The sequence below is a fragment of the Bradyrhizobium sp. 18BD genome, from assembly GCF_054185225.1.
Genome location: NZ_JAVAYL010000002.1, coordinates 165403 through 223073, shown reverse-complemented (window position 1 = coordinate 223073; position 57671 = coordinate 165403). Strand labels below are relative to the sequence as shown.

Genomic DNA, 57671 nt, shown 5'->3' with positions numbered 1-57671 from the left:
TTCTTCTCGAACAGCACACTGCCACTGGAGGCCTCGATCAGGATCGCGGTGGGCGCGTCGCCGTCGAAGCCGGACTCTTCGGTTTTCTTGGCGCCCTGGACGCTCTGGTTGGCGGCATAGAGCGCGCCGCCCCAGCCGATGCCCGCTACCACAGCTGTCGCGATCAGCGCGCGCGCCAGTGCTCCGGCGGAGAACCGGGTGAGACGGAGCGGAAAAAGACGAATTGCCATGGCCAAGCCCTGAGAGCGGCGTTCTAACAGCAGGAACCGGCGCGAACAACACGAGGCGGGCCACCGGAACCCGAGATTGCACGATTCTCGCCACGCCCCTATCGTGGCACCTCACATATTTCGACCAAACCCCTGAAACAAGGCGGAAAAGCGATGTCGTCCACCCGCGTGATCAAGGCCAACGGGATCGATTTGTTCATCCGCGAAGCCGGCCAAGGTCCGCTGGTCGTGCTGTGCCACGGCTGGCCGGAACTGTCCTATTCCTGGCGCCACCAGATCCTTGTTCTCGCCGATGCCGGATTCCATGTCGTCGCCCCCGACATGCGCGGCTATGGCCAGAGCGCGGCGCCGTCCGAAGTGAGCGCCTATTCGATCTTCGACACGGTCGGCGACATCGTCGGCCTCGTACAGGCGCTCGGCGAAACCAAGGCCATGGTGATCGGACACGACTGGGGCGCGCCGGTCGCCTGGCACGCGGCGCTGTTCCGCCCCGACATCTTCACCGCGGTGGCGGGGTTGAGCGTGCCGCCACCCTTCCGCGGCCGCGGTAAACCGCTCGACCTGCTCCGCCAGGGCGGCGTGACCAATTTCTACTGGCAGTATTTCCAGACCCCCGGCGTTGCGGAAGCCGAGCTCGAGCACGACGTCGCGCGCACCATGCGCATCGTGCTTGGCGGCCGTGGCCTTGCCGATCCGAGCGCCGCCATGTTCGTGCAGGACGGCAAGGGTTTTCTCGGACACGCGACCACCGAGGAGCCGCTGCCCGCCTGGCTCAGCGAGGCCGACCTTGCCTATTTCACCGAGAGCTTCCGCAAGTCCGGCTTCCGCGGCGGGCTGAACTGGTACCGCAACCTCGACCGCAATTGGGAGCTGACGGCGCCCTGGCAGGATGCGCAGATCCACCAGCCCTCACTGTTCATCGCCGGCTCGAAAGACGCCGTCATCACCGGCCTGATCGGCGCCAAGCGCGTCAACGAGCTGGAGCGCGTGCTGCCCAATCTCAAGCGCAAGCTGATCATCGACGGCGCCGGCCATTGGGTGCAGCAGGAGCGGCCCGACGAGGTCAACGCAGCGCTGGTGAGCTTCCTGCGCGAGGTGGCGGCGCGCTAAAGCGCGATGAAGTCAAGATGAATCGTCATCGCGCTTTAGGTGGTTGTTTGAGCATGATCTTTCGGAAAGCCGCTGCGCACTTTTCCGGATCATGCTTTAGGCGAGATCTTTTCTCATCGCGATGTGGGCAGCGCCCGCCTGCCCGCTCTCGTTAAATCCTTGCCGCAGGTAAAACCTGCGCGCGGCCAGATTGTCGGCGAGCACCGAGAGCGTCAGCGTTTCGACGCAGCGCTCCCGTGCGCTGGTTTCGAGTGCATCGAGGATTTTCGTCCCGATACCGCAACCGGATTCGGCCGGCAGCAGCGCGATGTCGACGATGTGCCAGCGCTCGCGCGTGCAATGAAGCAGCAGCCGGCCGATTGCGGTCCCGTCCCGTGTAACGACCAGCGAGATCGCGTCGGGAAATTGCGCGGCATAAGCGGCCGCCTGGCTGCGGTACTGTTGCGCGATGACCTGACTGAGAATCGGCCCGGACAGGCCGGTGGCAACAAACTGCCCTGTCCGCACCTGCTCGAAAAGATGCCGGATGAACGGCTCGTCGATCGGGCCTGCGAGCCGAAGCCGCAGGGCCGGATCATCGGGGATGATGTCCAACGACACGCGATCAATCATGCCGTCGCGTCGCGCCAGAACTCAGGACGTGCCGAAGGACGGAAAGATTCCCGCATAGGCGATGCACCAGACGATCGCCAGGGTGGGCTGCGTGTTGTCGTGCGGCTGGTTCTGTCCGGTCATGGTGATGGCATTGGTCACCAAGGTCAGGTTGCCGGGCGGTGCGACGAAGCCGTTGAAGTTCGGATCAATCGCCACTGTGGTCCCGGCCGCTCCGGGACCCGCGGCGGCGCCTTGCGCGCTCTTGTTGCCGAGTTGCAGGGCATGCGTATGCCGGGCCATGTTGTCGCCGATCAAGGTCACCGTCGAGCTGCCGACGGTCTCGCCGACGATATAATTTTGCAACCCCGGACCTTGCCCCTGGCTGATCGCGATCGAGCCGTTCAGGTTCGGCAGGCCGAAATTGGTCGTGCCATTGCCGCCGTAAGAGGTGCCGATGAGCGCATATAGCGGAGTGTATTGCTGAATCGGCAGCAGCTGGCCGCCGCAGGGCAGCCAGGCGTTGTTGAAGCCGGTGACAGCAAAGGGAAACGTAAAGGCCTGGATCTCTCCGACAAACGGATCTGACATGATGTCTTTCCTCGATAATACGGGTGCACACGCAGCCTAGCCGGGCGAAGGGAAGATGCCGTCGTTGCAGATGCAGTAATTGGCAACGACGGTCGGCATCATGTTGTCGTGCCCGAGGCTGTTGCCCGCCGTGGTGACGCAGGCGGCCATCGTGGAGTAGGTCCCGGCGTTCGCAACAGCCGCATAGAGCTCACCTGCCGACGCCGTGGCGAGATGAAGGGTCTGCGCGGGCGTCGACGTCGTACCCGTTACGGTGGAAGACATCAGCGCGTGACTGTGGGCCGGCATTTCGGCTTCGGTCAGCGTGTGCGCCTCCTCGCCTCCGAGCTGGCCCAGCATATAGTTCGGCATACCTGTCCCCTGTCCCTGTCCGATCGGAACACGGCCGCGTAGATCGGGAAGGTTGAACGTGGTGACGCCGTCGCCGCCGTAGGTGGTACCAATCACAGTGTAAAGCGCCTGATATTGAGCAATCGAGATCGCCTGTCCATTGCAAGCGAACCAGCCATTCGGCACCCGCGGAAAGCCGAACAACCTGATCTCGCCGATAAACGGATCTGACATCGCGTATGATCCTTTGCCTATGCGCCCCGTTCCGATCCGGTCGGTGAATGCGCAAGTCCTCAGAATTGGTGTGAACGGATTTCGTTCGCGACAAAGCCTTCGACCGATCAGTTTCGCGACGGATAAATCCCCTGCAGCGCGATCAGATAGCTGATGGTGAGATAGGGCTGCATGTTGTTGTGCGCTTGCCCCCGACCCTCGTTCACCAGATTGGTGCCGGACGCCAATGGGATCTCGCCGTTCCCGGTTGCCGCAAAAATCCTGGTCGGATTGGCCGCAGGCAGGGCGTTTGTCGCAAAGACGTTGCCGGTCGGAGGCACGGCCCCGCGTCCGCCGCCAACCGTCGCGGACACTTGAATGAGATGATTGTGAGCTGGCAGCTGAGGCACCATCAGCATGACCGTCGGCGTGCCGCTGATCGTGCCCACGGGATACTGGCCGGCGTTACCAGTCGAGCCAAGGATCGCACGGCCGCGCAGATCCGGGAGTACAAACGTCGTCACGCCGTTGCCGCCATAATAGGTGCCGAGCAACGAGAACAGCGCCTGATTTTGCTGGATCGACATCACCTGGCCCATGCAAGGCGCCCAGTTTTTCGGAATGACCGTGCCCGCAAAAGGCATGATCTGGCCAAGTACTGGCTGGTACGGCATGATCCCTCCCCCCTGAAAACCACATGACCTATCGTGTGATGCGAACCACGACAGCGGCGCTTAAATTAAAGAATGAATTGTATACGGCCCACTCGCTGAGAGTGTTCAACAGCCAGCGTTGACAGTCAAGCGCATGCGCAACCTTAAATTGGCGCGCGCCAAGCGGCCCTGTCGACCATTACCAAAGCACGCTTTTGTTGCCGCCATGCAACGGTTCGCTGAAAAGTAGAGCCGCAGAACTTGGTTTCAGCAGTTTGGTTAGCTCACACGCTTGCGTTGTGCACCGCGCCCCGGGCAAATGCACGCAAGAATATACGTGAATATTTACACAATCAGGGATTTCAGGGCGATCGCTCTTCCAAGAGCTGCCGCCAAGGGGGGCCGGTGAGTCACGCAATTGCGGTGGCCGTGCCAGAAAAAGTCGGGGAATTGGCGGTTCAGGCGCGCGATTGCGGAGCTATGCCCCGGAGGATTTTGCACGCGCTGTGGTCCGCGACTCAATACATCTGCATCGCAGCCCTCTTGATGCTCGGTGCGATGACCGCGGCGAACGCGGCTTGCGATCAAACGACGAATTCGACATCGGGCGTGACCGTCAACTTCACCTCGGTCGGTCAGGTCTACCGCCTGTGTTTCACCGTCGGCACCGCCTCGGCCCCCGCCGATGATTCCGTGGTGTGGGGGCTTTATTCGGTCGCGGGCACGGATTCATTTTACAACGCGCCGATCTCGAACTCGAGCGGCACCAATTCGAGCAACCAGCAACTCACGGCTGCCGACTACAATCCGACGACGTCGAAGGCAACCTATACGTTTCATCCGACCAATCCGAATCAGAACGGTCAGAGCGCGAACGCCGGCCAGGCGGAGATCGATATTACCCTCAACGCCAGGACAGGTGGCGGAGCGGACTCGGTCACGCTCTATTACGCGCCGGGCTGTAGTGATTTTAACAGCGGTTGCTCCGGCAGTTCGATCGCGAATACCCCCTTTGTGTTCACCATCAATCTGCCCAGTCCCACGGTGACGTCGATTTCACCGACCTCCGGGCCCACGGCCGGCGGAACATCGGTGACTATCACAGGCACCAACTTCACCGGGACGACGGGCGCCGGCGGCGTCAAGTTCGGCGCCACGAACGCGACGAGCTATACCGTCAATTCCAATACGCAGATCACGGCGACCGCGCCCGCGGGAGCCGCCGGCACCGTCGATGTCACCGTCACCAACGGCTCGACATCGCCGACATCGGCGGCAGATCAGTTCACCTATGTCGCGGCGCCGACCGTAACCTCCATCTCGCCGACCGCCGGCTCGACCGGCGGTGGCACGACCGTGATCATCACCGGCACGAACTTCAGCGCGACCACCGGCGCTGCCGGCGTGAAGTTCGGCGCGACGAATGCCACGGGCTACACGGTCAATTCCAATACCCAGATCACGGCAACTGCGCCGGCCGGCGCCGCCGGGACTGTCGACGTCACGGTCACAACCCCTGGCGGGACGTCGGCGACATCGGCATCGGATCAATTCACCTACACGGCCGCACCGGCCGTCACCTCGATCTCGCCCACCTCGGGTCCGGCCGCAGGCGGCACGGTCGTAACAATTACCGGCACCAATTTCTCCGGCGCGTCTGCGGTGACTTTCGGTGGGACGGCTGCAACCGGATACACGGTCGTTTCGCCAACCACGATCACGGCGACTTCGCCTGCCGGCGCCGCAACGGTCGACGTCAGGGTGACAACAGCCGGTGGCACGTCGGCGACATCGGCGGCGGACCAGTTCACCTATATCGCCGCCCCAACCGTCACCTCGATCTCGCCAACGGGCGGCCCCACGGCCGGCGGCACGTCGATCACGATCACGGGTACCAATTTCACCGGCGTCACGGCCGTGTCGTTCGGCGGGACGGCTGCGGCCGGATTCACGTTCAATTCGGCGACATCGATCACCGCGACCGCGCCCGGCGGCACAGGCACCGTGGACGTCAGGGTGACCACCCCTGGCGGCACGTCTGCAACTTCGGCGGCTGACCAGTTCACCTATCTCGCAGTGCCTACGGTCACGTCGATCTCGCCCACAGCGGGCCCGGTGGGCGGTGGCACCTCGGTGACGGTCACTGGCACGGGCTTCGTCATTGGCGCGACGACGGTGAGTTTCGGCGGTACCGCCGGCACCTCTGTCAGCGTCAGTTCCGCGACGTCCCTGACTGTGACCTCGCCCGCGCATGCCGCCGGCACCATCGACATCACCGTGACGACCGCGGGCGGCACCTCGACAACCTCCGCTGCCGACCAATTCACCTACGTCGCTGCACCGACTGTCACCTCGATCTCGCCGACCTCGGGGCCGGGCGCAGGCGGCACCGTGGTGACGATCACCGGCACCAACTTCTCCGGTGCATCAGCGGTGACGTTCGGCGCAACGGCTGCAACTGGATACACGGTCGTTTCGCCAACCACGATCACGGCGACCTCGCCGGCGGGCACCGGCACGGTCGACGTCAGGGTGACGACGACAGGCGGGACGTCGGCAACATCGGCCGCTGACCAGTTCACCTATATCCAGGCGCCCACCGTCACCTCGATCTCACCGACTCAAGGTCCGACAGCGGGCGGCACGTCGATCACGATCACCGGTACCAATTTCACCGGAGTCACGGCGGTGACGTTCGGCGCAACGGCGGCGGCCAGCTTCACGTTCAATTCGGCGACCTCGATCACGGCGACCGCGCCCGCCGGCACAGGCACCGTGGACGTCAGGGTGACCACCCCTGGCGGGACGTCGGCGACATCTGCGGCAGACCAGTTCACCTATCTCGGACCGCCGGTCGTCACGTCGATCTCGCCGACATCGGGCCCGCTCGCCGGCGGCACGACCGTCACGATCACAGGCACGAGCTTCTCGGGCGCGACTGCCGTCGTGTTCGGTGCAACGGCAGCGACGGGCTTCACCGTCAATTCCGCGACCCAGATCACCGCGACGGCGCCCGCCGGCACCGGCACTGTCGATATCAGGGTTACCACCGGCGGCGGCACGTCGGCGACTTCAGCTGCAGATCAGTTCACCTACATCGCCGCGCCGACCGTCACCTCGATCTCGCCGACATCCGGCCCGAGCACGGGCAGCACCACGGTCACGATCACGGGCACCGGCTTCACCAGCACGACAGCCGTGACCTTTGGCGCAACCGCGGCCTCGGGCTTTACGGTCAATTCGGCAACGTCGATCACCGCGACATCGCCAGCCGGAGCCGCCGGCGCGATCGACATTCGGGTGACCAACCCGGGGGGCACGTCGGCGACGTCGGCGGCCGATCAATTCACCTATGTCGCCCCGCCAACAGTGACCGCGATCTCACCGACGCAAGGACCAGCCGCCGGCGGCACGGTCGTGACGATCACAGGCACCAATCTCACGGGTGCGACGGCGGTGACCTTCGGCGCAACGGCCGCAGCCGGCTTCACGGTCAACTCCGCGACCCAGATCACCGCGACGGCGCCCGCCGGGGCCGGCGTCGTGGACGTCAGGGTGACGACCACGGGCGGCACGTCGGCGACCTCGGCGGCGGACCAGTTCACCTATTTCGGCGCACCGACCGTGACGTCGATCTCGCCGAACGGCGGGCCGCTCGCCGGCGGAACATCGGTGACGGTCACCGGCACCAATTTCACCGGGGCAACGGCGGTGAAGTTCGGCGTGACCAATGCGACCAGCTTCACGGTCAATTCAGCGACCTCGATCACAGCGACCTCGCCGGCCGGCGCAGGCACGGTTGACATAAAGGTCACGACACCGGGCGGAACGACGGTGACCTCGGGCGCGGACCAGTTCACCTACGCCGCCACGCCGACAGTGACCTCGGTCGCACCGAATGCCGGCCCCGCGACCGGCGGCACGTCGGTCACAATTACCGGCACGGGGTTGACGGGCGCGACCGTGGTGAAATTCGGCGCAACCAATGCAGCGAGCTTCACGGTCAATTCGGCAACTTCGATCACGGCGATCTCGCCGGCCGGCGCCGGCACGGTCGATGTAACCGTGACCACACCCGGCGGGACGTCAGCCACATCAGCGTCGGATCAGTTCAGCTTCTCGGCTGCTCCTTCCGTCACCTCGATCGCGCCGACCTCCGGGCCTGCGCTCGGCGGCACGTCGGTGACGGTCACCGGCACCAATTTCACCGGTGCGACGGCGGTGAAGTTCGGCGCCAACAATGCGACCAGCTTCACGGTGAACTCGGCAACGTCAATCACTGCGACTTCGCCGGCCGGTGCCGGCACGGTCGATGTGACCGTGACGACGGTGGGCGGGACGTCGCTCACCTCAGCAGCAGACCGGTTCAACTATCTATCCGCCACGACGGCGACCACGCTCACCTCGTCGCAGAATCCGAGCAGCTATGGCCAGTCCGTCACCTTCACGGCGAAAGTGACCAGCACGGGCGGCACGCCGACGGGAACTGTAACCTTCCTCGACGGAGGCACGGCGATCGGCACGTCCACGCTGGCGGCCGGCGTCGCCACCTTCGCGACGACCACCCTCGCCGTCGGCAATCACACCATCACCGCGACCTACGGCGGCAGCCCAGCCTTCAACGCTTCGACCTCGCCGGCCCTGAACCAGTCGGTCAACATCCCCGCCGACAGCGCCAAGCTGCGCGCCCTCCAGCTCAACGTCACCAAGATGGTGGCGCAAAACTCAGGACAGGCGATCTCCGGTGCGATCGACACCGCGATCTCCGAAGGCTTTAGCGAGGGCGGCCAATACATCATGCCGGGCGCCGGCGGTGTGCGCATCAACTTCGCGGCGACGCCCGAAGATGATGACGACAGGCCGCAATCCGGCCATCAATCCGATCGTCCAGGCGGGAACGCCTATGCCGGTGACGGGACCTCCGGCCGGACCGGCCGCGGTGCTGGGCGCGGCGCCTCACGGATCGACGATGCCTTCGCCGCGATCGATCGGGCGGCGCCAACCAAGGCTCCGGCGCTCGCGCGCTTCAAGGAGCAGAAGGACTGGCTGTTCTGGATGGACGTGCGCGGCGCCGGCGTCGACCGCTGGGGCTCGTCCAGCAATGTCGGTCAGGGCGCAACCCAGGCCCCGCTCTACGGCCAGCAAATCAATCTACTCTCGGGCCTGACCTACCGCGCCCGGCCGAACCTCTTGGTCGGCGTCGTCGGCGGCTACGAGAATTTCAGCTACACCCAGACCGACATCACCGGAAAGCTGAAGGGCGATGGCTGGACCGTCGGCGCCTATCTCGGCTGGAAGATCATCCCGACGCTGCGTTACGACGCGACGGTGGCCTATTCCGGCATCGGCTATGACGGCACTGCCGGCACGGCCCAGGGCAATTTCAACGGCAATCGCTGGCTGTTCGCGACCGGCTTCACCGGCAGCTACACCTGGGCCAATTTCAACTTCGAGCCGTCGGCCAAGGTGTACGCGCTGTGGGAGCGGGAGAACGCCTATGTCGATTCGCTCGGCACCCCGCAAGCCGCCCGAACCTTCGCCAGCGGCCGCGCCTCCGCCGGCAACCGAGTCTCCTATCCGGTACCGTGGCTCGATAGCGTGCTGCTGGTACCCTACGCCGGCGTCTATGCCGACTACTACTTCACTCAGGACGACGCGGCCGCGATCATTGCCGCGGGCGGCATCCCGCTCGCTTCGACGCCCCTACTCCAGGGCTGGTCGGCGCGTGTCACGGGCGGCATCGGGGCAAGGCTGGCGGGAGGCGCGACGGTCGGCTTCGGCGCCGAGCTCGGCGGCATGGGTAGTAACACGCAGATCTGGACGTTCACGGGACGCGCGCGCATCCCGTTCTGATCCTCAAAGAGGCGACAGAACAGCGGCGCCGCGGCGCCAGCCGGATTTGCCTGATTAGTAGAGGCCGCGACCACTCAGGATGCTGCGGGCCTCGGCGGCACCGTCCGAGCCATAGGCGGCGGTGGGAGCGCTCTCGGTCGCGTAGCGGCCGTCCTCGTCATAGGACACCGCACGCGCATTCTGCAGCGCCCGGCCCCGGCTGCGGCTCGAGGCCGACATTTCCGAGGTCGCATTGAGGGAGGCCATATCGGCCGAGGTGTTGCCGAGATTGTAGGGCCGCCCCTCCGGCATCGGAACCTCGCCGCGAATGGCGCCGCGGGTCGATGACGGCATCTCCGGTACGAACGGCCTCGCCGAAGCGACCCGGACCATCGAGGGCGACGGCGCCGGGATTCCGGTGCGCAAGGTGGCGATCAGCTGGCGGTCGTCGGAGCCTTCCAGCGGCGCCCGGCCGACATATTCGACCCGGACCTTGGCGACGCCATTTCCTTTGAATTCAAGGAGTTCGGCGGCCTTGTTCGAGACATCGATGAGCCGGTTGCCGTGATAGGGCCCGCGGTCATTGACACGGACGATCAGGGACTTGCCGTTCGAGATGTTGGTGACCCGCGCATAGGACGGCATCGGCAGGGTCGGATGCGCCGCCGTCAGCGAGCCCATGTCGAACACCTCGCCATTGGCGGTCAGGCGGCCGTGGAAGTCGTCGCCATACCAGGACGCCATGCCTTCGGCGCGGTAGTTGACGTCTTCTTCCGGCACGTAGGTCTTGCCGGCCACCACATAGGGCTTGCCGACGCGGTAGGTGCCGCCGCCCTTCGGAACCGGCTCCCCAAAGGCGACAACCCGGGGGCTCGAGGACACCCCGTATTTCGGATCGACCCGGCTGGCGAACTTGTTGGAGGATGCGCAATTGGCGAGCGCGAGGCAGGTCGCGGCTGCCGCAACACCACGCGCGGCCCGCAAAACCGAATCTGACCGTCGGATCCCCATTCGCCCCAAATACCATTTCGCCGGAGGCGTACCCAACCCGCTTAGGCTACGGGGAAGCGCTGTCCGGTCATCCAATCCGAGACGGCCCACCACCGCGTCGGACATAGTAAGGATAACGCAACCCGAACACGGCGGAAATGGGGAGCCCACAGCGAACACGGCGGGATGGTAAACGGCGCGTTCGCTTCGCCCCGTTGATCTACGGAACGCAGAGCCCTGCTCTGTGCCACTCCTGGACATTCTGTTGCGCCAAATCCTCACTCCACCCCCATTGTCGCGACAATCACTGGAATTCTTTTGACTGTGCAAGGCCGCACGCGTTCTCTCGCATGCAAGGGCGGGATTTGGAATTTAACGATGATCGAGACGGTTTCGGCACTGATGGGTCTGGTGAGCGCGGGGATCTTCCTGGCCCATGCGTTTGAAGGTTACCGTACGAGGGCCTGAGGCACTCGGGCGGACGGCAAGCATCACCTCTTTCAAGACGGCACGTTCGGACAATTTTAAACAATCCGACCGAGCATCCAAGGCGAGAGTGGCAGGTGTCCCATGCGCAACCATGACCTCGTATCCGATGGCTTCCTGGCATTGACCGCCGGTGGCTTGGTCCTTCTCTGCTCCAGCCTCGTGGCACTGGCCTTCGGCTGAGCACGACCTCCGCTTTCCCATTTTCTAACTACAACTACACCGCGATGCAGTATGCGATCCGTTTTGGATTGCCCTGCTCCCATTTAGTTGATTGAATTTCCGCATTCATTGCCTCGACTCATTTCAAGAGGCCATCACCAACGAGGGTGACGCAAATGCTTGCAGAGAAATTTTTTCTCGTTCTGGAATCGCTGATCCGCGGCGACCGCACCTATTCCGACGGAAGCCCCCGGATCATCAGCACCTCCCCGCACGTGCCGGTGAAGCTGCCAAGCCAGAAGTAACCCGCGCCTTCCGAACGCGGTCGAGTTCAGCGCAGTCCGAGCAGTGAGCGGCGATAAAGGCCGTCGCGAGCCTCGCTGAGGCAGACGTAGCTGCCGTCGAAACCCTGGCGATATCGCCTCTGGCCACGCGTGTAGTAGACGCCCTTCTTGAAATCGAGCCAGACCACCTGGTCGTGCGGGCAATGACGCTGCGCCTGCGCCTCGTAGCGAAACGGCGTCAGCGGGGTCGCCGACACCTCGGCGCCGCCGGCGCCAAGCATCATCGCCGCGGCGAGAGCAATCCTTCCGAACCCATTGCCAAAGCCGCTCCCCATATTCGGTCTCCCGGTCCAGGCCATCCGCGCGACGGCCACCCGCGACGCTAGCACGAAACGGCGTGGCGACTGGAAGCCACAAATGCACCTCGCGTCTTCCGCCGGCCATCTTGTCGGGCTACATCAAAGCGAGACCATCTCCTTGCGAGGATGCTGCCTGAATGTCGGTTGAGCCTGAAGCCAGCACCGGCCCCCGCCCGCCCGCGCCGCGCCTGGGGCTGCTGCCGATGATCATCTTCGGCTCACGCTGGCTGCAACTGCCGCTCTATCTCGGGCTGATCGTGGCGCAGTGCGTCTACATCGCGCTGTTCCTGAAGGAGCTCTGGCATCTGTCCTGGCACGCGCTGGACCTCACCGAACAGGAGATCATGATGAGCGTGTTGGCGCTGATCGACGTCGTGATGATCTCCAACCTGCTCGTGATGGTCATCGTCGGCGGCTACGAGACCTTCGTCTCGCGGCTCGACCTGCAGGGCCATCCCGACGAGCCGGAATGGCTCGGCCACGTCAATGCGAGCGTCCTGAAGATCAAGCTCGCCATGGCCATCATCGGCATTTCCTCGATCGCACTGCTGCGCACGTTCATCGAGGCCGGCAATCTCGGCTCGAACCGCGCCGGATTCACCGAGACCGGCGTGATGTGGCAGGTGCTGATCCACATCACTTTCATCCTCTCGGCGATCGGCATTGCCTATGTCGACAGGCTGAGCGATTCCGGCATGCGCAGGCACGCAGAGTGAGCCGCGGTGGCCCACCTCACTGTTTGCTTGCTTCGAGCTGCGCGAGCGCCTGGTGCAGGCATTCCTGAAACTTCTGCGCAACCTGCTCGCGCGACACGCCCCTGGCGGCGAGGTCGCCCGCGACCCTCCCCACGACATCGTCGATCGTCCGTTGCTCCAGATTGTCCGTCACCAGTCCCGTCGCGTAGCTCGCTGCGGCGTCGCCGCTAAGCCCGAGCTGATCGGCAGCCCAGAGCCCGAGCAGCTTGTTGGTCCGGGCCGTGGCCTTGAACAAGAGCTCCTCGTCGTGGGCGAATTTGGCCTCGAAGCCCTGCTCGCGCTTGTCGAACGTGGTCATGGTCAGCTCCATTGCGTTGCGCTGATGGGATGGGACTGCTGGGAGCGAACGTCTCCGTCATTCACGTCAGTTGAGGATCATTTGAATCTTCCTCCCGGAAGGCAAACGCCGTCAAGCCCGCCCGCCCGCTCGCGGCAGGCTGGCGCGCCGACTCGGCGGCGCGCGGGAGAGATTGAGAGCTGACGTGCGAACAGGGAGCCACGCGCCGCAGCGGCGCCGTACAAACGCGCCTAGCCGACCGGCACTAGGCCGGTCGGGAGATTGAATGTCGGGAGATTGAATAGCGAGGATTGGTGCGCCCGACCGGGCTCGGTCAGCCCTTTGCCGCCGCGGCTTCCCGGGCAAGGCGTTCGGCCTTCAGCCGCTCGCGGTTGGCGTGAAACGCCTTCTGCGCCTCTTCATGGTCGCGCATAGCCTTTTCGGCCTCGATCCGGCGTGCCGCATCGCGCGCCTGGCGCTGTTCGGGGGTCAGGGGTTTGCGTCGGAAGGAAAGGTCTTCATTCATGGCAAGACAACGCAGCTGCCGCCAATGGGTTCCATGATTGAAGGCAAGCGGCCCGACCAAGCCGGGTAAAACGCCGGAATATCATCCAGTTAGCGAATCACCCGCCTATCGCTTCGACCCCGGCGGATTTACCCCGATGAGCGGACATTTCGGTGCCGGCGGAATCGGGCTGCGAACGGGCGGCTCCGGATAGTATTGGGTGTTCTGCTGAACCTCGCGGGCGAGGCGAAACTAACCACAACTTTGGGATGCTGTCATCTAAACGCGCACCTTCGCGCAAGCGCGGACAGCGAATATTTTCGTCAGGTAGCGTGATCCATTTCATACAACCGGGATGGACCGAGGGACATCGGCGCTGTTCCCGCGAATTGATTCACTTTCGACATGTTTGGTCGGCCCCGATGCGCTGTCTCGAATGGAGAGACACGCTGCGCCGATGAAGACCGGTCATCCCACCGGAGGTGTGTGCCTCACTAAAATTGTCGAAAACAACCCCATGCACAGTAGCCGACGCGTTTGGAATCAACAGCTTGCGTGTCCCGCAGAGCCGATTTGACTCGTCGGGCAAAACAGGGGCATAATGCCATTATTCCGAAATCGATCAGCGCCTCGTCCCGTGCCCTCAGGGCTCGCGGATTCGACTGTGAGAGAGCGAAAGCTCTGCTTGATCAAGCGCTGCGGCAGGAGAGGAACAATGAGAGAGAATAGAAACACGATCATAGCGGTCGTGTTGTCTGCGGTGGTTCTCTTTGCCTGGCAATACTTGCTGGAGGCGCCGAAGCACCCACCCGCGGAATCCCCTCTCCAGGTTTTTGTCCGCGATCACTTCACTGCGCTTGGCTTCCAGGCGCTCTTCGCGAGCGGAGTCGCGATCGTCGATCAACGCCCCGCTATCAAGGCCTTTCGGTCCGGTTTTTACGCGCGTCCATGCGTCAAGTGGGGATGTGCAGGTAAAGATAGACCGCAACGCCTATAAGCCCGGCTATGGTCAGAGCCAGTTTAGATTCATACGACATGAGAGGCGTCTACATGCCGCACCGAGATCGAACAACCAACGCTCGGTTGATCTGAAGATCAGCGCGACTTCGGATAGTCAGAGCCCAGACCCGTATGAAGATTGCTCGTCTTGAACCTGCATTCACGGCCGGCGCTCAGTTGATGCGAGGTTGAAGCGCAATGGCGGCATCGGCTGCTTTGGTTTCCTCCCGCGCTGCGCCCCGCTGCTGAACGATGTCAGCGCCGGCAGTGTTGCGATCGCCTTTCGCGCGCAAGCGTCGCGTCCCTGAGCGAGACGTCCTTGAAAGAGCCCAGGTTGACAGTTTTCAATGGCAACTTTTTACACAGAAAGTTCTAGTTGCGCTCGCGCGTGCGCAGCATGTCGCAGAGTATTGCTGGAATTTAACTGGTCCATCCGGCCGGCAGAGGCGATGGGTGTGCGGTCACCCTTTAAATACCGGCCCCTTCAACTATGCCTGACATCGAAATTACCGACGAGTGCCGCGCCCTCATCGAGAGTTCGGTAATACCAATGCCAGAAGACGCGAGACAATTGCTGCCCAACGGAAACTGGCGGGTTCTGGTTGACACGGAAACGCTCAAGTGGCTGGAGAAGTTACGGCGCAATGGCGAAACGATCTCCGACTGTATCATCCGGATCGTCATCATCAGCCTACATAGGCGCGGCCTGCAGTAGCGCGCGACTCAGGGCCGCGCGCACAGTGAGGCGGTTCGGTTAGGTCGGGCGGGAGGTTGTGGAGTTTCGATCTTCATCGGAGCATCCGCTTTTTCTTGGCATCGGTTAGTCGCGCAAGCTATTTGACGATGTTGCCGATGCTTCTCGTTTTTCCATCCGGCCTCTTTGCCGGCGATGTGCTGCTTTGCATAGGCGGCGAAGGCGACGGTCCCTGTGGCCTCTGCCTTGGCCTTGGCCTTGGCCTTGGCGCGTTCGCCGATACGATGTTCGATGGGATCGGTATTGCTTCGCACGAGCGCACGCGCCGTGCCGGCGGCCTCGCGTGCCTCTGCCAATCCGACATCCCGGATCGGACCTATGCCCATGAACCGCTCTTTGCCTGTCACGGGCGACGCGCCCTCCTCCCGAAGCATTGTCACCGCTCACGAATTTCGCGCACTCACCAAATTGCCTAACCATCGGATTTGTATGGCTACGGAAATCGTCACGGATAGGCATCGTTACCTTGGTCGGCTTACCTCTGCGAAGCGGACACAGCGGCGCTGTAGCCCATCGTCAGCCATGGGACCCAAAGCGGTCATTCCGACAGCATGGAAAGCATGCGGTGCGATCCTTACACCCAGCGTGCCGGCGACGAGCCGCAGCTGACGCTTCGTGAAATCATAGACCAAAGCTCGGCAAGACTTGAAGTGCAGGCAAAGCACCTATCCCGCGACGAAAGACGTGAACTCAATCAGGCCAGCTGCTCGAGCAGCGCCCTGGCCTCCCTCAGGACCGGCGTGTTGAAGCCCTCGGTGAACGAGCGATACCGCAGCACGAGGAGATCGTGAGCTTCTGTGCACTTGCCTTGGTCATGCCACAGGCGAGCGAGGCTGGTCGCAGCGCGCAGCCCTAACGTCTTCGCGCTCTGGCGCTCCGCGACAGCGAGCGCTCGATGATAATTCTGCTCTGCCGCAGCTTGGTCGCCTCGCGCATTCATCATATCGCCTCGAAGTCGATGCAACTCGGCCTCACCGGACCGCTCTTGGGTCGTCTCGATGAGCTGCGCAGCCTCGACGAGGCATTTCTGGCCCTCCTGCAGATGCCCGACCTTGGCGTGAGCCTCGGCGAGATAGCAGAGTGCGCATGGCGTGTTCACAACAGCTCCGGCACCACGGAGCACCGAGAGCCCCCTCGCGAGTAACGCGATGCCGTCCTGTACCTGTCCAAGTGCCGTCAATGACCGACCATGTTGGAGAAGTCCGAGGCCCAACCAGAGCGGAAAACCCTGCTCATTCGAGAGAGCCACCAGTTCCTCCGCGTGGCGGCGCGCGTCATGCGACAAGCCGGCGGCCGCCTCCACCGCACACGCCTTGCTCAACACAAAGGCGACAGTGAACGGACTGTCGAGCGAGCGGGCTTCTGACAACGCCTCGTCCGCGCGCGAGCGGCCCTGATCGATGTGGCCCAGAAGCGCTAACGTCACCGCCAAGTGGCCTTGGCTCGCCGCGCGCGGATCGGCCACCGCTATGGCGGCGCAAATCGCGCGAGCAGCCGGATCACCCAAGCCATCACATAGCTCGAGAAGGCCGCGCGCTGTCACAAACTCTCCGCGATAGTGGCAACTGGCGCCGTGGACATAGTGACCCAGCAGTAGAGTGGCTTGATCTTTTCTTGTCTCGCCCAATTTCTCCATCTGCTCGGCAAGCGACACCGCCAGCTCGTGCTCGCCACGAACCGAATGGAAGCCCCATTGGAAGTAGAGCAGCGGAGCGAGACGATCCGGTCGATCGAACCGATCGGCGAGTGCTCGCGCCCTGACAAGGGTATCGGCCACCGCCGGCGACGATACCCTCTGGCCGCCATCAGGGCCCGCCCGAGGGCAATCTCCAGGTCGAGCTCGTGCTGCGCGGGCCGCGACTCCTCGGGCATGTTCGCCAGCAATTCGAGCCCCCTCTGCAACTGCGCCACCGCTTCCGTCATCGCCGATCGCGCGACCGCCTGCTGGCCGGCCTTGAGCCGGTAGCCCACCGCCTTGTCGTGGAAACCAGCCTCGGAACAATGGTGTGCCATGAGTTGCGGCTGAGCGGCTACGATTTCCGGGAAGTCGCTCTCTAGCGTCGTCGCGACGCGAGCATGGATTTGTTGGCGTCGACCGCGCAGCAGGGTGCTATAGGCTGCGTCCTGCACCAGCGCGTGCTTGAAGGTGTACTCCGCATCCGGCGGGGTCCCTCGCTGGAACACGAGTTCGGCGTGTACGAGCTGCGCCAGGGCCCCGTCCACCTGTTGCTGCGGCATGGCTGCGACAGCGCTGATCAGCTCATGCGAGAACGATCGCCCCAAGGCAGCTCCAATCTGCGCGAGTTCGCGCACGGGCGCCAAGCGATCGAGCCGTGCCATGAGCGAGGCGTGGAGCGAGGTAGGGATCGCAAGCCGAGGCACCGGCCCCCTCGCATCAAAGCGGTCGCCAGCGTCCGCCAGCATGCCGCTCTCGATCACCGCCTTGGTCAACTCTTCGATGAACAGCGGTACACCATCGGTCCGATCGATAATCTGTATCGCAATCTCCGGGGGCAACGCCTTTCCGCCGGTCACCCGCATCATCATCTCGGCGCGCTGTGGACGCGGCAGACGACTGAGGCCCATCAATGTCACGTGCGAGCGCCCGATCCAGGCTGGCGTAAACTCTGGCCGGAAAGTGATGATCAGCAAGACGCGGAGGGTGGCCACGCGATCGACGATGCGGTCCAACAGTTCGAGAGAGGTGGGATCGATCCAGTGCACATCCTCGAACACCATCAGCACCGGCCGGCGCGCCGCCAGTCCGTCGAGTTGGGCCAGGAGGACCCCAAGCGTCTTCTCCTTGCGCTTCTGAGGGGTGAGGTTAACCGGTGGATAGCCCTTGCCGATCGGAACGGACAGCAGGTCGGCGATCAGAGGGACGGCCTCGTTGAGGTCAGCGCTTGCCTCGGCGAGCAACGCTTCGAGCTTGTCCAATCGTTGCCGGTCCGTATCGTCCCGTCGGAATCCTGCCGCTCGCTCGAGCTGTGAGATGGTCGGGAAAAGCGCGCTGTCCTGATGGTGCGGCGAGCAGAAACGGCGCAAGCGGATATGTGGATCATCGCTCAGCTGCTCCAGCACGGTTTCGGCGAGGCGTGATTTGCCGATGCCGGGCTCACCCGATATCAGCACGACCGAGCCATCGCCGTGTTTTATCTGCTGCCACCGGCGCATCAGCAGTTCGATCTCCTCATCGCGGCCGAGTAACGGCGTTCTGGCTACGCGCAAGGCCTCGAAGCGGCTATCGACCGCGTTCGCACCGATCACACGCCAGACCGGCAACGGATCCCTGAAGCCTGTGATGGACATGCTCCCGAGAGGGAGATATTCGAAGAGCCCACCGACGAGACGGCGGGTGCTGCCGTCGATGATCACCGTATCCGGCTCGGCCAGCGCCTGCAGCCGCGAGGCCAGATTGGGAGTTTCACCGACCACCCCATGTTCCTGCGATGCGCCATCCCCGATGAGATCGCCGACGATCACCAGGCCAGTGGCAATGCCAACTCGCGCTCGCAATCTTGCCTCCGGGCCGACTTCGAGTCCTGCCACGGCCGTAACCAACGCCAGCCCGGCGCATACCGCGCGCTCGGCATCGTCTTCATCGGCCCGCGGATAGCCGAAATATGCGAGCACGCCGTCGCCCATGTATCTGGCAACGAACCCGCCGGATTTCTCGATCTGCTCAGCACAGCAGCGGTGGTACTTGCCAATGATTTCCCGCAAGTCCTCAGCGTCAAGCCTGGTTGAGAGCGCTGTCGAGCCAACGAGATCAGCGAACATGACCGTAAGTTGCCGTCTCTCGGCCGCGGTCCAAGGAGTACGCACGGGTCTCGGTCCGATTTCAGCCAACTCAGCAATCGCACGCAACATCCTCTTACGATGGCCGAGCGAGACACCGAGTTTTTCGAGGTCAGAGTCAGTCAGATCGCGCAGAACGCATGGATCAACGTCGTTCTCGGCAAAGCGCTGCGCGTATTGCCCTAGACCAAGGGTGTCGAGCCAGTCCGCAATCTGCTGCATTGGCTCCCTCGACTGTCTGATTGACGGCCAGCCGAATTTTGGACCAGGGCAAAATAACGCTATCCCGAGCCTTTCAGCATAACATGCTTTGGTTCGCGGCATTGGGCCGCGGCCGGCCTTCGATCTTGCCAAAGTGGTACAACAGTAAAGGCGCGCGCTACTAAGCCGTGCGTGGAACGATAAGAGCAACTCGATTGCCGTACGCGCCCGATCTCAGGCAGCAGAGAGCATCATGGCCCGTAGTTGAGCCTGGTTGATATGCCGGCGCCAAAAAGCTGTACGGCGCCCGCTTCTGGCCCATCCGCGACATACCTTCGGACGTCAAGAATGTCTGCTCTTCGGGGTGGACCGGAAGTAACCGACCGGCGACCCATACGACGCGATTGACCCTAAACGGAAATCGGGCGTCGCCTGATCGGATTCACAAAATCGCGCTCAATGTGGTTTGCAACAAGGTGCGTGGTTTGCTCCCTAAATCGCGCGGGCCGTTCGCCAGACGGGGTCAAGCTGAAGAACCCGGTGTCGCCTTCGAAGAATGTGCAGAGGACTCAGTCGTTCAGAGATGAGCACGCGGCAATAGCCATCCCATGATCTTCTGATACGGATCGCGACGACTGCGCACGAATGCGTTCTCGTTCTGCTGAGCGGCGGTCCTGGCGAATTCAGAAATCCCCTCCATAGACTGCCGTTTATCCTTCGGAAGCTTCGCCCATTGGCGAATGATCTTCCGGCGAGCTTCGCGTTGCTTTTCCCTTACGTCGGGCATCGGGAGCTCCCTTGAAGGGGATTATTCCGGTCGACCCAGTATTGTTTGGGCTCACTAGAAGTTCAACGACCAATCAAGAACTCTTAGCCCGCTCGTTTTCATGTAAACATTTCGGAATTGGTTGGCGTATAATGGTCATCACAGTGGTCCCGACCGGGCGGAGGCTGCTGTGCTTTCGAGCCCCCAGAGGGGGAACGAGCGATGGAGAAGCAGACAATCAGAGCGCTGCGTCACGCTCAGTTATATGGATACCTTATCAACCGAACTGGCAGGCTCTACTACCCCGGCGGCAGTCACCCTGTTTGTAGTGAGCAGACTGCGCATGAGATGGTCAGAGCTGGGTTGCTGGTCCGCCGAGGTGGCAGATACGAGATTACCCCCGTGGGACTGCAAGTCCTGGAACTGGAACCCACACGGTAGCTTGCTTGGTTGCAGCACAATTGAGCTGATGGTCGGTCTCGCTAACGAGGCATAGCGGAAATCGACAGGCCGCCGTCTATCGCAGAGGGCTACGCTCGTGCCCCTGAACCGACGTGGACTGTTGGCCGGGGGCAGATCCCTGACAAAGGAACGCTGCTGGTCTAAGCGCATTGGAGGAGCGAGGCAAATCCCTTCCGCGGGATAGCTCCACCGCCGGTTCCTTGCCCTCTTCCTCGGGCGTTTTCGAGAATGAAAACAACACTTGTCCGATGTGAGTGCGGCGCTGAATATAAGCGCATCGAGCCGACGTGCTTAATGCCGCATAGCGGCCACGTATCCTGTGAAGTCTGCGGGGCTGAATTGGAGTCTTGGGCGGAAAGCACCCACGTTGCCAGATTCGAACTGGTCAAGTGTCCAGACGGAAAGCCTGCAATGGCTAGCCACCCCAAACGCCCCCCGCGACCTCAACCAGCTCGCAAAACCAGGGAAGCGGGGTGGAAAGGCTAGGGCCGCCAATCTCTCGTCGCGAAATGACGCGCCACCAAGTGATGCGATCAACCGAGTCCGCGGGTCCGCTCGTGTAAGGCCGCGCCGGTCCATTGTCAGGGGTAGACCGGACGTGTGTCTCGTGATCCTCGACCGCCGCTCGTGGACCCATAGGCGACGGTCGCCTTTATGAGCTTGGCGGACCCGGACGAAGAAGAGGACGTTTCAAATGAAGGAGGCTGCCAATGAGGCGGCCTTACTTGTGGAACTTTGCAAGTATTTTCAGCGCCTTCTTCGAACGGCGTAGCACAACTGTGCTTTGCGCAAGTATCCTATAGCTGTGTTCAAACGTCTCAAGCAGGTAGCGGGCAGCCCGGTCCTTGGTATCGAGTTTTGCGCTCCGGTAGCGCTCGGCTAGCTCCTGGTATTTTTCGGAGTCTTCGTCAGGGGGAACGTTTAATGGTGACTCCAATTCCCGTAGCCGTTCGAGTTTCGCTCTGACACTCTCCGGTTGTTCCTGTTCAGGCTTCAGCGACGCGCGCAGCTCCTTGCCAATCACGTTAATAATTGCTCGGCTGTGTTTGTGGTCTATGTCAATGCGGTAGGGCATAGCGAAGTCTCCTTCCGCACGGAGAAACGCGCCGCTCTCCCGCAGGCTTTCCCACCTGCGTGCACGGCTCCCCATTCAATGGAACTGGAGACCGCCACTTTTGGCTATCTTGCGCGAGCGCTTGTACTTGAGAACAGCGGGTCCTGGTAGGACCTTTGGCTATCCGCGACATGCGCCGTGTAGTTGACGGCGAGCGACGGTCTGATGCATCCAAGTCGCGCCGAGGCATTTCGTTCCTGATCTCTTACCCTTACGGCGGAGATAGTTCCGGCTTGCTGCTCACCCCATTCCCGGATGTTGTTGCGCCCTAGCAGCGGCGGTGTACGGCTCGCCAAGGCTGGCGCGTGCTCTGGCGACCTAGCCTTGGCGCAGGTGTCGTGGGCTCACGCGCTCAGTTTTTACTGCGGGTCATGGACGTCGCCTTGTGGCCCGTTGGCGACCTCGCACCTGCACGAAATGTCTGCTTCGCGGCCGAGAGCGGACCACGTTATCGAAAGCGTTGGATTCGTTCGCGGCGAATTGCTAAGTGCCCTGCCCCATTTTCCGACGTAGTCCACATGAATGGGCTGACTATTTGTAGCTCGTCACCGTAGCTACGAGCGCGAACCTGATGCGGACTGTCGAAAATTGCAGACCGTTCAATGTCCTGGCTTTTCCGGTTTGGAGGAGCGGTGAACCTCCTGCCGACGTTGGGTCCGGATTCAAAACTGATGATCGGCAATCACTTCGATCCGACACGAATACTGAGGCGCTTTAACGCTTGTTGCACGACGTCCGAAGTGATCCGATCCTGCTTGGCTCGAGCCGTAAGTCGGGCCGCCTCGTTCACTACCCAGGCGGCATCGCTCATCGGGCGTCTCGATAACGACCGGCTCACCGCGGAGAGATCAAACACGTCGTGTGGACGGTCCTTCAGCATACCGCGCATTGCGAGCTCGACTTCCTCCTCGGTGGGATAGTCCACCAGCACCTGATGGTCAAACCGCCCGGTCCGCAACACGGCGGGATCGAGTGCTTCCTTCCTGTTCGTCGTCGCCAACACCAGCACGCCGTTCTTGGCTGCAGCCTCGATCATCCTGAGAATCTCGGTCAGTTCCCCGACCTTGTGGTCTTGGGACATGGGTCCTCGCGCCGAGATCATCGCGAATGGCTCTATACGCAGCGGCGTAGTTTTGATTAGGTAGAAACCTTGCACAGCGGCAATGGTGGCAGAGCTCAAATTATAAGTAGACATGCCTTAAACCTGCTTCATGGCGCTAAGCAGCACTTTTGTTTTTTTAAGGAGCTCCGCCCATTCGGGCAGCACTTCCAATGAAAAGTGGATATTCACCCTGACGTCGTTCCAAGGGAGATTGACATCGCACAGCCGTGTATCGTTGCCGCAATGAATCAGTACCGTTAGGTCGTCGACGACTGCGACGTATTCGCGAAAACCAGTTGTAAGCTGGCTGGTGAGCTCCTGAAGTCCGTAATCTGCGGACGAGAAACGAACGTCGAGTGAACGCTTCTGAAGACCGACGACATAATCATTTACCGATGTGATTGGATGCGCCGCGAGGCTTGAAAGAGAGATGTGTATTCGGCGATGGATCACATCTATGTCTCTAGTTTCCCCCGGAGGACCCAAGTTCGGCCATTTCAGCGAGAGACGAATTACCGGCTCGTGCGGGCAGGAGCCCCAGGACGGTTAGAATTGTAGATGCTCTCGATTAAGTCGCGCGGGATCTGAAAAGTCTGCAAGCAAAGCCGCTGAAGTACCGGCCCAGATCGATCTGTGGCTTGCGAAGGCATCGATGTTAACCCGGAGGACATTGCCAGAGCACACCAACTAGAAAGCAACATTCGCAGCGCGTTCTTGCGGCGGCCGCACGCCTTAGATCGTGCAAGGCGCTTCGGTGATTCGATTTGTCCGCCCCAGTTGTGAGAGGCAGCTCATGTCGCAAGGCCGACCCCGCTTAGGCATCTCATGGGTTTTGTGATGTTGTAACTTGCGCAGCTAAGGCGGTGCCGACTTTGCACTACATCCTTAGTGAATCGATTTGAAAGAACACAGCGCAGGAGCCCCGAATGCACGGTAGAGATCGAGGCAATTGGCATTCCAAATCAACCAGAAACGTTCGTTAAGATTGCGAAAACACCATGCAACAATCTTCGTGAAGGACGTGTGACGAAGCTCATCATCTCGCTTTATACGTGCGAGTGGCGCGTGATCGACGCCCTGCTGCAGAATAGCCGCGAGCGATATCTCCCATTCTGTACAAACGTAAGCGCGGAAGACGAGGGAAACGGCTTTCATCAGCGCACGTCGCTTTTCTAGCTTTTGGCCACGTTGATAGGCCGCGGTCGTCTCGCTCTTGTACTTATGAGCGAGCGCAGCCTCGCGGACTCCATCAGGATAGTCAGTGCACTCCTCGGCCCAGGTGGCAAAGGTAGACCGGAAGCCATGCACCGTAACGTGTCCGTAGCCGAGACGATCAAGTACCGCCAGCATCGCATTTTCGGAAAATGCTCCGCCATCGGGACTAACAAAAATTAGCTCACCTTGGGTGCCATTGCGCATCTCGTCGAGCACCGCGAGCGCGGGGTCCGTCAAGGGAACGTAATGGTCCTGGTCCATCTTCATCCGCTCGCCAGGGATTTTCCAAGTGGCGGCTGGACTATCGATTTCACACCAATGGCCTTCGACGGCCTCATTCGTGCGGCAAGCCGTGAAGATTAGAAAGCGCGACATGGCAGCGGCGGTTCCAGACGCGCCCGCAAGGACCTTCATGAACGCCGGCGCCTCGCTGTATGGCAAGGCTGGATGATGGCGGACCACCCGCTTCGAGCGCTTCGGCAGCTTCTCGCGCAATTGCCTCGTCAGTTCGGCCGGGTTGCGAAAGTCTGGATCGTCGATATCGACGTTCTTCGCGATGATCGTTTCGATCCGGCCGCGGACCCGGTTCGCGGTCTCGCGCTTTTCCACCGAGATCGGCTTCAGCAGATCGTGAATGTGGCTTGGCTTGATCTCAGGGATCGTCAGCTTGCCGAGGGTGGGATAGGCATAGCGCTTGAGAGAGGATGGCCACTGATTGCGATGCTTCTCGCTCCAGGTCGACCAGTTCGTTCGGATGTAGGCTTCCGCGCATTCGTCGAACGTCGACAACACCATCTTGGCCTCAACGGCTTTCGCCTCTTCGCGCCCCTTTCGCCTTTCCTGGACGATGTCCACGCCAGCGGTGCTGCGATCGCCCTTCACGCGCAACCGGGCTGCATCACGGGCGAGCCGCGCATCTTTTAGCGACACATCCTTAAAGGAGCCAAGGCCGTGCCAGCGCTCCTTGCCGTCTTTCCAATATCGGTAGGACCAGCTCTTCGATGTCGGTCCGTTGACGATCAAGTAGAGACCTTCGCCGTCGGCGTATTTGCCGGGCTCATTTTGGCGCTCCACGTCAAGTGGTTTGAGCCTTCCAACCATTGTTCCTCCGGGAAAACCGTCCTCCGAACCCACGGTCTAAAGCTACGGTCAGCGTCCCGATTAGGGAGAACACCGGCGAACTGCGAAGTACAGTCCTTCGGCGCAAGTCACTGAATTTGCTGTGGAGTTCGAATGACTGCGAACAGTGGAGAACAATATACTGGCGGAAGGGGTGGGATTCGAACCCACGGTACCCTTGCGGGCACGCCGGTTTTCAAGACCGGTGCCTTAAACCACTCGGCCACCCTTCCAAGCCCGGAATGGCTGTCGCTTAACGTAGTCGACGGCGCAACGCAACGCGAAGTTGGCACCCTGCCCTAACCCGTCACGACAGCCGATCTGTCAGCCGCCTGTCAGTCTGTTCCCTTAGCCTGCATCCTTGGCAATCCCGGACACTGGCGACATCTCCCAGGGCGTCGCCGGTTGCGAGGCCCGGTTTGGAGTCGCCTCCGTTTCCGGGCCTCGTTTGCCGCCCTCAAGAGAAAAACGGCGCCCCGTGAGGAACGCCGCTCGAAACTGCTCTTCGTTGCTGCCTTGGCTCAGTAGCCGCAGGACGCGCAGCCCATCTGCACAGGGGCGTAATAGGAATAGCCCGGCGAGACCATCTCGACGCGCTGGCGCGTGGCGTATTGCGGCGGGATGCGCTCATACTGGACGCTCGGCGGCGCGACCATCACGGTCTGCGGCACCATCACGGTGCGGTACTGCGCCGGCGCGCGGTGCGCGACGACCGCGCCCGGCGACACCATGACGGTCTCGTCGACGGTGCGGTATTGCGGCGCGACGTATTGCTGCTGATAGCAGGTCTGGCACGGCGGCGGCGTGTAGCAATTGTAGCATCCGGCGGAGGCTGCGCCCGTCATCGAAATCGCGGCGACGGCCGTGGAGAAAACAACAGCAAGAGTACGAGACATTATGCGGTGCCCCAGTTGCCCCAAATGGATTTGCGAAGGTCGCACCAGTATACGCCGCTAAATCCTGAGCTGCTGAAGTTCGTCGAGGCATCCTTAATGCGAACGGCCGGCTTTCGCCGGCCGTTCAGAACTTGTTGACCATGCACGGCTGGCGCGAACGCAGCAAGCGCGCTCAGTTCGAGCGACGCTTCACCTCGCGCACCGCACCGCGCGCAGCGCTGGTGGTGAGCGCAGCGTAAGCCTGCAGCGCGGTCGAGACGTTGCGCTTGCGGGCTGCGGGCTGCCAGGCGGCATCGCCCTTCGCCTCTTCCGCAGCGCGACGGCTGGCGAGCTCCTCATCGGAGATCTCGAGATTGATGCTGCGGTTCGGGATGTCGATCGCGATGCGGTCGCCGGTGCGCACGAGACCAATGTTGCCGCCCTCGGCCGCTTCCGGCGAAAGATGTCCGATCGACAGGCCCGAGGAGCCGCCGGAGAAGCGGCCGTCGGTGACGAGCGCGCAGGCCTTGCCGAGGCCCATCGATTTCAGATAGCTGGTCGGATACAGCATCTCCTGCATGCCGGGGCCGCCGCGCGGGCCTTCGTAGATGATGACCACGATCTCGCCGGCGACGACCTTGCCGCCGAGAATGCCGTCGACCGCGGCGTCCTGGCTTTCGAACACACGCGCCGGGCCGGAGAATTTCAGGATCGAGGCGTCAACGCCGGCGGTCTTCACAATGCAGCCGTCCTGCGCGAGGTTGCCGTAGAGCACGGCGAGGCCACCGTCCTTGCTGAAGGCGTGCTCGAGATCGCGCACGGCGCCCTTCTCGCGGTCAGCATCGAGCTCGTCGTAGCGGCGCTCCTGGCTGAAGGCGACCTGGGTCGGAATGCCGCCGGGCGACGCGCGGTAGAAGGTGCGTACCGCCTCGCTCTTCGAGCGCTTGATGTCCCAGCGCTCCAGCGCCTCGTTCATGGTCGGCGCATGCACGGTCGAGACCGAAGTGTCGATCAGGCCAGCGCGATCGAGCTCGCCCAAAATGCCCAGGATGCCGCCGGCGCGGTGCACGTCCTCGACGTGCACGTCGGCAACTGACGGCGCGACCTTGCAGAGCACGGGCACGCGGCGCGAGAGACGGTCGATGTCCTGCATGGTGAACTTGACCTCGCCCTCGTGGGCCGCAGCCAGCAGATGCAGCACGGTATTGGTCGAGCCGCCCATCGCGATGTCGAGCGTCATCGCGTTCTCGAACGCTTTGAAGTTCGCGATGTTGCGCGGCAGCACGGACGCATCGTCCTGCTCGTAATAGCGGCGGACGAGATCGACGATGGTGTGGCCGGCCTCGACGAACAGGCGCTTACGGTCGGCATGGGTCGCGACCACCGTGCCGTTGCCGGGCAACGCCAGGCCGAGCGCCTCCGTCAGGCAGTTCATGGAGTTGGCGGTGAACATACCCGAGCAGGAGCCGCAGGTCGGGCACGCCGAGCGCTCGATCACCTTGACGTCCTCGTCGCTGACCTTGGAGTCGGCCGCGGCCACCATGGCGTCGATGAGGTCGACGGCCTTGGTCTTGCCCTGCAGCTTGACCTTGCCGGCTTCCATCGGGCCGCCCGAGACGAACACGACGGGGATGTTGAGGCGCAGCGCGGCCATCAGCATGCCGGGCGTGATCTTGTCACAGTTGGAGATACAGACGAGGCCGTCGGCGCAGTGGGCGTTGGCCATGTACTCGACGCTGTCGGCGATCAGCTCGCGCGACGGCAGGCTGTAGAGCATGCCGTCATGGCCCATGGCGATGCCGTCGTCGACCGCGATGGTGTTGAATTCCTTGGCGACGCCGCCAGCCTGTTCGATCTCGCGAGCGACGAGCTGGCCGAGGTCCTTGAGGTGGACATGGCCGGGCACGAACTGGGTGAAGGAGTTGACGACCGCGATGATCGGCTTGCCGAAATCGCCGTCCTTCATACCCGTCGCGCGCCAGAGGCCGCGGGCGCCCGCCATGTTACGGCCGTGGGTGGTGGTGCGGGAGCGATAGGCTGGCATGGCGGTTTCCGTCCTCGGGTTTGACCGGCCGGGCGGGAAAATATGGAAGCCGCCTCAGGCCTTTCCGGCCGGATAGCGCACGGGCTGGGTTGGTGCAACGGGAACTTGCCCCTGATAGCTCCAGATCGGCCCAGCGCAAGCCTCCCCTGCTCCGGACGCGGGCTATTGCAAGGAGGTCGCGCCCAGCGCTGGACAGACGCGGTCGCTAGCGCTTCGGCTTGGGCAGCACAATTCTCCCTTGGGAGGCAATGCCACCCCATTTGGCGGACCAGCCGATCTCCGAACCCGAAGACGGTTCAATGCTTGACTGATTTCGGGCGCCGCCCTGCAATGCAAACAAGGCGCCCTGGGGATCGACACATCGTGCGATCCAACAGCCATCAGGCAATTCGATCGGCCCCTGGAGGATCCGGCCTCCGCCGGCAGTCACATGCTTCGTGGCCGCACCGATGTCGTCGACATTGAAGTAATGCAGCCAGCTCGGCTGCGCGACGCTCGGAAGTTTCGTGAGCATGCCGCCGACCGTCTGCCCGCCTGCCGAAAACAATTGATACCAGGCCGCTGGTTCGCTTTGAGCGTCAGCCTTCTGCCAACCGAACAGTTCTCTGTAGAAATCGAAGATCACGGTCCGGTCGGCAGCTAGTAACTCATGCCAGCCGACACGCCCCGGCTCCTCCAGCCGGCCCGGTTTCCGTCGGCCATAGGTCGGATCGTTGATCAGCCCGAACGTCGCCTCCTGCGGATCGGCAACGACGGCTATGCGGCCGATATTGGTGTCCGTCGGCGGCACGAGGATCGTGCCTCCAAGACGCCTGATCTGCGCGGCGGTCGCCTCCAGGTCGTCGACGGCGACGTATCCCATCCACCGCGGCGTCGCCCCCAATCGCCGCCCCTCTTCCGGGATATTCATAAGTCCGCCCAGCGGAGCGCCGCCGCTACGAAGCACCGTATAAGGCAGTTCCGGGGTCGATTCATCCTTCACGCCCCAGCCGACGGCCTTGCGGTAAAAAGCGCCCGCCGCCGCGACATCCGTGGTCAGGAGTTCATACCAAGCGAAACGCCCTGATCGATCTGCCACGCCGATCTCTCCGTTCGGGATTCGATGCGCTTGCGGCACTGCACCACGCTGCACGCGCACCACCAGCGTGGATCGTTGATGCGTTGTGTCAACTGGCCGTGCCGATGCCGTTCATGAAGATGAATACATCCTGAACGTGCTGCGCCGCGCTTTCCTGCGCGAAATTGTTGCTCGCGTTACGTCCTGGGCGTAGGCTTACCGCGGCTGGGATGCTTCTTGCAATGCTCGGAGGTTCGACCATGCGGCAGGCGAAGAAGACTTCTAAAGGGAAGAAGCGCGTAACCAAAGTCGCCGTGCCGGCGTTCGGAGCCGCAGGGTTGACGTTCTCGCTGGCTGGAGGCGCATCGGCGTCCGCGGTGCCGACACCCGACGCGCAACAATTGCCCCACCTTGGAGCCGGACAAGCCATCACGCTCGATGAAGAGGAAATGGCTGACGTCAGTCTGGCCACCTTCCATCTCTTCGACAAGGAAAACGCCGGTAGCCGCGTGCAGCTGGCTTGGCGCGGATGCGGCGGTTGCCGCGGCTGCGGAGGCTGTCGGGCTTGCCGTGGTTGCCGATGTGGCGTCGGTTGCCGATGTGCGGGTTGTGCCGTCGGCTGGGGCGTCGGTGTGGTGGGATGCGCCGTATCATGCGCGGGTTGCTGCGCATCGTGGGGCCGTTGCCGCTGGTGCTAGGCGCCGGCACGTTCCGAATGTCAAATTCACGGGTTGATAGGTCATTGGCCGGCCTCAAGGGGCCGGCCAATTGCTTGATGTCGCGACGACCGGCGTGACGGCAACAGGATCAGCGTGCTGACTCAATGACTGCAACTCGCAAGACCCGCACTGCGCGGCAGACCCGCAAAGACATTCTCCGACTCGCACCGAACTTCACCGCTTACGTACTGCCTCCCGATGCGGTTTGCCTCTACTCCGAGGACCGCAAGTTCTTCCTGCACGGCGAGCTCTACTGTGCCTTGGCCACCGCGATCGGAAAACATGGCAAGGCCTGGCCGGAGATCGTCAGCCAGCTTTCGAAGCAGTTTCCGGCCAACAAGATCGAGGAAGCGATCAAGCGGCTCCTCGATCGCCGATATGTCGTTGCGCGGCCTCCGAAAGCATTCGACGACGCCGTCGGCGGTTTCTGGGCGAGCCTCGGCATCCCCCTGGAGATCGCCGATCAAAATCTTCGCAATTGCCCCGTCCGGATTGAGACGATTGACGTCAAAGGCGCCAAGGAGCTGACCGCGGCGTTGAGCAAGCTCGGTGTTCAAATCGCCAAGCGAGCGCCGAAGCTCACGATCACGCTGGCGAACGACTATCTCGACCGGGGACTCGCTGACCTGAACCAGGAACGCGTTGCCGGCAAGACGCCATGGTTGCTGGTGCAGCCATCCGGCCCGTTTCCGCTGGTCGGGCCCGTGTTCAAACCGGGCGAGAGCGCCTGCTGGACCTGCCTGTTCGATCGCATGATCCGCAACCGGGAGATCAAGGGATTTCTCGACCGGGGACCGGCGCGTGCGGTTGCCATATCGCCGCTCGTCAAAGACAGCGTCGGCCAGGCTGGAATCCATTTTGCGGCCGTCGAAATCGCCAAGGCCATTGCATCGGATTTTCGCACCGATTTGTGCGATCACATCGCAAGTTTCGACCTGACCGGCGCCGCCATCGCCAAGCACTACGTGACGCGACGTCCGCAATGTCCGACCTGCGGCAGCAGGAAGCTGAACAACCCGCGCCGATCTCCCGGCCTGGTCGAAATTGCAGAGGGCAAGAAGCTCGTCATGACCAGCGGTGGATACCGCACCGTGACGTCGCGGTCGACGGTGTCGCGCTTCCGCAAGCATGTGAGCCCGCTGACCGGTGTGGTGACCAGGCTCGAACGAATCGACGTCGATCTGCCGATGAACACCAACTACTTCGCACAACATAATTTCTCCGCGCCGGCCCACAGCATCGACCAGCTCAGGTCCGGTTTGAGCGGTGGCAGCTTTGGCAAGGGCTCGACCGCCGAGCAGGGCGAAGCCAGCGCACTGATGGAATCGATCGAACGCTATTCGGGCATTTTCCAGGGCGATGAGATCAGGACGGTGCGTCGATTTGCCGATTTCGCGCCGGGCGACGCGCTTCTTCCCACCGACGTCCAGCTCTTCAGTGAAACGCAGTTCAAGAACAGGTTTCTCCAGCAACCGGACGATCCCCATCCGGTTCCCGAGCCGTTCGATCCTGCAACGAGGACCGAGTGGTCGCCCGTCTCATCGTTGCGCGACAAGCGCTTCAAATATCTGCCGACGGGCCTCCTGTACTTCTTCTATGGCGGCTTTCATACGGACTCCAACGGCTGCGCGGCCGGCAACACCCGCGACGAAGCGATTGTCCAGGGCTTCCTCGAACTGATCGAACGCGATGCCTACGCGATCTGGTGGTACAACCGGGTGCAGCGCGCCGAGGTCGACCTCGAGCAGTTCGACGATTTCTATGTCCGGGATCTCCGGTCTCAATTTGCGGAAGCCGGGCGCAAGCTGTGGGTGCTCGATGTCACCACCGACCTCGGCATTCCCTCTTACGTGGCCATCATGCACTGGATGCAGAATGGGCACGAGCATATCGAGTTCGGCTCCGGCGCGCATTTCGACCGCCGCATCGCCCTGCTGCGCTCCCTCACCGAGCTGACCCAATTCATGTCGGTCAGCATGATGGGCGGTGCGAGCGACGAGAAGCCGACCCTCGACGGTGTGACACCGCTGCGCCTGGAAGACTACCCGTTCCTGACACCGAGCGATCGCCCGATCGTCCCCCCAGCGCCGAGCCTCGAGCTTCACGACAATACGCGCGACCAGGCCCTCGCCTGCGTCGAGATCGCCGCCCGTGCGGGCTACGATTTCCTCGTCCTCGACCAGACGCGTCCCGACGTCGAGGTCCCCGTCGTCAGAGTGCTCGTTCCCGGCCTGCGTCATTTTTATCGCCGCTTCGCACCGGGCCGCCTTTACGACGTGCCGGTGAAGCTCGGATTGCTGGACCGGCCGCGACTGGAAAGCGATCTGACTCCATTCCTTCCACACACCTGAAGGCCTGCTCGTCGTGCGCGCTCCCCGGAAAAAGCCGACCAGGAAGACCGCGCCGGACATTGCCGCCCGATTGAGCCATCGCTTCTCCCTCCAGATTCAGCCGGACGGAAACATCGCCGCCTCTCTGGGCGACTATTCCGTCAACCTCGGACAATTCAGCGAGGCTGCGGTGGACCGTGCGCGACATCTGAGCACCGGTCTTCCGCTGGCTTCGTTTGCAGGCAAGAGCATCCTCGCCAGGGAAATCGACGCACTGGTGCATCGCCTGGCCCGGCAGGGGCTTCTGGAATACCGCCTCTCCTCCGCGCGTGATGAGCGAGACCTCGTGGTCATCGAGCCTCAAGTCCCCGACTACTGGCCGCGACGCGCGAAGCTGGGCAGCCGTGATACCGTCGTATTGTCGCGCTTTGCCTATCTGCGCCGGCGCGGCAATGAGATGGTGTTGGAATCACCACGCGCCGGCGCACTGTTCCGGATTGGCGATCCCGCCATCGCCGCGACCCTTGCTGCGCTGTCGCAGCCTCAGAAGATCGGCAAGCTCAAGGCGAAGGCACTCTCCCTCAACCTCCTACTGCTCGAGCTGCTGGCGGAATGCCAGATTCTACTCAAGCTCGATGCGAAGGGCGGCGACGGCTTGCGCGTGAATGAAGGTGACGGCAATCTCGTTCTCTGGGATTTCCATGATCTGGTGTTTCACACGCGGAGCACGGAGGGCCGGCAAGCCAATCCGGTCGGTGCCGCCTTCACCTACGCGAACGTCGTCCCGCCGCCGCCCGCGGTGCGTCCGCGCTGGCCCGGCAGCAAGATCGACCTGCGTAAATTCCCCTCCTCCGAGCCGAACTCTCTGCTCCCGAAGCTGTTGCGCGAACGCCATTCAACACGGGATTTCGACGACAAGCATCCGGTCACGCTCGGCGAACTCGCGCAGTTTCTCGACACCACCGCGCGCGTTGTGTCCGAATGGAAGAGCGGACCGTATTTTGAGGGCGGTCCCGAAGTCACCTACAGCACGAGGCCCTATCCGTCGGCGGGCAGCGCATACGAGCTGGAATTGTATTTGGCAGTCTCGAACTGCGAAGGGCTTCCGCGCGGTCTCTACCACTACGACGCAGGGGGGCACGCGCTGGTGGCGATCAGCGCCTCCGCCCAGCAACTCCAGGCTCTCTCGCTGGCGGCTCAGTTCGCCATGGACGCGCCCGGTCAGCCGCAAATCCTGATCACGATCGCAGCGCGCTTTGGGCGGGTCTCCTGGAAATACAGTTCAATCGCATATTCGTTGATCCTGAAGAATGTCGGCAGCCTGATTCAGACGTTCTATCTGGCAGCGACCGATATGGGCCTTGGCGGCTGCGCCATCGGGACGACCGACATCGATCTGTTCGCGAAAATGACGGAGCTGGAATTACATATCGAGGGCCCGGTCGGCCAATTCGCGCTCGGGCGCGGCAAGAAGCCGGAGGTCCAAGGCTAGACCAACGTTAGAAGCGACGGCAGATCGGCGCTCGGCTCAAGCCAGTCGCGCTATTGCAGCGTCGGATCCAATCGGTCGCGCAGCCAGTCGCCGATCACGGAGACGGCCAGCGTGGTCACCACGATGGTGGTCGCCGGCGCCAGCATGATCCAGGGCGCGCGGGTCAGGTACTCACGGCCATAGCCGACCATGTTGCCGAGGCTGGTCATCGGCGGCTGCACGCCGAGGCCAAGGAAGGACAGGCCCGATTCCATCAGGATCACCTCGGGGAAGACCAGCGTGGTCGAGACGATCAGGGTCGAGGCGATGTTGGGCAGGATGTGCCGGAGGTAGATCCGCGACGGCGTCGCCCCTAACTGCCGGACCGCGGCGGCATAGCCTTGCACGTTGGCGGAGATGGCGAGGCCGCGGGCGATGCGGGCGTAGCGCTCCCAGCCGAAAAGGCCCATCAGTCCAATGAGAAGCGGCAGGGAATTGCCAAAGAAGGCGAGCACGGCGAGCGCCATGATCAGGAACGGCATGCTGGCCTGGAAGTCGGTCAGCATCAGCACGAGCTGCTCGATCGCCCCGCGGAAATGCGCGGCGAGGAAGCCGAGCGTGGTGCCGACGATCGCCGAGATCGCGGTGGCGCCGAAGGCGATCAGCAGCGAGATGCGGATCGAGACCAGAAGCCGCGACAGCACGTCGCGGCCGAGCTCGTCGGTGCCGAGCCAGTGCGCGACATTGCCGGGTGCCGAGAGGCGATTGCGCAGGTCGAGCTGGGTGAAGCCGTATGGCGCGATCTTCTCGGCGAAGGCCGCGATCACCAGCATGGCGACGATCCAGCCGATCGCCAGCGCCACCGAGACCGGGATCGCCGGCAGGCTGATGCGGCGGCGGACGCTGGAGCCCTTTCCGTTCCGGTGAAATCGGAACGGGGCTCCAGATTCATATTTTGACGCGTTTTCTTTATGCGAACCGGCATCCACTTCGCTTGAAAACGCTTCGGTGTCCTTCAACGTCGCGTCGGTCATGCGTGCGCTCCTTTGGCGCGCAGCCGCGGATCGAGGAAGCCGTAGAGGAAGTCGACGATCAGGTTGGACGTCACCATCGTCATCGCGACCAGCAGCAGGATGCATTGCACGACGGCGAGGTCACGGTTGGCGACCGCAACGACGAGCAGGCGCCCTACTCCCGGCCAGGCAAACACGCTCTCGACCACGACCGCGCCGGCGATCAGCGTACCCACCATGAAGCCGAGGATCGTGACGGTCGGAATCGCCGCATTCGGCAGTGCATGCGACGTCACCACCTTGCGCCACGGCATGCCCTTGGCCGAGGCGGTGCGGATATAGGGCTGGCCCAGCACCTCCAGCATGGCGCTGCGGGTGAAGCGCGCCAGCACCGCGGCGCCGCCGAGGCTCAGCGTCGCAATGGGCAGGATGGCGTGGCGCCAGCTGTCCTGCCCGCCCGATGGCAGCCAGCCGAGCTGCACAGCGAAGACGAGCACGAGCAGCAGCGCGAGCACGAAGCTCGGGACGGTGAAGCCGGCGACCGCCGTCATCATCACGGCCCGGTCGATGCCCGAACCGCGATGCAGCGCGGCATAGATGCCGGCAGGAATCCCGAGTGCGATCTTGAAGAAAAAGGCCGGCAAGGTCAGCGCCAGCGTTGCCGGAATGCGCTCCAGCACGAGCTCGATCGCGGGCCGTCCATCGCGCATGGAACGGCCGAGCTCGCCCTTGGCGATGGCGCCGAAGTAATCGAGATACTGGAACCAGATGGGGTCATCGAGACCCCAGGCCTTGCGGAAGGCCGCAAGGACTTCCGGCGGCGCTTCCGGTCCCAAAATCATCAGCGCGGGATCGCCGGAGAGACGCAGCACGACGAAGGCGAAGGTGACGACGAGCACGATCGTCAGCGCCGCGCGTCCGATCCGAATGGCGAAATAGCGTCCCATCACGCCGCGTCCCGCGTCTCGGCCTGCGGCCCGGTCACGAGATGGCAGGCCACCTGCCTGTCACCGCCAACGGCGGACAGCGTGGGCACCTCGCTCGCGCAGCGCGCAATGGCGCGCGGGCAACGCGGGTGGAAGGCGCAGCCTTGAGGTCGCGCTGCGGGGTTTGGCGGATCGCCTGCGAGCACGATACGGCCAGCGCTGCGGCGGCCCGGTGCGGGCGAGGCCGAGACCAGCGCCTGCGTATACGGGTGCTCCGGCCGCGCAAACAGATCGTCGGCATTGCCGATTTCGACGATGCGGCCGAGATACATCACGGCGACGAAATTGCTGATCTGCCGGACCACCCGCAGATCGTGACTGATGAACAGCAGCGTCAGCCCAAGCCGGGCCTGGAGATCGCAAAGCAGGTTCACCACCTGCGCCTGGATCGAAACGTCGAGCGCGCTGACCGGCTCGTCACAGACGAGGAAATCGGGCTTTGTCGCCAGCGCCCGCGCCAGCACGATGCGCTGACGCTGCCCGCCCGACAACGCGCCCGAATAACGGGTGCCGTGGGCCGGCGTCAGCTCGACCGCACGCAGCAATTCGCGAACGCGGTCCTCGCGCTCCGCCGATGTGCCGACGCCGTGGATGTCCAAGGGCTCGCGGATCTGGGTCGCAACCGGCAAGCGCCGGTCCAGCGCGCCCAACGGATCCTGGAAGATCATCTGCATGCGCGCACGCTGAGCGCGCCACGCCTGCGTCCCCGGCGCCGCCATCGGCTTGCCGTCGAACCGCATCTCGCCGCGATCGGGCGGTTCGAGGCCGAGCACGATGCGCCCCGTCGTGGATTTGCCCGAGCCGGACTCGCCAACGAGGCCGAGCGTCTCGCCCTTGGGGATCGTCAGCGACACGCCGTCGACGGCATGCACGGCCGTGCTGCGACCGAACATTCCGGAGCGCATGGAGTAGCTGCGCGAGATCGAGGATACCTCGACGAGCGGCGCGCTCATTCGGCGGCGATCCCGAGCAGCGCGCGGCGCGAGGCCTCGGCGCGGATGCAGGCGACGGCGCGGTCGTCCGCGATCGGCGCAAGGGTCGGCGCCGCAAGTCCGCACGGCTCGGCCGCCAGCGCACAGCGCGGAGCGAAGGCGCATCCATCAGGCATGCGCGCGGGATCTGGCACGGTGCCGGGAATGGCGGTGAGACGGCGACGCGGACCGTCGAGCGGCGGCAGCGCGCCGATCAGGCCTTGCGCATAGGGGTGCACGGGATCGGCAAAAAGCTGGTTGCTGGGTGCCTGCTCGACGATACGGCCGGCATACATCACCGCGACGCGGTCGCAGTTTTCCGCGACGACCCCGAGATCGTGGCTGATCAGCACCATCGCCATGCTCATCTCGCGGCGGATCGTGGAAAGCAGCTCCAGGATCTGCGCCTGGATGGTGGCATCGAGCGCGGTCGTGGGCTCGTCCGCGATCAGCAGATCTGGATTTCCGGCGAGCGCCATCGCGATCATGATGCGCTGGACCTGGCCGCCGGAGAATTCGTGCGGATAGGCCGAGAGACGCCGCGCCGCATCAGGAATCCCGACCAGATTGAGCAGCCTCAGCGCTTCGGCTTTCACGGCCTCGCCCGAGAGATCGCGATGCAAGGCCAGCGCCTCGCAGAGCTGCTTGCGGATGGTCAGCACCGGATTGAGCGCGCTTGCCGGATCCTGGAAGATCATGGCAACCCGCCCGCCCCTGACCTGGTCGAGCTCGTAGGCCGGCGCGCCGAGGATCTCGCGCCCGTCGAGCCGGACCGAGCCCGAGACCTTTGCATGCCGCGGCAAGAGGCCGAGCGCGGCAAGCCATGTCACCGATTTGCCCGAGCCGGACTCGCCGACGAGGCCCAAGGCCTCGCCCTTGCCAAGAGCGAGATCGACGCCGCGCAGGACCGGCACGCCGTTGAAGGCGACGCTGAGGCCCTGGATGCTGACCAGCGGCGCCACGGCCTAGGCCTCGAAATTGCCGGCGCGGAAATCCATCGCGAATGCGGGCGACGCCTTCCACTTGATCGACTTCGGCTTGGCCGTGAAGGTCGCGTTCTGGTGCAGCACCGTGTAGGCGGGGTCCTCGCGCTCGGCGATCTCCAGCATGCGGTGGAATGCCTTCTTGCGCGCGGCGCGATCGGTCGAGGTCTCCAGGAACTCCGAGAGCTTGTTCAGCTCGGCATTCGTCCATTCGCCGATCTGCTGCTGCTGGCCGTTCGGGCCATGCTGGGCAACCAGCGAGGACACCGGATCGTTGAAGGCGGCAGAGTTCGACCAGTCGCGCACGGCGCGGGTCGGCGCGCGTTCCATGATCTGCGACCAGTTCTCCTTGGTCTCGATCTGGACGTTGAGGCCGACCGACTTCCACATCTCGACCAGCACCTGCGCGGTCGCGACCTGGTTGGTGTAATAGTTGTTGAGCAGGCGGTACGGGATCGGATCGCCCTTGTAGTTGGCCTGCTTCAACAGGTCCTGCGCGAGCTTGGGATCATAGGCCGGCACGCTCCAGTCGGCGTTGAACATGTCGCCGTAGAATTCCCACTGCAGGCCCTTCGGCACGCGGGTGCGGCCGGCCCACAGGCTGTCGACGATCGCCTGGCGATCGATCGAATGGGTGAAGGCGCGGCGGACCAGCGGGTTGGCGAGCACGGCGTGGTTCTTGTCGAACACGGTCAGGCGGTGATTGAGGATGGTGCCGCCCTGCACTTCGAACGCGGTGTTCTTCTCGATTCCGGCGATCTGGTCCGGCGGGATGTCGCAGGCGAACTGGTATTCACCCGACAAGAGGCCGTTGATGCGGCTCGCGACCTCAGGCACTTCGAGGAAACGGATGCGCTTGAGCGGCGGACGGCCGCCCCAATATTCGTCGTGCGCTTCGAGCGTCAGCGACACGTCGGGCTTGAGGTCGACGACCTTGTACGGACCGGTCGTAACAGGCTTGCGCGCCCAGTCGAGATAGCTCGCGGACTGTTCCCAGGCGCGGCGGTTCATGATGTCGGAGCCGTAGCGCGACAGCCGGCCCTCGATGGTGACGTCGGGCGTCGCGTTGTAGAAGCGCACCGTATATTTGTCGACGGCATCGACGCGCACGAGGTCGGGCCAGATGCGGCGGGCAACGGCCGGCACGTCCGGCGGCAATTCCTTGCCCGGACGCGGCGTCGGGATCTTCTCGAAGGCCTGGATGGTCGAGCGGCTCTTGGCCTCGGTCTCGCCGAACATGCGCTCGCGGCTGAAGGTGAAGACGACGTCTTCGGCGGTGAGCTCGTCGCCGTTGTGGAACTTGACGCCCTGGCGCAGCTTCACCTCGACGGTCTGGTCGTCGATGCGGCGCCATTCGGTGGCAAGGCCCGGCACGGCCTCGAGGCTGCCGCGCCAGTTCTTGGAGATCAGGCCTTCCCAGATCGAGGAGAAGAACACGCGCTCGCCGACATTGGACTGCTCGCGCAGCACGTCGAGCACGTTCGAGTTGGTGACCTTCTGCACGGCGATCGTCACCGACGGACGATTGTCGGCCTGCCCGATGGCGAAGCGCGGCAGCAGCAGCGTGCCCGCGGCGGCGCCGCCGGATTTCAGGATGGTGCGACGGGTGAGTTTGGTCATGACGAAAGCCCTGCCCTGTACTGTCGATTAGTCGGCCAGACCGAGCGCGGCGAGATGGGCTGCGCCGGCGAGTACGTGGTCGTGGTTGCGGAGTTCGAGAATCAGACGGGGGTTCGAGGTCAGCCGGCCCAGCGCGCGGAACACGGCGACCCAGGGGATGTTGCCCTCGCCAGGCGCCCAGTGCCGGTCGGCAAAGCCGTCGGTGTCCTGGAGATGCACATGCGTCAGCATGTCGCCCGCAGTCTCGACGTAATAATCGACCGGCGGCGCGCCGGTGGAGATGTGGGCGTAGTTGGCGTGGCCGGTGTCGAGCGAGACGCGGACCTTGCTGCTTTCGAGCGACTTGGCGAGGCGCACGCGGTCGCGCGGATCCTTGTCCTCGATGTTCTCGATGACGATCTCGCAGCCGATCGTCTCAGCGCGCGCGATCACTTCGGCCAGCGTCGCCTTGACGCGTTCGACGATGTTGGCGCGGTTGTCCGGATAGAGATCGAGATTGTTGTAGTCCCAGGTCGTGAACGGCGAGTGGATCACCATCTGCGTCGCCCCGAGGAATTCCGCTGCGTCCAGGCCCTGCAACAGGCGCTTGGTCACGGCCTGGCGGATCATCGGATCGTGGCTGTCGATCTTGAAGCCCCAGAACGGGCCGTGGATACCGAGGCGGCCGGTATGGCCCGTGAGCATCTGCTTGATCTCGCCGGCGGCACTCCGCCAGTCGCCGTCGAGCAGATCAGCGCGGAAGAAATCCTGGATTTCGAGATCGCGTTGCCGTTCGAGAAGCCAGTCGCGGTGAGCGGGGATCGATTTGATGGATAGTGCGGCGCCCAACACCGGCTTCGACATGGCTTGCTCCTTGACCGTCAGCGATGACAAGGGCAGCGCTAGACCAGTTCAATGACAGGCCGGTGAAATGCAGGATCCGCAGTGCGGACGAGATGTGGACATCCTGTTGGCCGCGTGCATCGAATTCAGGCAGCAGCAATCGCGGCTCATGCAAACCAATGCATCAGTGTGCAGAGACGATCACGGATGAGTCCGTAGTGATCCGGAATGGAATCCTAACCATATCTCGCGTACATCGCGGGACATCGATCGGCGGCCAATTCCAGGGGCATCACCCTCTGATCGCGCACCACGGGGTTGGGGGACCACATGGGCGGGGGATTGAAGGCTGGGGCAAGGTGACGAGGTCCGGACTCCTAGGCACTCCGGACCTCGGAACTTTCAACATCGAATGCAATTTCGCGCCGCCGGCTGCATCACCCGCGCGGCGCGAAGTCGTTTTGGGCGGCCTGCCCGATCAGTCTTCCGGTCGATCCTGTCAGATCACTTCGGCACGTTCCGCTCGAGATCCTCGATCCATGCCGTCGCACTCGAATCCGACGGTGCGCGCCAGTCGCCGCGCGGCGACAATGAGCCGCCGGCCGAAACTTTCGGTCCGTTCGGCATCGCCGAGCGCTTGAACTGGCTGAACGCGAAGAAGCGACGCAAGAACACCTCCAGCCAGCGGCGGATCTCGGGAAGATCGTAGGCCCGGCGCTTGTCGCTCGGGAATGCCGGCGGCCATTCGCCCTTGGCGACATCCTTCCAGGCGTGCAGCGCCATGAAGGCGATCTTGGACGGCCGTAGGCCGAAGCGCAGCGTGTAGAACAGATTGAAATCCTGCAGCTCGTACGGGCCGACCGAAGCCTCCGTGCTCTGCGGCTTCTCGCCGGGCTTGACCGGAACCAGCTCGGGCGAGATTTCGGCCGACAGGATCGAGACCAGCGTCCGGTTGACGTCGTCACTGAACTGCTTCGAGGCGATCACCCAGCGTATCAGATGCTGGATCAGCGTCTTTGGCACCCCGGCGTTGACATTATAATGCGCCATCTGATCGCCTACGCCGTAGGTGCACCAGCCGAGCGCGAGTTCGGAGAGGTCGCCGGTTCCAATGACGATGCCGCCGTGATGGTTGGCGAGGCGGAACAGATAGTCGGTGCGCAGGCCCGCCTGCACGTTCTCGAAGGTGACGTCGTAGACCTTCTCGCCCTTGCCGAAGGGATGGCCGATGTCCTTCAGCATCTGCGTCGCGGTGGTGCGGATGTCGAGTTCCTGCCAGGTCGTCTGCAACGCCTTCATCAGCGCCAGCGCGTTGGTCTTGCTCTCGCTGCCGGTGGCAAAGCCCGGCATGGTGTAGGCCAGGATGTTTTCGCGCGGCAATCCGAGCAGATCGACCGCCTTGGCGGCAACGATCAGGGCGTGGGTGGAATCGAGGCCGCCCGAGACGCCGATCACGACGCGCTTGGTGCCGGTCGCGCGCATGCGCTGCACGAGGCCGGCGACCTGAATGTTGTAGGCCTCGTAGCAATCCTGCTCGAGCAGGCTCTCGTCGCTCGGCACGAACGGGAAGCGCTCGATCTTGCGCAGGAAGCCGATGTCGGCCGCGGGCGGTTTCAGGGCAAACGTGATCCTGCGATAGAAGCCTTCACGCTGCCGGCGATTGTCGTCGAACGTGCCCATCAGGGCGCGCTCCTGCCTGAGCAGGTCGAGATCGATGTCGGCGGTGGTGATCTGGCCGCCCTGGCGGAACCGCTCGCCCTCGGCCAGCAGCGCGCCGTTCTCATAGATCGAGGTCTGGCCGTCCCAGGCGAGATCGGTGGTGGATTCCCCTGCCCCCGCGGCGGAATAGACATAAGCTGCAAGGCAGCGCGCCGAACTCGACTGGCACAACAGCGCGCGCGAGCGCGCCCGGCCGATCGTGATCGGGCTACCCGAGAGATTGATCAGCACGCTGGCGCCGGCGAGCGCGAGCTCGGAGGCCGGCGTCACCGGGATCCACATGTCCTCGCAGATCTCGACGCCGACGGTCAGGCCCGGGACATCCTCGGCCGCAAACAACAGATCGGTGCCAAATGGCGCGTGCAGTCCGCCGAACGCGATCGTCTCGCCGGCGATGCCGGTGCCGGAGGCGAAATGCCGCCCTTCGTAGAATTCGCGGTAGGTCGGCAAATAGCTCTTGGGCACGACGCCGAGGACATTGCCGCGATGAATGACGACGGCGCAATTGTAGATGCGATGACCGAAGCGCAGCGGCGCGCCGACGATCAGCACGGTCATCAGCACTGAGGAGGCCTCGACGATCGAGGCGAGGCCGCGCTCGACCGCATCAAGCAGCGGATCCTGCTTCACGAGGTCTTCGATCGCATAGCCGGACAGGCCCAGCTCCGGGAATACGGCAACCGCGACCGACTGCTCGTGGCAGGCATTGGCCGCCGTCAGGATCGCGGTCGCATTGGCGGTGGGATCGGCCACGTGAGAGGTGGTCACGCAGGCCGCCACGCGGGCAAATCCGTGGGCGTAGATCGAGTGGAAAGTCATCCAGTACCCTTAAATCTCCTGGCGGCCGACCGTAGCCATCAGCTCCGGGCCATATGTAACCCATGAGCCCCGCCCCGTGCAGGCCATCCGCCATCATGCATAACGGAATTGCGCCCTCGCCGGTCCGGCGCCTGCGACGTCAGGCGCTGCGGGCCAGCACGCCGGACAGGTCGTCCCGCAGCCATTCGGCGACCCGGGGCCAGGCGTGCGCGTGGGTCCGCGCGCCCATGAACAGGCCAAGATGATTGCTCGGCTCGGAGGCCGCCGCAATGAAGGCCGGCGGCGTGCCGACCAGTCCGGCGGTGGCGAACGCCTGCGTCACCGGGACCACGTCGTCGTCGAGGCCGGCCAGCAGGAAGATAGGCGCCTTGACGTCCTTCAGGTCGATCCGGCGGCCGAGTGCGACGAAATTGCCGCCGGCAATCCGGTTCTCCCGGAAAATCCGGTTGACGATCTCGAGATAATACGTGCCGGGCAGGTCGAGCGTCTCCACGTTCCACTGGTCGAAGCGCGCGAGCAATGCCGCGCCCTCTTCGTCCGAGAGCTCCCGCTGCAAGGCGGCTGCGATATCCTCGCGGCTCGGCGCCTTCGACCAGACGCGCAGCATCTCCTCGCCGCTGACATTGCCGCCGCCGCGCGCGACGAGCTGGTCGTAGACCAGTTCGGGCGCATTGCGGGCGAGCCGGGAGAGCGAAGAATCAGTCGACAGGTCGACCGGCGCGCCGACCAAAACCAGCCGCCGCACCTTGGCCGGGAAGCGCGCCGCGTAGAGCAGCGACAGCCAGCCGCCCTGGCACAGGCCGACGAGATCGACCGGCGCACCGATCTCGTCGACGGCGACGTTGAGATCGGACAGGTAGCTGTCGATCGAGAGATAGCGCATGTCGGGCGTGGCCGAGCGCCAGTCAGTCAGATAGACCCGGTCGACGCCGCCATCCTGCAGCGACTGCACCACGCTATGGCCTGGTGCGAAGTCGGCGATCAGGGCGCGATGCAGCGCATAGGGCGCGCAGACCAGCACCGGCTGGCCGGACCGCGTCCGCGCGCAATCGCGCAGGCGCATGGTCGCAAGCTCGAGCGCCACCGTGCTCGGCGTCGTCCACGGCAGGCTGCTGTCGACGGGCTCGGCCGGTCCGCGCTCCATCCACCAGAAACAGGCATCCATGGCGAGCCGCGCCGCGGTCAACGGCCACAGCATCGGGTCGTCAGGGACGCGATCCGCTCTGCCCGGCTGTTTGCCTGTCTTGTCCACCACGTCTATCTCGCAACTCTCACAGGAATGCCTCGAAGCTGATCACGGAAATGCCGAGCTCGGCAAAACTCCGATGCGCCTCCGCCACCGAGCCGCCGAGGTCAATGCCGCGGCAGGCGTCCTCGATCACCACGACCTGAAAGCCCGCCTTGCGGGCGTCCTCTGCCGAGAAGCGGACGCAGAAGTCGAGCGCCAGTCCCGCGACGAAGACGGTCTTCAACTCGCGTTCGCGCAAATAGCCGAGCAGGCCGGTCGGCGTCGTCTTGTCGTTCTCGAACAGCGCCGAATAGGAATCGATACCGCGGCGAAAGCCCTTGCGCACCACCAGGCTCGCCCGGGTGACGTCCAGCTCCGCGTGGAATGCGGCGCCGGTCGTGCCCTGCACGCAATGCGTTGGCCAGAGCACCTGGGTGCCGTAGTCGAGCTCGATGGTCTGGAACGCCTGTTTGCCCGCATGGTTCGGCGCGAAAGAGACATGATCGCCCGGATGCCAGTCCTGGGTCAGCACCACATTGGTGAATTTTTGGGCGATGCGGTTGATCGCCGGCACGACTTTCTCACCGCCGGGAACGGCAAGCGCGCCGCCGGTGCAGAAGTCGTTCTGCACGTCGATCACCAGCAGCACATCGCGGTCGGAAATCTTCATCGCAGGGTCCCGCTTCATCGGCCCGGCACGAGGCGCGCCGAACGCTTCCGCCAATGTCGATCTTCCGGCGCGGCTTCGCAACCACCTGCCGCGTGCGGCGAGACCGCGCTGCCGGTCAAAGAGGCGTCAGGGTGCAACGGTTTGGCCTCGTCCGTGTTGACTAGGCGCGACCAAGCGCGGATTCTCAAACCGTCCGCGAGCTGCGGATCGGATCAGAAGCGGAGGCAAAAGGTTCCCGAGGGCCGACAAGGCCGCGGCAGCCACAGGGCCATGAGTATCGGCAAGACAGGACAAATTCTTCTCGCCGATATCGGCGGCACCAACGCTCGCTTCGCGCTGAGCCAAAACGACCCGGCTAACGGCGACCAGACCGGACCGATCGATTATGTGAAGGTCGCGGACTTCCCGACCGTCCGGGAAGCCATCGCCGACGTCCTGGCACGCAAGTCCGGGGCCGAGCGCCCCCAACGCGCCGTGCTGGCGGTCGCGGGTCCCGTCACCAACAATCGCTGCGTCATGACCAACAGCCCCTGGGTCATCGACGGCAACGAGCTCCAGCCGGCGCTCGGCTTCGACAGCGTCCACGTGCTCAACGATTTCGAGGTGGTGGCCTGGTCCCTGCCCGCCTTGCAGCCCGCCGACCTCATTCCGCTCGGCGGCCAGGATGGTCTCCCTGGCGAACCGCTCCTGGTGGTCGGGCCCGGAACCGGCTTTGGCGTCTCCTGCCTGGTCGAACGCCACGGGGCGCGGCTGGCCGTCGTCACCGAAGCAGGACACGCGACCCTCCCGGCGGAGAATGAGCGCGAGGAACGGGTCATCGCGTGCCTGCGCCGGCGCTTCTCCGGCCATGTCTCGATCGAGCGTGGCGCGCTGTCAGGCTCCGGCCTGCAAAGCCTCTACGAGGCTCTGGCGGAGGTCGAGGGCGCGCAGGTGCCGCACCGCGACGCGGCCGCCATCACCAAGGCGGCGCTAGATGGGACTTGCCCGATCAGCCTCGCGACGCTGGAGATGTTCTGCGCCATCCTCGGCTCCGTCGCCGGCAATCTCGCGGTGACCTTCGGCGCCCGCGGCGGTGTCTATATCGCCGGCGGGATCGCGCCGCGCTTTCCGGAATTCCTGGCGGCCTCGGCCTTCCGCGCGCGCTTCGAAGCGAAAGGACGCTTCCAGGATTACTTGCGCAACATCCCGACCCGGCTGGTGACGAAACCGGATGCGAGCTTTCTCGGACTGAGGATGTTTGCCGACCACAATCCGGATTGAGACGCGCGCACCCGCTGCGGTTCCAGTAATTCACAGCTGATTGCAGCGCACACACGGTTCCACGCGGGATCGTGCTTGCCCCTTTGTTTCCGATGAGAAACAATCCACGCGTGTGTGGCATAGTTGCGGGGGCGTGACATGCGTAAGCAGGATCTGGGTTTCGACTATCACCGCTATCACCGCCTGCTGTCCGAGGCGGACGATGAGGACAAGCGGCTCGCACTGATCGAGCTGTTGATCGAGGAAAAGGCGCGGGACCGGCTGGCCGCCCAGCGTGCCTCGGATCGCGCCGCCATGACGGCCCATACCATTGCCACGGTGCTGAGGAACGGTCGCGGCTGAGAGGCGCGACCGCCCCGGCGGCAGGTGCCGTTTATGCGCAGCGATTGCGATTCCGTTAACGATCCCTCGCAAGCTCGTATCAAACTTTTTGCTCTAAGAGTTCCCTCACCTGATGCAATTCAGGATCAACACAAAGGGGGGAATGAACATGAGCATGATTTCGCTCGCCGCGATGCCGGCTGTCGTCGAAACGCGTTTTGCTGATTCTTCGTTCAAGACCATCTTGCTGCTCTGCTGCGCGGGCCTGGTCGCCTCGTTCGCCCTGATGGCGCGCGGCATCGATCTCAGCCCCGGCCTGATGTAAGGCCATCTCGGATATCCCCGGAATCAAATGGCCGCCCCTGATGGGCGGCCATTTTCGTTGGGATATAGCGCGGCGCCTTCGCCCAGCGCCTCTGCCCTCGCTCAGTGCGGCGTCTTCGGCGTGGCTTCCGGAAACAGCGAATCGATCATCGCCTTGAGCTGATCGATCGAAATCGGCTTGCGCAGGATCGGCCGGCGGCGGAGCAAGGACGGCAGCAATTCCGGCCCGTAGCCGGTGGCGAACAGGAACGGCTTGCCGCGGCGCTCGATCAGATCGGCGACGGGATCGACGTAGAGTCCCATCAGATTGATGTCGAGGATCGCGAAATCATATTGCGCGGTCATCGCGAAGGCGCTCGCGTCCCGGACATTGTCCGCTTCCGCGACGACGTGGTGGCCGAGCTCTTCCACCATGTCGGCGATCATCATCCGGATCAACGCCTCGTCTTCGACCAGGAAAACGGAGAGTCCGTCCGCCATATCAACCCCGCAGTCAGCTTGCGAAGCTAATCATAACCGAATTGCGGAGAGGATTCACGAATTCGTGGCGGGCGCCGTTAATTCAGGCGCCCGCAATCCGATTCAACTTGATCAATCCAGCCCGCGCTCGTGGCTGAGGCGGACCATCTCCTGGATGAACACCTGCTTCTGCTTGTCATCGAGGCTCGAATAGAGCGGTTCGGCGGCGTCGGCGACATTGCGCTGGTCGGCGGCCCGGTCGATCAGGAATTGCGACTCGTTGCGCATCTGCTCGATGATGTCGTCGGGTGGATCGCGCTTGGCGCGCGCAATCCGCAGGTTGAGCCGCTCTGCACCATTATGCCCCAGGTAGTGCATGGCGCTGGAAAACCCGAACCAGTGCTTCTCCTGATCGGGCGTGAGGTTCAGCTCGGCCTTGATCCGCTCGATATAGGAATCGCTGTTGGCGACGATCTGTTCGGCGGTCTGCTGCGGCGCGCCGGGCTGGGTGAGGACCGTGACGTCCTTATTGTCCTGGCTGTCCTGCGGCGATGCGTTCTTGGCTTCCTTGGTCGCCTTGGCGCCCTTGCCCGCCTTGGCGTTGTCCTTGGCACCCTCCTTTGAGCTCTTGGCGTCCTTGTCCTTGCCGGTGCCCTGCTTGGCGTCCTTGGCCGCGTCCTTGTTGGCGTCTTTGGCCGCCGGCTGCGCCTGGTTGCCGTTATTGTTGTTGACGCCGAGCACGCCGGTGAAGACGCCGACGACACCGCCGATCGCACCGCCGAGCACGCCGCCGACGGGCCCCGCCGCCTTGTTCCCGGCCGCCGCTCCGTCCTGAACGCCCTTGACCAGGCCCTGGGCATTCGCCACCGCGGCTGCGCCAAGCAACAGTGCGAGCACCGATCCCAGCGCAAGCCATCGTCGCAGATGAAGCCGCGCGGGCGGCGCCGGGTTGATCATTCTGGTCTCCATCGTCGTCCTGAATCGTCGTTCTGATTGACCCTGTCGGGTGGAAGCCACCCGCTGGTTGCAACTCTACCGTTTCCGCCGCGTCGAGGTCCAGCCACAGTCAATTGCTGTCCACGCCCGAAAAGTCTTTCGCGCGAAGCGGTTATCTAGGCTTATTCGAAACTGCGGCGTAATTGCGCACGGACTGTTCCTCGCGGGCTTGCGCGATGTGTGCGTCGCAAAAGAGGCGTACGCGTCCCGCGCACGACGTGCAGCGGTTTCGGGCACAACGTTAGTTCTAGACGATGGCCATTCGGATTTCTCGACAGATGCGATCAATCATGATCTGATCGCGCTACCAATTTGCCGCGCGTCGCGTGATTTGCATCGAAGCTGACGGCATCAAAAAGAAACGTCCGGGAAGAAACGCCAACAAGAAAATCAAAAACGAAACTCAGGAATGCAAGAGGAAATGACAGAACAATAAAACACACCAAGGTGAGGAAACGAGATGTCACGCAAGACACTGACGCGACGTCAATTTGTAGCTGCCACTGCAATGTCCTCCACGGCGCTGATCGCGGCGCCCTATGTCCGAGGCGCTTACGCCGCCGGCAAACTCTCGATCGGCTTCTGGGACCACTGGGTGCCCGACGCCAACAAGGCCTCCACCGCTCTCGTCAATGAATGGGCTGCGAAGGAGAAGGTCGAAGTTTCCATCGACTACATCACCAGCCAGGGCAACAAGCTCCTCCTGACGATGGCCGCCGAAGCGCAGGCAAAATCCGGTCACGATATCCTGTCGTCTCAGATCGGCTGGCAACCGCACGCCTATGACGATTTGCTTGAACCGGTCAATGACGTCATGGAGCCGGTCATCAGGCAGAACGGCGAGGTGAACGGCACGGTCAAGTATCTCGGTCAGTCCGGCAGCAAATGGCTCGCCGTGCCCGGGACCGCTGGCAGTCAGATCAAAGGTCCCTGCTCGCGTATCGATCTGATGAAGAAATACGCGAATATCGATGTACAGGAAATGTATCCGGCCGGTTCACCGCCCAAGGCCGACAACTGGACGATGGATACATTCCTCAAGGCGGCCGAAGCCTGCCAAAAGGGCGGCTTCGCCTTCGGCATCGGCCTTGGCACGACCCCGGACAACATCGACACCGCGGGCGCGATCTTCCAGTCGTTCGGTGCCGAGCTCGTCAATGCCAAGGGCGAGCTGACCGTGAAGACCGACGCGGTTCGCCAGGCTCTCGAGTACTACAAGAAGCTGATCGCCTTCCTGCCGCCGGATGCACCCTCGTGGGATGACGCCTCGAACAACAAATGGCTGATTTCCGGCCGAGGCGCGCTGATCATGAACCCGCCCAGCGCCTGGGCGGTGGCCAAGCGCGACGCACCGCAGGTCGCCGAGCAGTGCTGGACGCACGGCATGCCCTCCGGTCCAAAGGGCCGCTTTGCGCCTTTCCAGCCGTTCTTCTGGAGCATCTGGAAATTCTCCAAGAACAAGGAAGCAGCCAAGAGCCTGCTTAGCCACCTGTCGCAGCCATCCTCGATCGAAAAGTTTGTTCAGGCGAGCGGCGGCTACGATCTGCCGGCGTACGCAAATATGACAACACTGAAGACTTGGGCCGAGGAAGGGCCCCCGAAGGGCACTCTCTATCACTATCCGAACCCCTACAATCATCAGACGTTGTCGATTGCGGCCGCGCCGGCGCCGCCAAAGATTGCGGAGCAGATCTACAATCAGGCGACGCTGACCAAGATGGTGCTCCGCTACGCTCAAGGCGAGAAGATGGAAGATACGCTCGCCTGGGCCGAGGGCGAGTGCGAGGGCTTCATGCGGACCTGAGGCGGGTGTGTGCCATGGCGGTTCATGCTCACGGGCATGAGCCGCCAAGGCGCGGCTCCAGTCCGTCGCATGACAACGAAGCCGACCCGTCGCCGGCTTCGCCGTTGAACCTTCCGTCGGAATGTCTGCCCGAGAAAGTCTGATCCAATGGCCGATGTCGTCGTTGAGCAAGGTCGCCTCGCCAGTTCCGCGCACCCGCGAAAAGCTGCGGGCCTGCGCAATCTGCTGGGCCGGAAATCGACGGTGGCGTTCTTCCTGACGCTGCCCCTGATCCTCGTGATCGTGCTGCTGGTGCTCTATCCCGCCTTCTATTCGCTCTATCTGGCGACGCTGAACAAGGCGATGACGAAATTCGTCGGCCTCGGCAATTTCACCTTCCTGTTCAAGCGCGAGACGTTCTGGATGGTGGTGAAGCAGTCCTGCATCTTCGCCGTCACGGCGGTGATCTTCAAGGCGCTGATCGGCTTCATCGTCGCGCATTTCGTCCACAACATTCCCGGCAAGAAGCAGCGCAAATGGCGCGGCATGCTGCTGGTGCCCTGGGTGATTCCGCCGGCGATGAGCACGCTGGCCTGGCTCTGGCTGTTCGATCCCTCCTACAGCGCCTTCAACTACACGCTCTCCTTCTTCGGCGTCGGTCCGATCCCCTGGCTCGGTGAGACCTCCTGGGCGCGCTTCTCCGTCATCCTCGTCAATGTCTGGTACGGCGCGCCGTTCTTCCTGATCATGTATCTGGCCGCACTCAAATCGGTTCCCGACCAGCTCTATGAAGCGGCCGCGATCGACGGGGCCAATTGGTGGCAGAAAATCTGGTACGTCACGCTGCCGATGATGCGCAACATCATCGCCATCACCACGCTGTTCTCGCTGATCGTCACCTTCGCCAATTTCGACATCGTGCGCATCCTGACCGCGGGCGGGCCGCTGGATACGACTCACCTGTTCGCCACCTGGGCGTTCCAGGTCGGCATCCAGAGCAGCGACATCCCGCTCGGCGCCTGCGTCTCGCTGTTCATGGTGCCGATCCTCGCCGTCGCGGCGATCTTCATCCTGCGCGACGTCTCTAAACGCGGGAACGAAGCCTGATGAGCACACTCACGATCGACAAGGCCGGACCGAGCCGCAAGGTCAAGTACGGCAGCATGAGCCGGGATCGCGTCTGGGCGCTGCGCTGGTCCTACTTCTTCCTGGTGCTGTTCGCGATCTTCTTCCTGACGCCGCCGGTCTACATGCTGATCACCTCGCTCAAGAGCAGCGCGGAGATTTCGGCGGCGACCAATCCGTGGTGGGTGTTTCACCCGACGCTATCGAACTACGTCGAGCTGCTGACCTCGAACCAGTTCCTGCGCTTTTTCTGGAACTCTTCGATCATCTCGATCGTGGTCGTGATGGTCACCATGCTGATCAGCATCCCCGCGGCGTTCGCGCTGGCGCGGATGAAGTTCTGGGGCTCGGCGACGCTCGCCACCGGCGTCTTCCTCACCTATTTGGTTCCGGACAGCCTGCTGTTCATTCCGCTGTTCAAGATGCTTGCGGTGATCCAGGAGTTTACCGGCATTACGCTATTGAACCGCTGGTATGTGCTGGTATTCATCTATCCGACCCTGACGGTGCCGTTCTGCACCTGGATCATGATCGGCTATTTCGCCTCGATCCCGAAGGAACTCGACGAGGCCGCGATCATCGACGGCGCCTCCTGGCTGCAGACCCTGCTGCGGATCTTCATTCCGGTGGCCCTGCCAGGGCTGATCGCGGCGACGATCTTCGCCTTCACGGTGTCCTGGGCCCAGTTCCTCTATCCCCTGGTGTTCACGACGTCGGTGGACCAGCTGGTGCTGCCGGTCGGCATCACGACGACGCTGATCAAGGGCGACGTCTTCAACTGGGGACAGATCATGACCGGCGCGCTGCTCGGCGCGGCGCCGCCGTTGGTCATCTATGCCTTCCTGATGGACTACTACATTGCCGGCCTGACCGCCGGCGCGACAAAGGGTTGATACCGAGAGGTTCAGGTTAAATGGCTGACGTTTCCCTGCGGAAGGTGATCAAGCGTTACGACGATGTCGAAGCAGTTCGCGGCATCGACCTGGATATCGCCGACCATGAGTTCATCGTGCTGGTCGGGCCCTCCGGCTGCGGCAAGTCGACCACGCTGCGCATGATCGCGGGCCTCGAGGATATCAGCGACGGCGACATCATGATCGGCGGCGACGTCGTCAACGACGTGCCGCCGAAGGACCGCGACATCGCAATGGTGTTCCAGAACTACGCGCTCTACCCGCACATGACGGTCGCCGAGAACATGTCGTTCGGGCTGCGGCTGAAGCACTATCCCAAGGCCGAGATCAAGGCGCGGGTGACGGAGGCCGCCCGCCTGCTCGACATCACCGATTTGATCGACCGCAAGCCGAAGCAGCTCTCCGGCGGCCAGCGCCAGCGCGTCGCGATGGGCCGCGCCATCGTGCGCAATCCGAAGGTCTTCCTGTTCGACGAGCCGCTGTCCAATCTCGACGCCAAGCTGCGCGTGCAGATGCGGATCGAGATCAAGAAGGTGCACCAGAAGGTGCGCACCACCACGGTCTACGTCACCCACGACCAGGTCGAGGCGATGACGCTCGCCGACCGCGTGGTTGTCATGAACAAGGGTCGCATCGAGCAAATCGGCACGCCGAACGAGCTCTACCACAAGCCGGCGACACGCTTCGTCGCGGGCTTCATCGGCTCGCCCGCCATGAATTTCATTCCGTGCCGGCTGGAGGACGTCGGCGGCGCACTTCAGATCCGCCTCACCGACCGCATCGCTTTTACACTGCCGCCTGCTCGCGCCGCGCGCTACAACGCGCTGCCGCGCACCGACAGACTGCTGCTCGGCCTCCGGCCCGAGCACCTCACCGAGTCGCATGCCCATCTGGGGCCGGGGGTCGAGACCTTCGACACCGTGCTCGATGTCACCGAGCCGATGGGGATGGAGACGCTGGTGTATTTCGGGCTCGAGGGCACGCCGGTCTGCGGCCGAGTCGATCCCAATGCCGGCGCCAAGGACGGGGCTCCCATGCGTTTGGCGATGGACCTCAACAATATGCACCTGCTAAACGAGGAGACCGGCGTCGTGCTGTGACGCCGGCTCAAGAAACGCAAGCAGGCAGGGAGCGATGGCGACCAACAAGAAGAAGATTTTCGTTACACAAACTTTGTCGCAAGGGGCACGCGCCCTCCTCACCCAGCGGGACGATATCGAGCTCATCGAGTTTCCGAACCTGATCTCGGCCAAGGATTTCGAGGCCCTGCTGAAGAGTCATGCGCCGGTCCACGGCGTCGCGCTCGGCGCCACCGCGTTCGGCGAGACCGAGCTCGAGGCGTCCAGGGACATGAAGGTGGTGACCCGCATCGGCGTCGGCTACGACGCCGTCGACGTGCCCGCCCTCTCCCGCCGCAAGGTGCCGCTGATGGTCGCGGGCAGCGCGAACTCGCCGTCCGTTGCCGAGCAGGCGCTGTTCATGATGCTGAATCTGGCCAAGCGCGCCAACGAGATGCACGCCTGCGTCAAGGACGGCCAATGGGCCAACCGGCTCGGCATGCTGCCGTTCGACCTCTACGGCAAGACCGTGCTGATCATCGGCTTCGGCCGTATCGGCAGCCGCACCGCCAAGCGCTGCCTGGCGATGGAAATGAACGTGCAGGTCTACGATCCCTACAAGCCGGCCGGCGACATCAAGGCCGCCGGCTGCGAGCCGGTCACTGACCTCGACGCCGCGCTGCCCAACGCCGATTTCGTCACCATCCACTGCCCGAAGACGCCCGAGACCGTCGGCCTGTTCGATGCGGCGCGGATCGGCCGGATGAAGCCGAAATCCTACCTCATCAACACCGCACGCGGCGGCATCGTGAAGGAAGCCGCGCTGTACGATGCGCTGACCTCAGGCAAGCTCGCCGGCGCCGGCATCGACGTGTTCGAGGTCGAGCCGCCGCCGGTCAGCAACGCGCTGTTCGCGCTGCCCAACGTCATCATGGCCCCGCACGTCGCCGGCGTGACCGTCGAGGCCGTGAGCCGCATGAGCGAGCAGACCGCGCGCAACATCCTGAGTGTGCTGGACGGCGATCCCATCCGCCAGAACATCATCAATCAGGACGTGCTGGGCTGAAAAACCGAAGGACGGACGGCTAGAGCGCGATGAATCCTTATCGCGCTTTAGCTTATTGTTTGAGCATGACTTTTTCGGAGAACCGCTGCGTACTTTTCCGGATGATGCCTGGTCCGCGCGCCTTCGGAACGCCAGAAAGCGTCCCATTTTGGTGCAGATCGGGCCCCAACTCAGCCTTAATCAAATCCGCGTAATATATGCGGCCGCGGCGGCAGTGGGACAGACTAGCCGGCCGCGTCGAGTTGGAGGATGGACCCTTGTCAGAGATCGACCCGACCGACACCGCGCTGGCGACCATCGCGAGCATTCTGGAGCATCCCGAGCCGGCCCTCGTCGTTCGCGAAACCGAGATCATTCGCGAGACCGAGATCGTGGTCGTCGGTGAACATCCGGCCGACGAAGAACATCACGTCGTCGAAGAACATCACATGGTCGACGAGCATGACCCGGTCGACCAGCATGACGAGCATCCGGTGATCGACGAGCAGCCGCTGGTGCCTGACCACACCGACGCCGACGGCTACAGCAAGGTCGGCCCCGGTCCGATGGTTGCGATCCGCCTGAAATGGACAGTCCATCGCGGCGACGACGGCCAGTACTACGTCCACGAGACCATCGGCGAGCAGTCCGCTCCCGTGGTCAGCGGCCCCATGACGAGCGAAGCCGCCGTGCATTTCGTCGACGAGCACGAGGACGAGGCACATCGGCGCTTCGAGCTGCTGCGCAGCGAGATCGCCGGCCGCAGTTCGCTCGCCGACTACGAGCGCAAGGGCGAAGCGTAAGCAGCCCGAATTCTGAGCATGATCCCTTGTCGGATCATGCTCTACTTCCTGCCCAGAAAGTCCTTCTTCACAAGCTCGACGCCCGCGTGCCGCAACAGGTCGTACGCGGTCGTGACGTGAAAGAAGAACTGCGGGATGCAGTTGACGAGCAGCAGCGTCCGCCCGGTATAGGGCAGTCCGGTCCCGTCCTTCAGCCTCCAGACGACCTTCAGTTCAGCGGCCGCGTCGATCTCGGCGCGCGGCAGGCTCTCGATGAATTCGAGCGACGTCGCAATCCGCGCTTGGAGGCCGGCCATGTCGTGCTCCAGCACCGGCAGCGCGAGCGGCTCGCGGCCTGCCAGCAAGGCTGAGGTGACCGTGGCGTGGCGGCAGGCCTCGCCCACCTGCTGCGCGAGATCGTACATGTTCGGCGCCAGCCGCATGCCGAGCAGAACAGCCGGGTCGAATTTGCGCTTCTCGGCATAGGCGACGCCCTTGTCGAGCAGGACGGACAGGTTGCGCAGGTAAGGCACGAAGAGGCCGACCGAGGCCTCGTACATCGAGATCGTCACGTCACAATTCCCTTCAATTCCGTCTCGCCAGCGGCTGGCATCTGGTCTAAATCCACCCTGACGAGCTGCACAATGACAGCTCGGGCATGGGTGGAAAAGACATGATCGTTCGAATGACTGTTCGAATCCTGGCGGCTTTGGCCGTGATGGCGCTGGCAAACCTTTCGGCTCACGCGCAGCAGGCGGTGCCCTCGCGCCTCGACGAGATCATGAAGCGCGGCACGCTGCGCGTCGGCATGACCGGCGACTACAAGCCCTTTACCTATCTGGACAAGACCACCCAGCAGTTCTCCGGCTTCGACGTCGACATGGCCGAGGCGCTCGGCAAGGCGCTCGGCGTCAAGGTCGAGTACGTCGCCACGGCCTGGCCAAAGCTGATGAAGGATTTCGAGGCCGACCAGTTCGACATCGCCATGGGCGGCGTCTCGGTCACGCTCGACCGGCAGAAGAAGGGCTACTTCACGATGCCGATCATGCGCGAGGGCAAGACGCCGATCACGCGCTGCGCGGACGTCGGCAAGTACCAGAGCATCGCCGACATCGACAAGAAGGGCACCCGCGTCATCGTCAATCCCGGCGGCACCAATGAGCGCTTCGCCCGCGCCAACATCAAGGATGCCGAGATCACCGTCTTCGCCGACAACACCGTGATCTTCGACGAGATCGCCAAGGGCAATGCCGATTTGATGATGACCGACGCCTCCGAGACCCGCTACCAGCAGAAGCAGCATTCAGGCGTGCTCTGCGCGGTGCATCCGGAAAAACCGTTCGACTTCTCCGAGAAGGCCTACTGGCTCCAGCGCGACATGGTGTTCAAGGCCTTCGTCGACCAGTGGCTGCATATCTCCATGGAAGACGGCAGCTACAAGAAGATCTACGCCGCCTGGTTCGATTAGGGCGTGTACTCATAAATAAGGCGCTTAGTTTGAGCGCTCTTGATGTCCGCTCATTCCTCAACAGCGGCACAGGAGCGGTCGTCACGGCATGTCTCAGAAGGGTCCAGCAGCGGACATCCGTTCTAAGGTCGGAGAGCAAAGTTGGGACAATCAGGCCATGGCATGCGTCTGTTCACGTTAGGCCAACTCGGCCAAGCGTGAACGAATCCCTTTGATCAGACGGTCGGGACGGTGCCGCCGTCGATAACAAACTCAGAGCCGTGGATCGAGGCGGCGCGATCCGAGGCCAAGTAGGCGATGACGTCGGCGACCTGATAAGGTTCGGCCGCACGCCCGATGGAAATCCCGCCCAGACTGTCGAGGACGACTTGCCGCGCCTGCTCGATCGTACCGCCATTGGCGGCCTGAATGCGCCTCAGCAGGTCGACGGAGGACTCGGTCATGATCCAGCCGGGGGAGACGACGTTGACCCGCACGCTCTTCGGTCCCAGCTCCTTGGAGATCGACTTGCTGTAGGTTCTGAGCGCGGCCTTGGCAGCGGCGTAGGCGGTAGTCGCCTCGGCAGAGGCAGGACCGACTGGATGGAGGTGACGTGCACCACCGCGCCCGCGCCGCGTTCGATCATCTGCGGAATCAGGAGGCGGTCGAGGCGGACCGTGGCCAGCAGGTTCAGGTTTAGTTCGGAGAGCCAGTGGTCGTCCGTCAGGGCCACAAAGCCGCCGCCCGGCGTGGACGAACCGCCGATCACATGGGCCAGGATGTCGACCCCGCCCAGACGCTCGAGCGCCGCCTTGGCCAAGCTTTCCCCGCCCTCGGCCGTCGTCAGGTCCGCCTGGACAAACTCGACGCCATCGATGGGCTCCAGGGTTCCGCGGGCGGAAGTGATCACCCGGGCCCCGCCGGCGCGGAAGCGGTCGACGGTGGCACGGCCCAGACCTTTGGTGCCACCGCTGATGAGCACGCGCTTGCCCGCGAACTCGGTCGGATCAGCCTTGATGGTCATGCCGTGATCTCCAGGGCCTCGATGGCGTCGTCTTCTAGCGTGAAGCGGTAGGTGAAGCGGATCGGGCTGCCCTTGAAGTCGCCATGGCCGGGACCTTCGACGACGACCTGGCCGTCTTCGTGCCGGACGGTGTCCGGCGTGAAAATCGCCTTCGCCCCGACCACCGCCTCTTCAAGCAAATGCTTTATTTCGGCGTGCCCCCGAAGAACGGCGCCGTTATCGCGAAGGATGGCGTCGGCTGCGAAGGGTGTCAGCATGCCGTCAACATCGAGACGGGCGTTCGCGGCCACATACGCGGCGATCGGGGATGGAAGTTCGAGCGTCATTGTTCTTGTCCTGCTTGCTGCGCTCGCAGCCGCGGCGGCTGCAAGTTCGGTTGCCAGCGAAGATAGCGATGGACATCTGGCGCGATAATCGGGACAATTCGGGATGTGTCATCACGAAAATCGGAACAATGTTGCAGAGCAGCCTGAACGAATTGGACGCAGTGCTCATGGTCGCCCGCCGGGGCAAGTTTCGCACGGCTGCGCTTGAGCTCGGGGTTTCAACGACCGCGCTCAGCAACGCGGTCGGAAAGCTGGAGCGCACGCTCGGCGTCCGGCTCTTCAACCGGACGACGCGAAGCGTCTCCTTGACAGAGGCAGGTCAGCGGTTCGTCGCACAAGTCGCTCCTGCCGTGCAGGACATTCATGAGGCGATGGAGGTTGCGCGCTCTCAACAAGCCACGCCTTCGGGCACACTGCGCATCAATGCGTTTCCGACAGCGGCGCGGGAAATCTTCTCGTGGCTTGTCCTACCGTTTCTCCGAACGCACCCTCAGGTTCACATCGACATCGTCACAGAGGGGCGCCTAGTGGACATTGTCGCGGGCGGCTTTGACCTCGGCGTCCGTAGCTCAGATCTTGTGC

General features: G+C 63.2%; 52 protein-coding genes, 1 tRNA gene and 1 pseudogene (2 of these 54 only partly in view). 17 read left to right on the top strand and 37 right to left on the bottom strand.

The annotated features are described in order from the left end of the window. On the bottom strand, nt 1-230 hold the beginning of the coding sequence (locus RAD16_RS04235; RefSeq protein ID WP_458156619.1) for a D-alanyl-D-alanine carboxypeptidase family protein. Its footprint begins 1033 nt before the window's first position; the window shows 230 of its 1263 coding nt (coding positions 1-230); it begins with the start codon at nt 228-230; its stop codon lies beyond the left edge, outside the window. A 153-nt stretch (nt 231-383) separates the two neighbouring features. On the opposite strand from RAD16_RS04235, the gene RAD16_RS04230 reads away from it, so the two are divergent. Continuing rightward, entirely contained in the window at nt 384-1340 is a 957-nt protein-coding gene (locus RAD16_RS04230) for an alpha/beta fold hydrolase (protein ID WP_458156618.1), read from the top strand. Between the two features lie 96 nt (nt 1341-1436). Here RAD16_RS04230 and RAD16_RS04225 read toward each other — a convergent pair whose 3' ends face one another. From RAD16_RS04225 to RAD16_RS04210, 4 genes are all read right to left on the bottom strand, one after another. Further along, nucleotides 1437-1952: a GNAT family N-acetyltransferase gene (locus tag RAD16_RS04225; protein ID WP_458156617.1), complete on the bottom strand. Its 516-nt coding sequence runs from the start codon at nt 1950-1952 to the stop codon at nt 1437-1439. A gap of 21 nt (nt 1953-1973) precedes the next feature. After that, a complete protein-coding gene (locus tag RAD16_RS04220) occupies nt 1974-2522 on the bottom strand; it encodes a phage tail protein (RefSeq protein WP_458156616.1) in 549 nt (182 codons plus the stop codon). 36 nt (nt 2523-2558) lie between these two features. Beyond that, entirely contained in the window at nt 2559-3086 is a 528-nt protein-coding gene (locus RAD16_RS04215; RefSeq protein WP_458156615.1) for a phage tail protein, read from the bottom strand. A gap of 107 nt (nt 3087-3193) precedes the next feature. Further along, nucleotides 3194-3739: a phage tail protein gene (locus RAD16_RS04210; RefSeq protein ID WP_458156614.1), complete on the bottom strand. Its 546-nt coding sequence runs from the start codon at nt 3737-3739 to the stop codon at nt 3194-3196. A 525-nt stretch (nt 3740-4264) separates the two neighbouring features. Here RAD16_RS04210 and RAD16_RS04205 point away from each other — a divergent pair. Then, on the top strand, nt 4265-9571 hold the full coding sequence (locus tag RAD16_RS04205; protein WP_458156947.1) for an IPT/TIG domain-containing protein: 5307 nt from the start codon (nt 4265-4267) through the stop codon (nt 9569-9571). A gap of 54 nt (nt 9572-9625) precedes the next feature. Here the strand turns inward: RAD16_RS04205 and RAD16_RS04200 are convergent, their stop codons facing one another. Further along, entirely contained in the window at nt 9626-10561 is a 936-nt protein-coding gene (locus RAD16_RS04200; protein ID WP_458156613.1) for a septal ring lytic transglycosylase RlpA family protein, read from the bottom strand. Nucleotides 10562-11364: 803 nt separating this feature from the next. Between RAD16_RS04200 and RAD16_RS04195 the strand changes: the two genes are divergently transcribed. After that, nucleotides 11365-11493 carry a hypothetical protein gene (locus RAD16_RS04195; RefSeq protein WP_458156612.1) on the top strand — a complete coding sequence of 43 codons (129 nt, stop codon included), beginning with the start codon at nt 11365-11367 and terminating at the stop codon, nt 11491-11493. A 26-nt stretch (nt 11494-11519) separates the two neighbouring features. Here the strand turns inward: RAD16_RS04195 and RAD16_RS04190 are convergent, their stop codons facing one another. Beyond that, nucleotides 11520-11807, bottom strand: a complete 288-nt coding sequence (locus tag RAD16_RS04190; RefSeq protein ID WP_458156611.1) for a hypothetical protein — start codon at nt 11805-11807, stop codon at nt 11520-11522. A gap of 161 nt (nt 11808-11968) precedes the next feature. Between RAD16_RS04190 and RAD16_RS04185 the strand changes: the two genes are divergently transcribed. Next, nucleotides 11969-12547, top strand: coding sequence for a TIGR00645 family protein (locus RAD16_RS04185; RefSeq protein ID WP_458156610.1), 579 nt, complete (start codon nt 11969-11971; stop codon nt 12545-12547). Nucleotides 12548-12563: 16 nt separating this feature from the next. Here the strand turns inward: RAD16_RS04185 and RAD16_RS04180 are convergent, their stop codons facing one another. The 16 genes from RAD16_RS04180 to RAD16_RS04105 form a co-directional block, all read right to left on the bottom strand. Further along, nucleotides 12564-12884 (bottom strand): DUF1476 domain-containing protein, encoded by a 321-nt coding sequence (locus RAD16_RS04180; protein WP_458156609.1) that lies wholly within the window; start codon nt 12882-12884, stop codon nt 12564-12566. A gap of 313 nt (nt 12885-13197) precedes the next feature. Then, nucleotides 13198-13389, bottom strand: a complete 192-nt coding sequence (locus tag RAD16_RS04175) for a hypothetical protein (protein WP_458156946.1) — start codon at nt 13387-13389, stop codon at nt 13198-13200. Between the two features lie 622 nt (nt 13390-14011). Further along, entirely contained in the window at nt 14012-14272 is a 261-nt protein-coding gene (locus tag RAD16_RS04170) for a hypothetical protein (protein ID WP_458156608.1), read from the bottom strand. A gap of 818 nt (nt 14273-15090) precedes the next feature. Further along, nucleotides 15091-15468, bottom strand: a complete 378-nt coding sequence (locus RAD16_RS04165; RefSeq protein WP_458156607.1) for an Arm DNA-binding domain-containing protein — start codon at nt 15466-15468, stop codon at nt 15091-15093. Nucleotides 15469-15815: 347 nt separating this feature from the next. Beyond that, entirely contained in the window at nt 15816-16664 is an 849-nt protein-coding gene (locus RAD16_RS04160; protein WP_458156606.1) for a hypothetical protein, read from the bottom strand. Then, nucleotides 16661-19141, bottom strand: a complete 2481-nt coding sequence (locus tag RAD16_RS04155) for an AAA family ATPase (protein ID WP_458156605.1) — start codon at nt 19139-19141, stop codon at nt 16661-16663. Before RAD16_RS04155 ends, RAD16_RS04160 begins: the two co-directional genes overlap by 4 nt. A 556-nt stretch (nt 19142-19697) precedes the next feature. Then, the gene (locus RAD16_RS04150) at nt 19698-19907 is read right to left on the bottom strand and encodes a hypothetical protein (protein WP_063707793.1); all 210 of its coding nucleotides are present in this window, start codon (nt 19905-19907) and stop codon (nt 19698-19700) included. Nucleotides 19908-21069: 1162 nt separating this feature from the next. Further along, on the bottom strand, nt 21070-21423 hold the full coding sequence (locus tag RAD16_RS04145; protein WP_458156604.1) for a hypothetical protein: 354 nt from the start codon (nt 21421-21423) through the stop codon (nt 21070-21072). 721 nt (nt 21424-22144) lie between these two features. Beyond that, on the bottom strand, nt 22145-22543 hold the full coding sequence (locus RAD16_RS04140) for an AAA family ATPase (protein ID WP_458156603.1): 399 nt from the start codon (nt 22541-22543) through the stop codon (nt 22145-22147). Between the two features lie 117 nt (nt 22544-22660). Further along, nucleotides 22661-23017: a hypothetical protein gene (locus RAD16_RS04135; RefSeq protein ID WP_458156602.1), complete on the bottom strand. Its 357-nt coding sequence runs from the start codon at nt 23015-23017 to the stop codon at nt 22661-22663. 432 nt (nt 23018-23449) lie between these two features. Continuing rightward, nucleotides 23450-24880 (bottom strand): tyrosine-type recombinase/integrase, encoded by a 1431-nt coding sequence (locus tag RAD16_RS04130; protein WP_458156601.1) that lies wholly within the window; start codon nt 24878-24880, stop codon nt 23450-23452. Between the two features lie 161 nt (nt 24881-25041). Continuing rightward, nucleotides 25042-25131: transfer RNA gene (locus RAD16_RS04125), tRNA-Ser, on the bottom strand. Between the two features lie 288 nt (nt 25132-25419). After that, a complete protein-coding gene (locus RAD16_RS04120; RefSeq protein WP_458156600.1) occupies nt 25420-25743 on the bottom strand; it encodes a hypothetical protein in 324 nt (107 codons plus the stop codon). A gap of 223 nt (nt 25744-25966) precedes the next feature. Next, nucleotides 25967-27817: a dihydroxy-acid dehydratase gene (ilvD, locus tag RAD16_RS04115; protein ID WP_458156599.1), complete on the bottom strand. Its 1851-nt coding sequence runs from the start codon at nt 27815-27817 to the stop codon at nt 25967-25969. Between the two features lie 205 nt (nt 27818-28022). After that, the gene (locus RAD16_RS04110) at nt 28023-28958 is read right to left on the bottom strand and encodes a VOC family protein (protein WP_458156598.1); all 936 of its coding nucleotides are present in this window, start codon (nt 28956-28958) and stop codon (nt 28023-28025) included. Between the two features lie 25 nt (nt 28959-28983). Then, on the bottom strand, nt 28984-29346 hold the full coding sequence (locus RAD16_RS04105) for a hypothetical protein (protein ID WP_458156597.1): 363 nt from the start codon (nt 29344-29346) through the stop codon (nt 28984-28986). 351 nt (nt 29347-29697) lie between these two features. Here RAD16_RS04105 and RAD16_RS04100 point away from each other — a divergent pair, with 351 nt between their 5' ends. Beyond that, nucleotides 29698-31944 carry a TOMM precursor leader peptide-binding protein gene (locus tag RAD16_RS04100; RefSeq protein ID WP_458156596.1) on the top strand — a complete coding sequence of 749 codons (2247 nt, stop codon included), beginning with the start codon at nt 29698-29700 and terminating at the stop codon, nt 31942-31944. Between the two features lie 13 nt (nt 31945-31957). Continuing rightward, nucleotides 31958-33415: a SagB/ThcOx family dehydrogenase gene (locus RAD16_RS04095; protein WP_458156595.1), complete on the top strand. Its 1458-nt coding sequence runs from the start codon at nt 31958-31960 to the stop codon at nt 33413-33415. Between the two features lie 50 nt (nt 33416-33465). Here RAD16_RS04095 and RAD16_RS04090 read toward each other — a convergent pair whose 3' ends face one another. From RAD16_RS04090 to pncA, 9 genes are all read right to left on the bottom strand, one after another. Beyond that, on the bottom strand, nt 33466-34428 hold the full coding sequence (locus tag RAD16_RS04090) for an ABC transporter permease (RefSeq protein ID WP_458156594.1): 963 nt from the start codon (nt 34426-34428) through the stop codon (nt 33466-33468). Then, nucleotides 34425-35354, bottom strand: a complete 930-nt coding sequence (locus tag RAD16_RS04085) for an ABC transporter permease (RefSeq protein ID WP_458156592.1) — start codon at nt 35352-35354, stop codon at nt 34425-34427. The genes RAD16_RS04090 and RAD16_RS04085 overlap by 4 nt, the downstream gene beginning before the upstream one ends. After that, nucleotides 35354-36346, bottom strand: a complete 993-nt coding sequence (locus RAD16_RS04080) for an ABC transporter ATP-binding protein (protein WP_458156591.1) — start codon at nt 36344-36346, stop codon at nt 35354-35356. Before RAD16_RS04080 ends, RAD16_RS04085 begins: the two co-directional genes overlap by 1 nt. Continuing rightward, the gene (locus RAD16_RS04075; RefSeq protein ID WP_458156590.1) at nt 36343-37326 is read right to left on the bottom strand and encodes an ABC transporter ATP-binding protein; all 984 of its coding nucleotides are present in this window, start codon (nt 37324-37326) and stop codon (nt 36343-36345) included. The genes RAD16_RS04080 and RAD16_RS04075 overlap by 4 nt, the downstream gene beginning before the upstream one ends. A gap of 3 nt (nt 37327-37329) precedes the next feature. Then, nucleotides 37330-38967, bottom strand: coding sequence for an ABC transporter substrate-binding protein (locus tag RAD16_RS04070; RefSeq protein ID WP_458156589.1), 1638 nt, complete (start codon nt 38965-38967; stop codon nt 37330-37332). Between the two features lie 27 nt (nt 38968-38994). Further along, nucleotides 38995-39810 carry a sugar phosphate isomerase/epimerase family protein gene (locus tag RAD16_RS04065; protein WP_458156588.1) on the bottom strand — a complete coding sequence of 272 codons (816 nt, stop codon included), beginning with the start codon at nt 39808-39810 and terminating at the stop codon, nt 38995-38997. 483 nt (nt 39811-40293) lie between these two features. Next, nucleotides 40294-42327, bottom strand: coding sequence for an NAD(+) synthase (locus tag RAD16_RS04060; protein WP_458156587.1), 2034 nt, complete (start codon nt 42325-42327; stop codon nt 40294-40296). A 139-nt stretch (nt 42328-42466) separates the two neighbouring features. Next, the gene (locus tag RAD16_RS04055) at nt 42467-43582 is read right to left on the bottom strand and encodes an alpha/beta fold hydrolase (RefSeq protein WP_458156586.1); all 1116 of its coding nucleotides are present in this window, start codon (nt 43580-43582) and stop codon (nt 42467-42469) included. Nucleotides 43583-43598: 16 nt separating this feature from the next. Then, nucleotides 43599-44225 (bottom strand): bifunctional nicotinamidase/pyrazinamidase, encoded by a 627-nt coding sequence (gene pncA, locus RAD16_RS04050; protein WP_458156585.1) that lies wholly within the window; start codon nt 44223-44225, stop codon nt 43599-43601. 270 nt (nt 44226-44495) lie between these two features. Between pncA and glk the strand changes: the two genes are divergently transcribed. From glk to RAD16_RS04035, 3 genes are all read left to right on the top strand, one after another. Then, the gene (gene glk / locus RAD16_RS04045; protein ID WP_458156584.1) at nt 44496-45485 is read left to right on the top strand and encodes a glucokinase; all 990 of its coding nucleotides are present in this window, start codon (nt 44496-44498) and stop codon (nt 45483-45485) included. A gap of 138 nt (nt 45486-45623) precedes the next feature. After that, entirely contained in the window at nt 45624-45827 is a 204-nt protein-coding gene (locus tag RAD16_RS04040) for a hypothetical protein (RefSeq protein ID WP_458156583.1), read from the top strand. Between the two features lie 148 nt (nt 45828-45975). Next, on the top strand, nt 45976-46131 hold the full coding sequence (locus tag RAD16_RS04035; RefSeq protein WP_458156582.1) for a hypothetical protein: 156 nt from the start codon (nt 45976-45978) through the stop codon (nt 46129-46131). Between the two features lie 101 nt (nt 46132-46232). Here the strand turns inward: RAD16_RS04035 and RAD16_RS04030 are convergent, their stop codons facing one another. After that, nucleotides 46233-46610 carry a response regulator gene (locus RAD16_RS04030; RefSeq protein ID WP_458156581.1) on the bottom strand — a complete coding sequence of 126 codons (378 nt, stop codon included), beginning with the start codon at nt 46608-46610 and terminating at the stop codon, nt 46233-46235. 111 nt (nt 46611-46721) lie between these two features. Further along, a complete protein-coding gene (locus RAD16_RS04025; protein ID WP_458156580.1) occupies nt 46722-47546 on the bottom strand; it encodes a Spy/CpxP family protein refolding chaperone in 825 nt (274 codons plus the stop codon). A gap of 499 nt (nt 47547-48045) precedes the next feature. On the opposite strand from RAD16_RS04025, the gene RAD16_RS04020 reads away from it, so the two are divergent. From RAD16_RS04020 to RAD16_RS03995, 6 genes are all read left to right on the top strand, one after another. Next, a complete protein-coding gene (locus RAD16_RS04020; RefSeq protein WP_458156579.1) occupies nt 48046-49389 on the top strand; it encodes an ABC transporter substrate-binding protein in 1344 nt (447 codons plus the stop codon). A 147-nt stretch (nt 49390-49536) separates the two neighbouring features. Beyond that, complete coding sequence (locus RAD16_RS04015) at nt 49537-50475, top strand: carbohydrate ABC transporter permease (protein ID WP_458156578.1); 939 nt, start codon at nt 49537-49539, stop codon at nt 50473-50475. Continuing rightward, nucleotides 50475-51386 carry a carbohydrate ABC transporter permease gene (locus tag RAD16_RS04010; RefSeq protein WP_458156577.1) on the top strand — a complete coding sequence of 304 codons (912 nt, stop codon included), beginning with the start codon at nt 50475-50477 and terminating at the stop codon, nt 51384-51386. The genes RAD16_RS04015 and RAD16_RS04010 overlap by 1 nt, the downstream gene beginning before the upstream one ends. A 20-nt stretch (nt 51387-51406) precedes the next feature. Continuing rightward, a complete protein-coding gene (locus RAD16_RS04005) occupies nt 51407-52507 on the top strand; it encodes an ABC transporter ATP-binding protein (RefSeq protein WP_458156576.1) in 1101 nt (366 codons plus the stop codon). 34 nt (nt 52508-52541) lie between these two features. Then, the gene (locus tag RAD16_RS04000; RefSeq protein WP_458156575.1) at nt 52542-53531 is read left to right on the top strand and encodes a hydroxyacid dehydrogenase; all 990 of its coding nucleotides are present in this window, start codon (nt 52542-52544) and stop codon (nt 53529-53531) included. Nucleotides 53532-53788: 257 nt separating this feature from the next. Continuing rightward, nucleotides 53789-54313 carry a hypothetical protein gene (locus RAD16_RS03995; protein ID WP_458156574.1) on the top strand — a complete coding sequence of 175 codons (525 nt, stop codon included), beginning with the start codon at nt 53789-53791 and terminating at the stop codon, nt 54311-54313. Nucleotides 54314-54354: 41 nt separating this feature from the next. Here RAD16_RS03995 and RAD16_RS03990 read toward each other — a convergent pair whose 3' ends face one another. Then, complete coding sequence (locus tag RAD16_RS03990; RefSeq protein ID WP_458156945.1) at nt 54355-54852, bottom strand: DUF1993 domain-containing protein; 498 nt, start codon at nt 54850-54852, stop codon at nt 54355-54357. 125 nt (nt 54853-54977) lie between these two features. Here RAD16_RS03990 and RAD16_RS03985 point away from each other — a divergent pair, with 125 nt between their 5' ends. Next, nucleotides 54978-55760: a transporter substrate-binding domain-containing protein gene (locus tag RAD16_RS03985; protein WP_458156573.1), complete on the top strand. Its 783-nt coding sequence runs from the start codon at nt 54978-54980 to the stop codon at nt 55758-55760. Nucleotides 55761-55975: 215 nt separating this feature from the next. On the opposite strand, the pseudogene RAD16_RS03980 reads toward RAD16_RS03985, so the two are convergent. Next, nucleotides 55976-56763: pseudogene (locus tag RAD16_RS03980) on the bottom strand (SDR family oxidoreductase). After that, on the bottom strand, nt 56760-57089 hold the full coding sequence (locus RAD16_RS03975) for a nuclear transport factor 2 family protein (RefSeq protein WP_458156572.1): 330 nt from the start codon (nt 57087-57089) through the stop codon (nt 56760-56762). The pseudogene RAD16_RS03980 and the gene RAD16_RS03975 overlap by 4 nt, the downstream one beginning before the upstream one ends. A 128-nt stretch (nt 57090-57217) precedes the next feature. Here RAD16_RS03975 and RAD16_RS03970 point away from each other — a divergent pair, with 128 nt between their 5' ends. Continuing rightward, on the top strand, nt 57218-57671 hold the 5' portion of the coding sequence (locus RAD16_RS03970; RefSeq protein WP_458156944.1) for a LysR family transcriptional regulator. Its footprint extends 497 nt past the window's final position; 454 of the gene's 951 nt are visible here — the first part of the coding sequence; its start codon is at nt 57218-57220; its stop codon lies off the right edge, out of view.

Excerpts from the sequence above, each read along its gene's own strand:
- RAD16_RS04230 (WP_458156618.1), top strand. The coding sequence starts at position 384 with ATGTCGTCCACCCGCGTGATCAAGGCCAACGGGATCGATTTGTTCATC.
- RAD16_RS04225 (WP_458156617.1), bottom strand. The coding sequence starts at position 1,952 with ATGATTGATCGCGTGTCGTTGGACATCATCCCCGATGATCCGGCCCTG.
- RAD16_RS04220 (WP_458156616.1), bottom strand. The coding sequence starts at position 2,522 with ATGTCAGATCCGTTTGTCGGAGAGATCCAGGCCTTTACGTTTCCCTTT.
- RAD16_RS04215 (WP_458156615.1), bottom strand. The coding sequence starts at position 3,086 with ATGTCAGATCCGTTTATCGGCGAGATCAGGTTGTTCGGCTTTCCGCGG.
- RAD16_RS04210 (WP_458156614.1), bottom strand. The coding sequence starts at position 3,739 with ATGCCGTACCAGCCAGTACTTGGCCAGATCATGCCTTTTGCGGGCACG.
- RAD16_RS04205 (WP_458156947.1), top strand. The coding sequence starts at position 4,265 with ATGCTCGGTGCGATGACCGCGGCGAACGCGGCTTGCGATCAAACGACG.
- RAD16_RS04200 (WP_458156613.1), bottom strand. The coding sequence starts at position 10,561 with ATGGGGATCCGACGGTCAGATTCGGTTTTGCGGGCCGCGCGTGGTGTT.
- RAD16_RS04195 (WP_458156612.1), top strand. The coding sequence starts at position 11,365 with ATGCTTGCAGAGAAATTTTTTCTCGTTCTGGAATCGCTGATCCGCGGC.
- RAD16_RS04190 (WP_458156611.1), bottom strand. The coding sequence starts at position 11,807 with ATGGGGAGCGGCTTTGGCAATGGGTTCGGAAGGATTGCTCTCGCCGCG.
- RAD16_RS04185 (WP_458156610.1), top strand. The coding sequence starts at position 11,969 with ATGTCGGTTGAGCCTGAAGCCAGCACCGGCCCCCGCCCGCCCGCGCCG.
- RAD16_RS04180 (WP_458156609.1), bottom strand. The coding sequence starts at position 12,884 with ATGACCACGTTCGACAAGCGCGAGCAGGGCTTCGAGGCCAAATTCGCC.
- RAD16_RS04175 (WP_458156946.1), bottom strand. The coding sequence starts at position 13,389 with ATGAATGAAGACCTTTCCTTCCGACGCAAACCCCTGACCCCCGAACAG.
- RAD16_RS04155 (WP_458156605.1), bottom strand. The coding sequence starts at position 19,141 with ATGCAGCAGATTGCGGACTGGCTCGACACCCTTGGTCTAGGGCAATAC.
- RAD16_RS04150 (WP_063707793.1), bottom strand. The coding sequence starts at position 19,907 with ATGCCCGACGTAAGGGAAAAGCAACGCGAAGCTCGCCGGAAGATCATT.
- RAD16_RS04145 (WP_458156604.1), bottom strand. The coding sequence starts at position 21,423 with ATGCCCTACCGCATTGACATAGACCACAAACACAGCCGAGCAATTATT.
- RAD16_RS04140 (WP_458156603.1), bottom strand. The coding sequence starts at position 22,543 with ATGTCCCAAGACCACAAGGTCGGGGAACTGACCGAGATTCTCAGGATG.
- RAD16_RS04130 (WP_458156601.1), bottom strand. The coding sequence starts at position 24,880 with ATGGTTGGAAGGCTCAAACCACTTGACGTGGAGCGCCAAAATGAGCCC.
- RAD16_RS04120 (WP_458156600.1), bottom strand. The coding sequence starts at position 25,743 with ATGACGGGCGCAGCCTCCGCCGGATGCTACAATTGCTACACGCCGCCG.
- ilvD (WP_458156599.1), bottom strand. The coding sequence starts at position 27,817 with ATGCCAGCCTATCGCTCCCGCACCACCACCCACGGCCGTAACATGGCG.
- RAD16_RS04100 (WP_458156596.1), top strand. The coding sequence starts at position 29,698 with ATGACTGCAACTCGCAAGACCCGCACTGCGCGGCAGACCCGCAAAGAC.
- RAD16_RS04090 (WP_458156594.1), bottom strand. The coding sequence starts at position 34,428 with ATGACCGACGCGACGTTGAAGGACACCGAAGCGTTTTCAAGCGAAGTG.
- RAD16_RS04085 (WP_458156592.1), bottom strand. The coding sequence starts at position 35,354 with ATGGGACGCTATTTCGCCATTCGGATCGGACGCGCGGCGCTGACGATC.
- RAD16_RS04080 (WP_458156591.1), bottom strand. The coding sequence starts at position 36,346 with ATGAGCGCGCCGCTCGTCGAGGTATCCTCGATCTCGCGCAGCTACTCC.
- RAD16_RS04070 (WP_458156589.1), bottom strand. The coding sequence starts at position 38,967 with ATGACCAAACTCACCCGTCGCACCATCCTGAAATCCGGCGGCGCCGCC.
- RAD16_RS04065 (WP_458156588.1), bottom strand. The coding sequence starts at position 39,810 with ATGTCGAAGCCGGTGTTGGGCGCCGCACTATCCATCAAATCGATCCCC.
- RAD16_RS04060 (WP_458156587.1), bottom strand. The coding sequence starts at position 42,327 with ATGACTTTCCACTCGATCTACGCCCACGGATTTGCCCGCGTGGCGGCC.
- pncA (WP_458156585.1), bottom strand. The coding sequence starts at position 44,225 with ATGAAGATTTCCGACCGCGATGTGCTGCTGGTGATCGACGTGCAGAAC.
- glk (WP_458156584.1), top strand. The coding sequence starts at position 44,496 with ATGAGTATCGGCAAGACAGGACAAATTCTTCTCGCCGATATCGGCGGC.
- RAD16_RS04040 (WP_458156583.1), top strand. The coding sequence starts at position 45,624 with ATGCGTAAGCAGGATCTGGGTTTCGACTATCACCGCTATCACCGCCTG.
- RAD16_RS04035 (WP_458156582.1), top strand. The coding sequence starts at position 45,976 with ATGAGCATGATTTCGCTCGCCGCGATGCCGGCTGTCGTCGAAACGCGT.
- RAD16_RS04030 (WP_458156581.1), bottom strand. The coding sequence starts at position 46,610 with ATGGCGGACGGACTCTCCGTTTTCCTGGTCGAAGACGAGGCGTTGATC.
- RAD16_RS04025 (WP_458156580.1), bottom strand. The coding sequence starts at position 47,546 with ATGATCAACCCGGCGCCGCCCGCGCGGCTTCATCTGCGACGATGGCTT.
- RAD16_RS04020 (WP_458156579.1), top strand. The coding sequence starts at position 48,046 with ATGTCACGCAAGACACTGACGCGACGTCAATTTGTAGCTGCCACTGCA.
- RAD16_RS04015 (WP_458156578.1), top strand. The coding sequence starts at position 49,537 with ATGGCCGATGTCGTCGTTGAGCAAGGTCGCCTCGCCAGTTCCGCGCAC.
- RAD16_RS04010 (WP_458156577.1), top strand. The coding sequence starts at position 50,475 with ATGAGCACACTCACGATCGACAAGGCCGGACCGAGCCGCAAGGTCAAG.
- RAD16_RS04005 (WP_458156576.1), top strand. The coding sequence starts at position 51,407 with ATGGCTGACGTTTCCCTGCGGAAGGTGATCAAGCGTTACGACGATGTC.
- RAD16_RS04000 (WP_458156575.1), top strand. The coding sequence starts at position 52,542 with ATGGCGACCAACAAGAAGAAGATTTTCGTTACACAAACTTTGTCGCAA.
- RAD16_RS03990 (WP_458156945.1), bottom strand. The coding sequence starts at position 54,852 with ATGTACGAGGCCTCGGTCGGCCTCTTCGTGCCTTACCTGCGCAACCTG.
- RAD16_RS03985 (WP_458156573.1), top strand. The coding sequence starts at position 54,978 with ATGACTGTTCGAATCCTGGCGGCTTTGGCCGTGATGGCGCTGGCAAAC.
- RAD16_RS03975 (WP_458156572.1), bottom strand. The coding sequence starts at position 57,089 with ATGACGCTCGAACTTCCATCCCCGATCGCCGCGTATGTGGCCGCGAAC.